The organism is Streptomyces sp. NPDC046887 (assembly GCF_040644755.1).
Lineage (GTDB): Bacteria > Actinomycetota > Actinomycetes > Streptomycetales > Streptomycetaceae > Streptomyces > Streptomyces lichenis.
Genome location: NZ_JBEYXH010000040.1, coordinates 1 through 56,494, shown reverse-complemented (window position 1 = coordinate 56,494; position 56,494 = coordinate 1). Strand labels below are relative to the sequence as shown.

Genomic DNA, 56,494 nt, shown 5'->3' with positions numbered 1-56,494 from the left:
CGCACCGGGCGGCCCGGAGAATGTGCCAGAGTTGCCACGTCCCGGCTGTGAGCACGTACGGTACGGCCAACACAGGCGGGACGGCCGGTACAGCCGGGACACCGGGAAGGGGCAGCTGGGTTGACCACGCACGCATCGCGGGCGGCGCAGTCCGTGACGCTGCCGGGCACGCTCGACGAGGCAGTGGCGGCGCTCACCGCCATGCCCGCCGCCGTACCCGTCGCGGGCGGTACGGACCTGATGGCCGCCGTCAACAAGGGCCTGCTGCGTCCCGCCGGACTGGTCGGCCTGGGCCGGATCAACGAGATCCGCGGCTGGCAGTACCAGGACGGCCACGCCCTGCTCGGCGCCGGGCTCACCCACGCCCGGATGGGCCGCCCCGACTTCGCCGCCCTGATCCCCGCGCTCGCCGCCGCGGCCCGCGCCGCCGGACCGCCGCAGATCCGCAACGCCGGCACCCTCGGCGGCAACATCGCCAGCGCCGCGCCCACCGGGGACGCGCTGCCGGTGCTGGCCGCGCTGGAGGCCGACCTGGTGGTCGCCGGACCGGGCGGCCGCCGCGAGATCCCGGTCACCCACCTCCTGGCCGGCCGTGAACTGCTCGCCCCCGGTGAGCTGATCGGCTTCGTCCGGGTGCCGCTGCTGCACGCCCCGCAGGTGTTCCTCAAGGCCACCGGCCGCACCGGCCCCGGCCGGGCCACCGCCTCCGCCGCCGTGGTGCTGGACCCGGCCCGGCGCGGGGTGCGCTGCGCGGTCGGCGCCATCGCCCCGATGCCGCTGCGCCCGCTGGAGGCCGAGGACTGGATCTCCCGCCGGATCGACTGGGACGGTGACCGCGGGGTGGCCCCGGAGGCGCTGACCGCGTTCGGCGAGTACGTGGCGGCCGCCTGCGTCCCGGACGCCCCGGGCGGCGAGCCGCTGCCGCCCGCCGTACTGCATCTGCGGCGCACCGTCGCCGCACTGGCCCGAAGGGCACTGGGGAGGGCGTTGTCGTGAGCAACGGCGACTACGACGGCTACGAGGGCTACGAGGGCCGCACCGGCCGCGAGGGCCACGACGGCGGCCACGGCCGCGAGGAGTACGGCGCCGAGGGGTACGGGAGCGAGGAGCAGGGCACCCACGGGGGCTCCGGCCACTCCGCCGACCCCCAGGGCGGCGGCTCCTACGACGGCGGGTCCTACGGCAACGGCTCCTATGGCGGCGGCTCCTACGGCTACCCGGCCGCCGGAGGGTACGCGGCCCAGCCGTACGGCACCCCGGCCTACGGCACGCCCACCTACGGCGCCGCACCCGGCTCCACCCCCGCCTACGGCACCGAGACCTACGGGGCGGTGGACTTCGGCGCCGGGGACGGCGGCTGGCAGCCGGTCCCGCAGGGCGAGTACGACGCGGACGCCACCGCCTTCGTGCAGCTTCCGCCCGAGGGCGTCGAGGGCGCCCCGCTGGAGGCGCCCGGCCACGGCTACGTACCCCCGGAGATCCCGGACCGGTCCGGGCACGGCGACTGGCAGTCGGGCGACCCGAACGCCACCGGCCAGTGGACCTTCCCGCACGACCCCGCCAACGGCCACCAGGGCGGTTCCGATGAGGCCGCGCCCTCCGAGCTGACCGGTCAGTGGACCATCCCGCTCGCCCCGGGCGACCTGCCCGAGGAGTCGGGCGAGTACGCGGTGACGGCCACCTCCTCCTGGACGGCCTCCGCCTGGATGAGCGGCAACCCCCCGGCCACCCTGCCGGGCGGCGCCCCCGCCCCCTGGGCCACCGAACCGGCGCCCGCCGCCGAGACCGCGCCGGACCCCGCCGAGGAGGCGCCCGGCGCCCAGGACGCGGCCGAGCCCGTACCCGTACAGGCCGAACCCGTACCCGTACCCGTACAGGAGGAGCCGGAGCCCGCCCCCGTACCGGAGCCCGCTCCCGTACCGGACCCCGCTCCCGTACCGGACGCGGTGGCCGTGCCCGAGCCCGCGGCGGCCGACCCCGAGCCCGAACCGGCCGCCGAGGCCGAACCGGTTGTCGAGCCCGAGCCCGTACTCGCGCCCGAGCCCGAAGCCGTATCCGCTCCCGAAGCCGTAGCCGAGCCCGCGCCAGAGCCCGAGGCCGTATCCGCGCCCGCCGAAGGCGCCGTGGCCGCCGGTGAGGAGCACCCGCACATCTCCTACCTCCTGCGGGTCAACGGCACCGACCGCCCGGTCAGTGACGCCTGGATCGGCGAGTCGCTGCTCTATGTGCTGCGTGAGCGGCTGGGTCTCGCCGGGGCCAAGGACGGCTGCTCGCAGGGCGAGTGCGGGGCGTGCAACGTCCAGGTGGACGGGCGGCTGGTCGCCTCCTGCCTGGTGCCCGCCGCCACCGCCGCCGGGAGCGAGGTCACCACCGTCGAGGGGCTGGCCGAGAACGGCGAACCCTCCGACGTCCAGCGGGCGCTGACCCGGTGCGGGGCCGTGCAGTGCGGCTTCTGCATCCCCGGCATGGCGATGACCGTGCACGACCTGCTGGAGGGCAACCACGCCCCCAGCGACCTGGAGACCCGCAAGGCGCTGTGCGGCAACCTCTGCCGCTGCTCCGGCTACCGGGGCGTCCTGGACGCCGTACGGGAGGTCGTCGCCGAACGCGGGGCGAGCGCCGCCGCCGCGGCCGAGGCGGCCGAGGCCGAGCGCGCCGCCCGTACCGCCCCGGACGGCGGCCGACCCGGTGACGGGCCGCCGCAGCCGCGGATCCCGCACCAGATCCCCCATCCGCACGACGGAGGCACGGCGTGAGCAACGACGCGGCCACCGCCATCCCGGCGGTCGACTCCATCCAGGGCGCCCGGCCGGACGCCCCCGTGCACGGGATCGGCGCCTCGCTGCCGTCCGCCGACGCGCCCGCCAAGGCGGCCGGGACCTTCCCCTACGCCGCCGACCTGTGGGCCGAGGGGCTGCTCTGGGCGGCGCTGCTGCGCTCCCCGCACCCGCACGCCCGGATCCTCTCCGTGGACACCTCCGCCGCCGCCGCGATGCCCGGGGTACGGGCCGTGGTCACCCACGCCGACGTGCCCGGGGACCCCTCGTACGGCCGGAAGGTCGCCGACCGGCCGGTGTTCGCCCGGGAGCTGGTCCGCCACCACGGCGAGGCGATCGCCGCGGTCGCCGCCGACCACCCGGACACCGCCCGGCTGGCCGCGGCCGCCATCGCCGTCGAGTACGAGGTGCTGGAGCCGGTCACCGACCCGGAGAAGGCGTTCGCCGCCGAACCGCTGCACCCCGACGGCAACCTGATCCGGCACATTCCGCTGCGCTACGGCGACCCGGACGCCCACGGCGAGGTCATCGTGGAGGGGCTGTACCGGATCGGCCGCCAGGACCCGGCCCCCATCGGCGCCGAGGCCGGTCTCGCCGTCCCGCGGCCCGACGGCGGCGTCGACCTGTACACCGCCTCCACCGATCCGCACACCGACCGGGACCTGGCCGCCGCCTGCTTCGGGCTCACCCCCGACCAGGTCAAGGTCGTGGTCACCGGGGTGCCCGGGGCCACCGGGGACCGCGAGGACCCCGGTTTCCAGATCCCGCTGGGGCTGCTCGCGCTGCGCACCGGCTGCCCGGTGAAGCTGGCCGCCACCCGCGAGGAGTCCTTCCTCGGCCACGCCCACCGCCACCCCACCCTGCTGCGCTACCGCCACCACGCCGACCCCGAAGGCAACCTGGTCAAGGTGGAGGCGCAGATCCTGCTGGACGCCGGGGCGTACGCGGACGACTCGGCCGAGTCGCTGGCCGCCGCCGTCTCCTTCGCCTGCGGCCCCTACGTCGTCCCGCACGCCTTCGTCGAGGGCTGGGCGGTGCGCACCAACAACCCGCCCTCCGGGCACGTCCGGGGCGAGGGCGCCCTCCAGGTCTGCGCCGCCTACGAGGCCCAGATGGACAAGCTGGCCCTCAAACTCGGCGTGGACCCGGCCGAGTTGCGCCTCCGCAACGCGCTCGCCACCGGTGACATCCTGCCCACCGGTCAGACCGTGACCTGCCCCGCCCCGGTCGCCGAGCTGCTGCGCGCCGTCCGCGACGCGCCCCTGCCCGCGCTGCCCCGGGACACCCCCGAGGACGACTGGCTGCTGCCCGGCGGGCCCGAGGGGGCCGGTGAACCGGGCGCGGTGCGCCGGGGCGTCGGCTACGCGCTCGGCATGGTCCATATGCTCGGCGCGGAGGGCACCGACGAGGTGTCCACCGCCACCGTGAAGGTGCACGACGGCCGGGCCACCGTGATCTGCGCGGCGGTGGAGACCGGGCAGGGCTTCACCACCCTGGCCCGGCAGATCGTCCAGGAGACCCTGGGCATCGACGAGGTGCAGGTGGCGCCGGTCGACACCGACCAGCCGCCGTCCGGGGCCGCCGCGCACGGCCGACACACCTGGGTGTCCGGCGGGGCGGTGGAGCGGGCCGCCAAGATGGTCCGCACCCAGCTGCTCCAGCCGCTGGCCCACAAGTTCGGGATGTCCACCGAGCTGCTCCAGATCACCGACGGCAAGATCACCTCCTATGACGGGGTGCTCTCCACCACCGTGATGGAGGCGATGGACGGCAAGGAGCTGTGGGCCACCGCCCAGTGCCGCCCGCACCCCACCGAGCCGCTGGACGGCGCCGGTCAGGGCGACGCCTTCGTGGGCCTGGCCTTCTGCGCGATCCGCGCGGTGGTGGACGTGGACGTCGAACTGGGCTCCATCCGGGTGGTGGAGATGGCCGTCGCCCAGGACGTGGGCCGCGTCCTCAACCCGGCGCAGCTGGCCACCCGTATCGAGGCCGGGGTCACCATGGGCATCGGCGCCGCGCTCACCGAGAACCTGCGCACCCCGCGCGGCCTGGTCCGCCACCCGGACCTCACCGGCTATCCGCTGCCCACCGCGCTGGACGCCCCCGAGGTGCGGATCGTGAAGCTGGTGGAGGAGCGGGACGTGGTCGCCCCCTTCGGCGCCAAGCCCGCGAGCGCGGTCCCGGTGGTCACCTCGCCCGCCGCGGTGGCCGCCGCCGTGCGCGCCGCCACCGGCCGCCCGGTCAACCGCCTCCCCATCCGCCCCCAGGCCGCGGTCGCCGCGCCGCGGGGATAGCGCAGCGGAAAGGGCGCGAACCCCCTCCTGCGGGTCCGCGCCCTTCGCGCCTGTCTTCGAGACCGTGACCGGATTCGAACCGGTGTAACTTGAGTTGCAGTCAAGCCCCTGAACCACTCGGGCACACGGTCCTGTCCTTCTCGACTCCACGACCGTAGGACAGCACCCGGGCCTCCCTCAACGCCTCCGGCCCGCCCGCAACACGACTGCCATACGCCGTTCACGGTCGTAGGTCCGGCCGTCGCCCGGTCGTACGTCCAAGGGACCAGCCACCGTCCGCCTCCCGACAGGGGCAGAATGCCGTTACGGCCCTTACGCTGACGGCCATGGCCGCAACCGATCACCGCCCCGACGCCGCTCCCCATCCCCCCGACACCGCCACTGTCCTGGACCGGGCCCACCGGGCGCTGAGCATCGGCACGGTCTCCGTCGTGCTGCTGATCGCCTTCGAGGCGACCGCGGTCGGCACCGCGATGCCGGTGGCGGCGCGCGAGCTGGACGGCATCCCGCTGTACGCGTTCGCCTTCTCCGCGTACTTCACCACCAGCCTGTTCGCCATGGTGCTGTCCGGGCAGTGGTCCGACCGCTCCGGGCCGCTGGCGCCGCTGGCGACCGGGATCAGCGCGTTCGGGGCGGGGCTGCTGCTGTCCGGAACGGCCGGGGCGATGTGGGTGTTCATCCTCGGCCGGGCCGTGCAGGGGCTGGGCGGCGGGCTGGTGATCGTCGCCCTGTACGTGGTGGTGAGCCGCGCCTACGCCGAGCGGCTGCGGCCCGCGATCATGGCGGCGTTCGCGGCGAGCTGGGTGGTGCCCTCGGTGGTCGGGCCGCTGATCGCCGGGACGGTCACCGAACGGCTGGGCTGGCGCTGGGTGTTCGCCGGGATCCCGGTGCTGGTGGTGCTCCCGCTGGCGCTCGCGCTGCCCGCGATCCGGCGCACCGCCGCCGGTCCGGCCGACCCCGCCGCCCCGGCCCCCTTCGACCGGCGCCGCATCCGCCTCGCCCTCGCCATCTCCCTGGGCGCCGGGCTGGTCCAGTACGCGGGCCAGGAGCTGCGCCCGCTCTCGGCACTCTTCGCCCTCGCGGGCGCCGCGCTGCTCGTCCCCGCGGCGCTCGGCCTCCTCCCCGCCGGCACCTTCCGCGCCGCCCGCGGCCTGCCCTCGGTGGTCCTGCTGCGCGGCATCGCCGCCGGGTCCTTCATCGCCGCCGAATCCTTCATCCCGCTGATGCTGGTCACCCAGCGCGGTCTGAGCCCCACCATGGCCGGGCTCTCCCTGGCGGTGGGCGGCGCCACCTGGGCGTTCGGCTCCTGGCTCCAGTCCCGGCCCCGGGTGGAGCCCTACCGGGAGCGGCTGGTCGTCCTCGGCATGCTGCTGGTCGCCGCCGCGATCCTCACCGCGCCCAGTGTGCTGATCCCCTCCGTCCCGGTCTGGACCGTGGCGGTGGCCTGGGCCTTCGGCTGCCTCGGGATGGGCCTGGTGATCGCCTCCACCAGCGTGCTGCTGCTGAAGCTGTCGGCGCCGCACGAGGCGGGCACCAACTCGGCCGCGCTCCAGATCTCCGACGGCCTCTCCAACGTCCTCCTCCTCACGGTCGGCGGCGCCGCCTTCGCCGCCCTCGGCGGCCGCCTCCTCGCCGACGCCCACACCCCGGCCACCGCCGCCGCCTCCGCCTCCCACCCGGCCGCCTTCGCCGCGGTCTTCCTCCCCATGGCGGCGGTGGCCCTGGCGGGCAGCTGGGTGGCGACGCGGCTGCGGACGTGAGCGCGGCGAGCGGCGGGGGGTGCGCTGGGGGCGCGCGGGTGTGAGAGGGGGCGCCCCCGGGCGCGTACCGGAACAATCCGTTTCCGTGCCGGGGCGTGCGGCCGTCATCCTGTCCGTATGACGATCGACATCCGCCTCGGCGCGGATCAGGAGGAGGCCCTGCGGCTGCGCGCGGCCGAGGAGGGCGTCGAGCCGGAGGCGCTGGTCCGGCACGCGGTCGACGCCTACCTGGCCCGCCCCTCGCACCGGACCGTGGTCCGGGAGGCCGCCCGGGAGCAGGCGGCCGTCTGGCACGAGCTGCTGGAGCGCCTGAAATGACACTCTTCACCCTCGATGTGGTGGACTCGCTCATCGTCGCCGAGCACGCGGTGGATGACCAGGTGGTCGTGGTGCGCGATCCCGGGCTGCTCGAATCCGCCGTACACCGCCCCGCCGCTGCCATGTTCGGTGAGGAGGCGTACCCGGACCTGATCGACAAGGCGGCCGCCCTGCTCCAGTCCCTGGCGGTCAACCACCCCCTGGTGGACGGCAACAAGCGCACCGCCTGGCTGTCCTGCGTCACCTTCCTCGCCGTCAACGGCGTACATCTGGGACCGGACATCGACGCCGCCGAGCGGCTGGTGATCGAGGTCGCCACCGGCGAGGCGGACGACGTGAAGCTCATCGGCGAACGGCTGCGCGCGCTGGCTTCCTGAGCGCGGACCGACGGGTCTGTGACCCATCTCGCATCCGCCCGCCCCCTCGCGGCGTTCGCCCGAGGGGCGGGCGGGCCACCGGTAGGGTGGCCCGGTTGTCGTACGTAACGCCGTGACCGAGGGGCAGCGCCGTCAGACCGTGACCACCACCGCCACCGCCTCCCACCACCTCTCGCCCGCCTTCCCCGGCCGCGCCCCCTGGGGCACCGCCAGCAAGCTCCGTGCCTGGCAGCAGGGCGCCATGGACCGCTACCTCCAGGAGCAGCCCCGCGACTTCCTCGCGGTGGCCACCCCCGGCGCCGGGAAGACCACCTTCGCGCTGACGCTGGCCTCCTGGCTGCTGCACCACCACGTGGTGCAGCAGGTCACCGTGGTCGCGCCCACCGAGCACCTCAAGAAGCAGTGGGCCGCCGCCGCCGCGCGGATAGGGATCAAGCTGGACCCGGACTACAGCGCGGGCCCGCTCAGCAAGGAGTACCACGGCGTCGCCATCACCTACGCGGGTGTCGGCGTACGCCCCATGCTGCACCGCAACCGCAGCGAGCAGCGCAAGACCCTGGTCATCCTGGACGAGATCCACCACGCCGGCGACTCCAAGTCCTGGGGCGAGGCCTGCCTGGAGGCGTTCGAGCCGGCCACCCGCCGCCTGGCGCTCACCGGCACCCCGTTCCGCTCGGACACCAACCCCATCCCCTTCGTCACCTACGAGGAGGGCAACGACGGCATCCGGCGCTCCTCCGCCGACTACACCTACGGCTACGGCAACGCGCTGGGCGACGGTGTCGTCCGCCCGGTGATCTTCCTCAGCTACAGCGGCAACATGCGCTGGCGCACCAAGGCCGGTGACGAGGTCGCCGCCCGGCTCGGCGAGCCGATGACCAAGGACGCCGTCTCCCAGGCCTGGCGCACCGCGCTGGACCCGCGCGGCGACTGGATGCCGAATGTGCTGCGCGCCGCCGACACCCGGCTCACCGAGGTCAGGAAGGCCATCCCGGACGCCGGCGGCCTGGTCATCGCCTCCGACCAGGACTCCGCCCGCGCCTACGCCAAGCTGATCCGCGAGATCACCGGCTCCAAGGCCACCGTGGTCCTCTCCGACGACGCCGGGGCGTCCAAGCGGATCGACGAGTTCAGCGAGGGCGAGGACCGCTGGATGGTCGCCGTCCGGATGGTGTCCGAGGGCGTGGACGTCCCCCGCCTCGCCGTCGGCGTCTACGCCACCACCATCTCCACCCCGCTCTTCTTCGCCCAGGCCGTGGGCCGCTTCGTGCGCTCCCGCCGCCGGGGCGAGACCGCCTCCGTCTTCCTCCCCACCATCCCCAATCTGCTCACCTTCGCCAACGAGATGGAGGTGGAACGGGACCACGCCCTCGACAAGCCGAAGAAGGAGGGCGAGGAGGACCCGTACGCCGAGTCCGAGAAGGAGATGGAGGAGGCCAACAAGCAGGAGGACGAGGACACCGGCGAGCAGGACGCGCTGCCCTTCGAGGCGCTGGAGTCCGACGCCGTCTTCGACCGGGTGCTCTACGACGGCGCCGAGTTCGGTATGCAGGCCCACCCCGGCAGCGAGGAGGAGCAGGACTACCTCGGCATCCCCGGCCTCCTCGAACCGGACCAGGTGAACCTGCTGCTGCGCAAGCGCCAGGCCCGGCAGATCGCGCACAGCCGGCAGAAGCCCGCCGAGGACGCCGATCTCCTCGAACTGCCCGCCGAACGCCGCCCGGTGGTCTCCCACAAGGAGCTCCTGGAACTGCGCAAGCAGCTCAACACCATGGTCAGCGCCTACGTCCACCAGTCCGGCAAGCCGCATGGCGTGATCCACACCGAGCTGCGCCGGGTCTGCGGCGGCCCGCCCAGCGCCGAGGCCACCGCCGGGCAGATCCGCGAGCGGATCAAGAAGGTGCAGGAGTGGGCCACCCGTATGCGCTGACGCGCGAGGGTGATCGACGGCGATCGATGAGGGGTGCGAAACGGTCAGGTCCGGGCGATCGCGCCCGGATTCTGGACGAGGTCTTCCGCTGAGCGGAGTGGCTCGCTACATTCCCGCCAATCGCAAAGAAACGCCCCGTGGCAGCGCCGCCGCGGAGCGCAGCCGGTGCGCCATGGCCTGCCGGCGGCCTCTCCGTGCGTCGCCGATGGGACCGGTGCCGCTCCCGGATCCCCGGCAGCCGTGCCGGGGCACCGGGGGAGTGTCCGCCGTCACTCACCCGAAGAGAGGGCGTCGTGACCGCGGAGACCTCCCAGACGCTCGACCGGGGACTGCGTGTCCTCAAGCTGCTCGCCGACACCGACCACGGGCTGACCGTCACCGAGCTGTCCAACCGGCTCGGGGTCAACCGGACCGTCGTCTACCGGCTGCTCGCCACCCTGGAGCAGCACGCCCTGGTCCGCCGCGACCTCGGCGGCCGGGCCAGGGTCGGCCTCGGGGTGCTGCGGCTGGGCCGCCAGGTGCACCCGCTGGTCCGGGAGGCCGCGCTGCCCGCGCTGCGCGCGCTCGCCGAGGACATAGGGGCCACCGCGCACCTCACCCTGGTCGACGGGGCCGACGCCCTCGCCGTCGCCGTGGTCGAGCCGACCTGGACCGACTACCACGTGGCCTACCGGGCCGGCTTCCGCCACCCGCTGGACCGCGGGGCCGCCGGGCGGGCCATCCTCGCCGCCCGCCAGGCCCTCCCCGACGACCCCGGATACACCCTCACCCACGGCGAACTGGAGGCCGGCGCGAGCGGCGCCGCCGCCCCGCTGCTCGGGGTCACCGGGGTCGAGGGCAGCGTCGGCGTGGTGATGCTCGCCGACGCCGTACCCGAACGCGTCGGCCCCCGGGTCATGGACGCCGCCCGCGAGGTCGCCGACGCCCTGCGCTGACCTCCGGACCGGGCCGGACCGGGCCGGACCGGCTTCCGGCGTACGGTGCCGGGCGCCGTCCCCGCCCCCGCGGCCGATAGATTGGCTCCGTGTCTGCCTGGTTCTCCCGCCTGCCCCGCTCCCGCGCGCTCGCCCTGTGCGCCCTGCCCGTCGCGGCGCTGCTCGCCGTCGCCGGGACGGCGCCGCTGCCCTACACGGTGGCGCAGCCCGGTTCGACCAGCGATGTGCTCGGGGAGCACCAGGGTGAGCCGGTGATCACCGTCTCCGGCACCCCGGTGCGCCGCACCGACGGCAAGCTGCTGATGACCACCATCCTGGCCACCGGGCCCGACGCGGACGTGGACCTCGGGGACGTGGTGGACGGCTGGTTCCGCACCGACCGGGCCGTGCTGCCGAAGGCCTCGGTCTACCCGCCCGGGCAGACGGTGAAGGAGATCGAGAAGCGCAACCTCGGTCAGATGGCCCAGTCCCAGAACAGCGCCGTCACCGCCGCCCTCGGCTATCTGAAGGACTCCGCCCAGCCGCCGAAGGACCTTGGGCAAATCAAAGTCGACCTCCGGCTCGCCGACGTCGGCGGCCCGAGCGCCGGGCTGTTCTTCGCCCTCGGCATCGTGGACAAGATCCGCGGCGACGGCTCGGGCGGCGACCTCACCGGCGGCCGCACCATCGCCGGCACCGGGACGGTCGACGACAACGGCGAGGTCGGCCCGGTCGGCGGGGTCTCGCTCAAGACCCAGGCCGCCCACCGCGACGGCGCCACCGTCTTCCTCGTCCCCCAGGCCGAGTGCGGCGAGGCCGAGGCCGAACTGCCCGCCGGGATGCGGCTCATCCCGGTCGACTCGGTCGCGCACGCGGTGAACTCGCTGACGGACCTGGCCCACGGCAAGGCGGTTCCGAGCTGCTGACGGCCTTCGCCGCCCCGTCGGCATCCGCCCCGTCGGCCGCTCCGAGCCGCGGTCGGTCACCGTTGGACGTCCTGCGAGAGCGCCTGCTTAGCTGAGGACGCGGCAGTAGCGGATCACAGTGACCGCAGTGAGCGAGAGAGAGGTGTCCGGTGGAGACTCCCCGCCTGGAGGAGGTGCGCCTGACTTCGTTCAAGAGCTTCACCGGCCAGTGTCTGCCGCTCCACGATCTCACCGTACTCATCGGACGCAACGGCAGCGGCAAGTCCAACGCTCTGGACGGGCTCATGGTGCTGTCCCGGTTGGCCATGGGCGAGCCGGTCCGGGACGTGCTGGACGGGCCGCGCAGCGGCGGCGAGGAGCCGATCCGGGGTGGGGTCGAAGGCTGCGCCCCGCTCGGGCGTGACAGCTTCGCGCTGGGCTGCCGGGTGCGATCGGGCCAGGCGGTCTTCGACCTCGACGTGGAGATCGCGGTGCGCCCGGAGGTGCGCATTCTGCGTGAGGAGCTGACGGCCGTGGAAGGCGTGCCCTACGGTCGTCGGCGGCTGGCGGCCGGTCGTTCCCTGCTCAGCAGCGACGCCGCGGACCCGCGCCGCAGCGACCTCAAGGTGCGCTACTTCAACGGACGGAGCGGTCTCGATCCGGGGGTCCCCTTCGCGGCCGACCGCCTGCTGACGAGCCAGGTACCCGTACGGCTGCCTGCCACCACCGAGGCGACCAAACTGGTGCACCGCTCCGCGCAGGACGTCCTCGCGGTGCTGCGGGAGGTCTTTCTGCTGGACCCCGTCCCGCATCTGATGCGGCAGTACGTCAACGCCCGCGACGCCGAACTCAGGCGCAGCGCCGACAACCTGAGCGCGGCGGTGGACGCCCTGGGCCAGGACGACCCCGCCGCGTTCGACCGGCTCATGGACCTGGTGGCCGGGATGCCCGAGTACCCCGTACGGGGCATCAGCAGCGTCGACACGAAGCTGGGCGATGTGCAGCTGGTGCTGCGCGAGGCGGGCTACCACGGCACGGAACACGATGTCCCGGCCCGGCTGCTCAGCGACGGAATGCTGCGCTTCCTGGCCTTCGGCACCGCCCTGCTGAGTGCACCCGTCTCCGACAGCGGGCAGCAGGGACCGATGGAGGCCCAGCGGCACCTGGTGATCGAGGAGATCGAGAACGGCCTCTACCCCACCCAGGCCGCGCGGGTGCTGCGCCTGATGAAGGAGGAGTCGGAGCGGCGCAGCATCGACGTGCTGTTCACCACCCACAGTCCCGCCCTGCTCAACTCCCTGGAAGCCCAGGACCATTCGGGTGTCGTGGTGTGCAGCCGGGACGAGGAGTCGGGAGAGAGCGTCCTGACCCGTCTGACGGACCTTCCCGGATACGTGGACCTGCTCGCGGCCGGTGATCTGGGAGACGCGGTGACCAAGGGGCGGCTGCCGGACGCCGTCCGGCAGCGGGACACCAGCACCACCAGTGTCGAAGACTTCCTGAGGAGCCTGTGAGCCGGTGAGCAGACAGCGTCCGTCCGGGCTCCGGCTCCCGGTCGTCGACTTCCTGGACACCTCGGTGCTTGTCGAGATCCTGGATGTGCCCCATATGAACGGCCACCGCGCAGAGGTCCTGAAGGAGATGGACGCGCGGCTGAAGGCCAAGGTGCGCTTCGTGCTGCCGACCGCGACGGTGATCGAGACCGGCAACCATGTGTTCCAGATCAAGGACGGGGCGAGCCGGCGCTCCCGCGCCGCGGAGTTCATGAGCATGCTGCGCAAGACCGCCCTCCGCGAGGCACCCTGGGTGCTGCACGAGCGCACCTGGGACGGCGCCTTCCTCACCCGCCTCTGCGACGGCGGTGTGACGAACATGGACATGGCCGAGCACGCCGTGCGGCAGCAGCTCGGCGCCGGCGACCTGAGCATCGTCGCGGAACGGGACCTGTACGCGTCCCGGGCCCAGGCCCGCGTACGCATCTGGACGCTGGAGGCGACCATGGGAACCTGGGCCGAGCTTTCGTCCTGAGCACACGCCGCCGGGCCGCCACCCAGCCACCGCTTACTCGCTCGACGCCTGCTCCACCAGCGGGATGATCCGCAGCGGCACCGCGTTCTCCATCACGATCGCCGTGGACGCCCGGACGATCCCGGCGAAGCCCACCACCTTGTCGATCACCCGCTGGAGGTCCGCGTTGGAGCGGGCGACCAGTCGGCAGAGCATGTCGCCGGTGCCGGTGGTGGTGTGCAGCTCCAGCACCTCCGGGACGCCGGCCAAGTGCTCCCGGATGTCCGCGCCCTGGCCCTGCTTGATCTCCAGCGTGGCGAAGGCGGTCACCGGATAGCCGAGCGCCGCCGGGTCCACGTCCGGGCCGAATCCGCGTATCACCCCCTGCGACTGGAGCCGGTCCAGTCGCGCCTGCACCGTGCCGCGCGCCACGCCCAGGCGCCGGGAGGCCTCCAGGACGCCGATGCGCGGTTCACGGGCCAGCAGCACGATGAGCCGGCCGTCCAGATGATCGATCGCCATGTCCGTCTCCCGGTGGTCATCGTGTACGGAAAGTGCGCCCATGGTGCCCTGCGGCTGTACACATTGACCAGTGAATGCGCGAACTATTGCGCACCTTGTGGAACGGCGAGAACCTGCCGACATGACAGAGACCCTTTCCTCCACGCCCTCCACCGCACGGCAGGCCGACCCGTTCCCGGTGAAGGGGATGGACGCGGTCGTCTTCGCCGTCGGCAACGCCAAGCAGGCCGCCCACTACTACTCGACGGCCTTCGGTATGAAGCTCGTCGCCTACTCCGGCCCGGAGAACGGCAGCCGCGAGACCGCCAGCTACGTGCTGACCAACGGCGCGGCCCGGTTCGTCTTCACCTCCGTCATCAAGGCCTCCACCGACCGGGGCCGCTTCCTCGCCGAGCATGTCGCCGCGCACGGCGACGGGGTGGTGGACCTCGCCATCGAGGTCCCCGACGCCCGCAAGGCGTACGCCTACGCCGTCGAGCAGGGCGCCACCGGGATCACCGAGCCGCACGAGGTCGAGGACGAGCACGGCACCGTCGTCCTCGCCGCCATCGCCACCTACGGCAAGACCCGGCACACCCTGGTCGAGCGCACCGGCTACGACGGCCCCTACCTGCCGGGCTTCGTCGCGGCCGACCCGATCGTGGAGCCGCCGGCCAAGCGCACCTTCCAGGCCATCGACCACTGCGTGGGCAACGTCGAGCTCGGCCGGATGAACGAGTGGGTCGGCTTCTACAACAAGGTCATGGGCTTCACCAACATGAAGGAGTTCGTGGGCGACGACATCGCCACCGAGTACTCCGCGCTCATGTCCAAGGTCGTCGCGGACGGCACCCTCAAGGTGAAGTTCCCGATCAACGAGCCGGCGATCGCGAAGAAGAAGTCGCAGATCGACGAGTACCTGGAGTTCTACGGCGAGGCCGGCGTCCAGCACATCGCGCTGGCCACCAACGACATCGTCGCCACGGTGCGCAGCATGCGGGCGGCGGGTGTGAAGTTCCTGGACACCCCCGACTCGTACTACGACACCCTCGGCGAGTGGGCCGGCGAGACCCGCGTCCCGGTGGAGACCCTGCGCGAGCTGAAGATCCTGGTCGACCGCGACGAGGACGGCTATCTGCTGCAGATCTTCACCAAGCCGGTCCAGGACCGTCCGACCGTCTTCTTCGAGATGATCGAGCGCCACGGCTCCATGGGCTTCGGCAAGGGCAACTTCAAGGCCCTGTTCGAGGCCATCGAGCGCGAGCAGGAGAAGCGCGGCAACCTCTGAGCCCCCCAGGGGATCCACCGTCCGGCGGGTGCGCCCAATGACGTGCGCACCCGCCGGACGGCTGTACGAGGCGGGGAACCGGCGGGGTGGCCGCGGCCGTACGGGGGGCGCGGCCACCCCTCCGCCGTGCCGGCGGGAGAGGGCCGGAACACGGCGCCAGCGGCGGCAGCGACGGTACGGGGGCGGGGCCGCCGTACGAGCAGGCCGCGCCTCCCGTGCAACTCCGCCCCGGCACCCCCGACCCGGCCCCTACTCGCCAGCCGCCTTCCCGCCCCCCGCCGTCTTCGCGGCTAGGGGGCTTTTCGCCGCACGCTTCGGCACGCTCGGGCTCTGCGCCACCCCCGAGCCGTACACGTCCCTCGGGCCGCCCTCGGCCGGTTCGCCCAGCTCCTCCAGGGCATGCCGGGCCGCCGGGGCGCCCAGCGGCGAGAAGGAGGGGTTGATCCGCAGCGCCTCGGCCAGATGGCGGCGGGCCGCGCCCGACAGGCCGAGCGCCTGCTCGATCATGCCCCGGTGGTACACCGGCAGCGCGTTGCGCGGGCCCTGCTCATGGGCCCGCCGGGCGTACGGCAGGGCGTCCCGCGCCCGGTCCGCCCGCAGCAGCGCCCAGCCCAGCGCGTCGGCGACCTGCGGCGAGCGGTGGCGCCGCACCCACCAGCGTTCCATCAGCGCCTCCACCGCCTCCTCCGCCTCCCCGTGGTCGGCCTGCCAGCGGGCCAGGACCAGCGCCCCGTCCACCCCGTGGGCGGCCCGCTCCGCCACCTTCGCCCGCAGCAGCCCCCCGTACTCCCGGGCCGCCTCCTGATCACCCAGCGCCTCCGCCGCCTCGGCCGCCGCCAGGGCGTATCCGGGCAGCGGGCGGGCCTGGAGCGCCGCCGCGTAGCCGCGCAGGGCCTCCTCGCCCCGGCCGAGCGCGGCCAACGCCCGGGCCCGCCCCGCCAGTGCGGCGGCCCGCCCGGGCGCCTCCGCCTTCGGGGCGGTCCGCAGCGCCTCCTCGTACGCCCCCAGCGCGTCCGCCGGTTCGCCGCGCTCGAAGGCCAGCTCACCCACCCGGGTCAGCGCGGCCGACCGCTCCAGCGGGGAGGCGGTCAGCGCCACCGCGTCGAACGCCGCCGCCGAGGCGTCCTCCCGCCAGGCCCGCTGCCAGTACGCCTCCGCGGCCCGCCCCAGCCCGGCCGCCGCGTGCGGGGCCAGCTCCCGCAGCCGCTCCACCGCCTTGGCGGCCGAGGCGCTGTCGCCGAGCCCGGTGTAGGCGTCCGCCAGCACCGCCTGCGCCCGCCAGCCCTCCGGCGCCGCCTTCGCCGCCGCCTCGCCCCAGCGCCGGGCCGCCGCCCAGTCCCCGCGCGCCGCCGCCAGCGCGCCCAGCCCCGTCTGCCCGGCCGCGTTCCCCCGCCCCGCCGGCCGCAGCGCCAGCGAACGTCCCAGCGCCGCCTCCGCCTTGGCGTAGGCGGCGGAGTCACCGGTCTCCAGATACGCGGTGCCCAGCTCCGCCCAGACCGCCTCGTCCTTCGGATGGGCCCGCAGCCAGCGCTCCCGGTCGGCGACCAGCGCGGCCAGTTGCGACCCGGGCACCCGCGCCCCGGCCCGTAGCAGCGCCTCCGCCCGTACCACCGCCGTCGCGCCGGCGACCCCGGACGCCGGAGGACGGTCCGTCCCCTCCAGGGTGGCGAGGAGGCCTCCCGGCCCCGGCCACGGTACGAAGATCAGCGCGGCGACCAGCGCCACCGCGCCCGCCCCGGAGCCCAGCACGACCCGACACACCCGTTCCGGCTTCATCCCGCCACTGTGCGGGCCGCCCTCCGTGTGCTCCGGGCCGCCCGACCGGCCCCGCCCACGGGTTCACACCGATGGCCCCGGAGTGCCAGGCTGGAGGCGTGGACGAGCTCCTGAACCGGCTGCGCGCCGGTCTCCCGGCCGATGCCCTGATCACCGACCCGGACGTCACCGTCTCCTACGCCCATGACGCGGCGAGCTTCTGCGAGGCGGGCACCCCGGCCGTGGTCGCCCTGCCGCGCACGGTGGAGGAGGTCCAGCACATCATGCGGACCGCGACCGCCCTGCGCGTCCCGGTCGTCCCCCAGGGCGCCCGCACCGGGCTGTCCGGCGGCGCCAACGCCTCCGAGGGGTGTGTGGTGCTCTCCCTCACCCGGATGGACCGCATCCTGGAGATCAACCCGGTGGACCGGGTCGCCGTGGTCGAGCCCGGAGTGATCAACGCCGTGCTGTCCCGGGCCGTCGCCGAACAGGGCCTGTACTACCCGCCGGACCCCTCCAGCTGGGAGATGTGCACCATCGGCGGCAACATCGGCACCGCGTCCGGTGGGCTGTGCTGCGTGAAGTACGGGGTCACCGCGGAGTACGTGCTCGGCCTGGACGTCGTCCTGGCCGACGGCCGGCTGCTCACCACCGGCCGCCGCACCGCCAAGGGCGTCGCCGGCTACGACCTCACCCGGCTGTTCGTCGGCTCCGAGGGCACCCTGGGCATCGTCGTCCGCGCGATCCTCGCCCTGCGCCCCAAGCCGCCCCAACAGCTGGTCCTGGCCGCCGAGTTCCCCTCCGCCGCGGCCGCCTGCGACGCGGTCTGCGCCATCATGGAGCGCGGCCACACCCCGTCCCTGCTGGAGCTGATGGACCGCACCACCCTCCACGCGGTCAACCGGCTCGGCAACATGGGCCTGCCCGAGTCCACCGAGGCGCTCCTCCTGGCCGCCTTCGACACCCCCGACCCGACCGCGGACCTCGCCGCCGTCGGCGAGCTGTGCACCGCCGCCGGCGCCACCCAGGTCGTCCCCGCCGAGGACGCCGCCGAGTCCGAACTCCTCCTCCAGGCCCGCCGGATGTCCCTCACCGCCCTGGAGGCGGTCAAGTCCGCGACGATGATCGACGACGTCTGCGTACCCCGCTCCCGACTCGCCGCCATGCTGGACGGCACCGCCGCCATCGCCGCCAAGTACGAGCTGACCATCGGCGTCTGCGTCCACGCGGGCGACGGCAACACCCACCCGGTCGTCTGCTTCGACCACCAGGACCCCGACGAGTCCCGCCGGGCCCGCGAGTCCTTCGACGCGATCATGGCCCTCGGCCTGGAACTGGGCGGCACCATCACCGGCGAACACGGTGTCGGGGTGCTGAAGAAGGAGTGGCTGGCCCGCGAGCTGGGCCCGGTCGGCGTGGAGCTCCAGCGCTCCATCCGTACCGCCTTCGACCCCCTCGGCATCCTCAACCCCGGCAAGCTCTTCTGAGCGGTGGTCAGGTGAAGAGGAGCTGGACCAGCAGATACATGTTCAGCGCGGAGAGCGCCGTGCAGATCACGATCCCCGTCCAGGTGGTGACCCGGCGGTTGACCAGCTTGCCCATCAAGGTCCGGCGGCTGGTGAAGTAGACCAGCGGGGCGAGCGCGAAGGGGATGCCGAAGGAGAGCACCACCTGGGAGGCGATCAGCGCGTCGTCCGGGGAGATACCGAGCCCCAGCACCACCAGCGCGGGCAGCATGGTCAGCCCCCGGCGCAGCAGCAGCGGCAGCCGGCGGCGGATGAAGCCGTCCATGACCACCTGGCCGGCGTAGGTCCCCACGCCCGAGGAGGAAAGGCCGGAGGCGAGCAGCGCCACCGCGAAGGCCAGCGCCGCCATGCCGCCCACCAGCCGGCCCAGACTGTCGTGCGCGGCCGCCAGCGTGCCGTCGAATCCCTGCCCCGCGTTGTGGAAGAGGACCGCGGCCACACAGAGCATCGCCAGGTTGATCATCCCGGCCAGCCCCAGGCCCCCGACGCAGTCGGTGCGCAGCGCGCTCAGCGCGGCCCGGGTCGCGCGCTCCCCGACCGGCCGGGCGCGCCGGGCGGTGACGGCCGAGTGCAGGTAGATGACGTGCGGCATCACGGTGGCGCCGATGATGCCGACGGCCAGCGTGAGCGACTCGGTCCCGGCGAGCCGCGGGATCAACCCGTCGGCCGCCTGGGCGCCGTCCGGCCCGCCGACCGCCACCAACTGGTAGAGGAAGCCGAATCCGATGACCGCCAGGAGGAAGGTGGTGGCCAGCTCGAAGGGCCGGTAGCCGCGGCTCTGCAACGCGAGCAGGGCGAAGCTGATGACGGCGGTGGCCAGCCCGGCCGGGAACAGCGGCACCCCGAACAGCAGGTTCAGCGCGATCGCGGCGCCGACGAACTCCGCCAGGTCGGTCGCCATGACCACCAGCTCGGCCTGGACCCACAGCACGGCGGCCACCGGCCGCGGCAGCCGGCGTCCGCACAGCGTGGGCAGGTCCTGCCCGGTCGCCAGACCGGTCTTCGCGGACAGGTACTGGATGAACATGGCGACCACGTTGGCCAGCACCAGCACCCAGACGAGCAGATAGCCGAAGTGGGCTCCCGCCTGGAAGTTGGTGGCGAAGTTGCCCGGGTCGACATAGGCGACCGCGGCGACGAACGCCGGCCCGTAGAAGGCACGGCGCACCCGGCGCACCTCGATCCGGGCCGGGGCGACCTCGACGGCCGGCTTCGGCGGGGCGGATGTGCTCATGCGGGGTTCCCTTCGGGTCCTGGGGAGGGGGAGGGAGCGGGGGAGGGGGAGGGAAACCGGTGGCGGGGACGGACCCGCGTCGGTGGGCGGGACGGGGCCCGCGGGGGCCTCGCGCCTGGCGGGCGGCCCCGGTGGGCGGGGCGGGGCCCCGGTGGGCGGGACGGGCCCCGGTGGGCGGGACGGGCCCCGGTGGGCGGGACGGGACCCCGGTGGGCGGGGCGGTCGGCCGCCGCCCCGCCCGGGCCGGGGCGGCCGCCGCCCACCGGTGTCGGGGCGTCAGCCCGCGTCCTCCTCGGGCTCCGGGTCCACGGGCGGGGTGCCGTAGCTGAAGTAGGTCTCCTGCGGCAGATTGGTCCCGCCGATGGCCGTCCCGGTGTCGATCTGGTCCATCGTCCAGGTACGGGTCTCGAAGTCCGGCTCCATGATCAGCATGCCCGGGTCGCCGAAGAGCTCGATCCGGTTGCCGCCGGGCTCGAAGACGTACAGGAACGAACTCTGGGTGATCCCATGGCGGTCCGGGCCCGCCTCGATGGTGATGTCGTAGTCCCGGAACATCTCCGCCGCGTCCACCGTGTGCTGCTGCACCCCGTAGTAGAAGGCGACATGGTGCAGCCGGCCGCGGGCGCCTCGGGCGTCGCGCATCACGGCCACGTCATGGCTGAGCTGGCTGCTGCTCATCCACACCCCGGCCTCGACATCGCCGTCCACCACCCGTTCGTTGGTCCGCAGCCGCAGATGCCGCTCGAAGGAGTTCCGCACCGGGGTGACATCGCTGGCCAGCAGGTTGAGGTGGTCGATGCGCTTGATGGGCAGGCCCTGCAGCGGCTTCTTCGACGGACGGCTGAGGATCTTGCTCCGCAGCTCGTCCGGGGCCCGGTACTTCTCCGCCTCCCACAGCAGGCTGAGCCGGTGGCCGTCCGGGGTGGTGAAGTCGTACGTCTTGCCGTAGCCGTACTCGTCCTCCGACCAGGCGCCCTCGCCGTTGCCGTCCTGGAGCGAACGCACCCGCCGCTCCAGGGCCTCCGGGGAGGTGGTGCGCAGCGCCGCGTGGTCCATCCGGGCCACCGGACCCTCGGTGATCTTCAGGCTCCACTGGTACGGGTCCTCGTAGCCGCGGAGATAGACCGACTGGCCCTCCCGCCGGGTCTCGTACATGCCGAGCAGGTCCTTGAAGAACCACAGGGTGCCGTCGGGGTCGGGGGTGTGCAGTTCGACCCGCGCCAGATGCGCGATCTCGTGCCGGTAGTGCTCCTCGCTCATGTCCCTGCTCGTGTCCCTGCTCATGTCCCTGCTCATGTCCCTGCTCATGTCACTGCCTTTCCGCGCCGGTGGACGCGGCCGGGCCGGCCGCGCTCCGCGCGCTCGCTTGGGGGCCGGAGGGGGCGGGGGCGGCGTCCGCCCCGCGTCGGGCGGCCGCGCGTTCCGCCGTGGTCACGTCGCCGGCCGCCCAGTGCACCGGCTCGACCTCGCGGATGACGACCCGGATGTTGTCGACCGGGGCGCCCACGGCGCGGTGCGCCGCCAGGGTGAGTTCATGGATGAGGGCCCGGACCTGCTCGGGTGAGCGGCCGGTGCCGAGCGTCACGTCGATGAAGGGCATGGTCAGCCTCCCGCGATGGAGAGGGCGCCGAGGGTGGAGAAGGACGCGCGGACGGCGGCGCCCGGCCGTACCGGCACCGCGTCGGTCATCCCGCCGGTCAGCACGATCTGACCGGGCTCCAGGGCGAGTCCGCGCGCTCCGAGGGCGTTCGCCGCCAGGGCCAGTGCCTCGGCCGGGTGGCCCTGGACGGCGGCGCCGGTGGCCGAGTCGACCGGCTCGCCGTCCACCTCCAGCAGCACCGCCTCATGGGCCAGGTCCAGCGCCTCCGGGGAGCGGCCGACCGGCCCCAGGACGAACAGCGCCGAGGAGCTGTTGTCGGCGACCGCGTCGGCGAGGGTGAAGGAGAAGTCCTGGAAGCGGCTGTCGATGATCTCGACCCCCGCGTGCACCCGCTCCACGGCGGCCAGCGCGGTCGCCGCCGTGACGCCGGGACCGGCCAGTCGCTCGCCCATCACGAAGACGATCTCCGGCTCGGCCCGAGGGTGGATCAGCCGCTCGCGCGGCAGCGGCTCCCCGGCGGGCAGCACCATGGCGTCCGTCAGCCAGGCCAGCGACGGCGAGTCGATGCCCATGCGGATCTGCTTGGCGCGCGAGGTGAGGCCCAGCTTGACGCCGATGAGCCGCTCGCCGCGGGCCAGCCGCTGCTGAAGCGCCTCGTACTGCACGGTGTACGCGCCCGGCAGATCGAGGGTGGGCCACTGCGCGGTGATCGGCCCGCGGGCGGTGACGGAGCGTTCCGCCTCCAGCAGCACCGCGGCGGCACGCCGGGTGTCACCGGGCAGGACTTCCAATGTCTCGGCCATGGGAGGCCGCCTCCTAGGGGGGGATGTCTCGGCAGGGGTGGAGTTCGATGGAGTACGGGGGGTGGGCCGGGTCCGCGTCAGCGGGAGCGGGTGACGGTCGCGGCGCCCAGTCCGGCCAGCGAGACCGTCACGGTGGAGCCCGGGAGCAGGTCGACGGCGGTACCGAAGCCGGACACCAGCACGCTGCTGCCCGCGGTGAGGGGCGGCTGCTCGCCGGTCCGCGCGTTCGCCGCCCAGACCAGGGCCTCCAGCGGGGAGCCGAGCGCCATACCGGTGGCGCCGGTCGCGGCGACCTCCCCGTCGCGGTACAGCACATAGCCGGCCAGCCGCAGATCGACGCCGTCCGGCCGGACCGGGGCGGTGCCGAGGGCCACACGGTGGCAGCCGGCGTTGTCGGCGGCCAGGTCGAGGGCGGTGGCGGGACCGTCCTCGATCCGGGAGTCGGTGACTTCCAGGGCCGGCAGCACGAACTCCACCGCCCGTAGCGCGTCCACCGAGGTCACCCCGGGCCCGGACAGCGGTGCGCCGAGCACCAGAAGCACCGCCGGCTCGACGCGCGGCCGGATCGACTCGCCGGAGGGCAGGGGGAGGTGACCGGGGTGGAACATCTCCTCGGTCAACCGGCCGAGCACCGGTTCCGCGGCCCCCTCCAGGGCCCGCCGCGCGGGTACGGAGGTCAGGCCCACCTTGACACCGCGGACGCGGGCCCCCTCGGCGGTGCCCAGCCGCAGCACCTCGTCCTGGACCCGGTAGGCGTCCGCGAGCGTGGCCACCGCGCCGTCGCGGCTGGGTGAGGGGATCGGTTTGCCGGTGCGGCGGGCGTGGTGCAGCCGCGCGGCCGTCTCGCGCGGCGCGTCGGCGTCAGGGGCTGGGGTCATGGCGGCTTCGGGCCTCTCGGTCTGCCACGCCGGGACGACGTGGAGGTGGGTACGGGCGGTGGGACGGGACCCCGCGGCGGGCACGGTGAATCGGCAGCGGGGCGCCGGTGCCGGTGTCGGGGGGTGATGCGGGCTCAGGTGGCGTACGGGCCGGGGCCGGGTGGCCGGGGCGGTGCGGGCTCAGGTCCCGTACGGACAGTGGCCAGGACCTCCTGGAGTTACGCGGAAGGCCGGGCCCGCCAGGGCCCCCCGCGCCGCCGGCTGGTCGTACGGGCGGTCAGCGGATGCGCAGCACCACGGCGCGGGGCTCGGTGAAGAACTCGCGGGAGAACCGGCCGCCCTCCCGGCCGACCCCGCTCATCCCCTCGCCCCCGAAGGGCATGCGCAGATCGCGTTCGAAGAAGCAGTTGACCCACACGGTGCCGGCCTTCCAGCGGGCCGCCATCCGGTGGGCGCGGTCCAGGTCCCGGGTGAACAGGATGCCCGCCAGGCCGTACCGGGTGGTGTTCGCCAGCCGCAGCGCCTCCTCCTCGGTGTCGAACGGGATGACCGTCTCCACCGGGCCGAAGATCTCCTCCTGCGCGGTCCGCGAGTCGTTGCCGAGCCCGGTGATCACGGTCGGCCGGTAGTAGTGGCCCCGGCCCAGCTCGCCGTCGGTCAGCGGGGAGCCGCCGGTCACCACCGTGCCGCCCTCCCGCTGCGCCAACTCGACATAGCCGTGCACCTTCTCCAGATGCCGGCGCTCGATGAGCGGGCCCATGGCGGTGTCCTCCCGGCGCGGATCGCCGACGACCAGCTTTCGGGCCTCGGCGGTGAACCGCTCCAGGAACTCCGGCAGGATCGAGCGCTGCACCAGCAACCGGGACCCGGCGAAGCACACCTGGCCGCTGCCGCCGAAGATGGCCTTCAGGGACTCCGGGACGGCCACGTCGAGATCCGCGTCGGCGAAGACGATATTGGCCGACTTGCCGCCCATCTCGGCGGAGACCGGCGTCAGTTGGGCCGCCGCGGCCGCCATCACGGCCGCCCCGGTGGCGCTCGACCCGGTGAAGGTGATCCGGTCCACCCGCGGGTCCCCGGTCAGCGGTCCGGCGACCTCGTCGCCGCCGAAGCCGTGGACGACGTTGAGGACCCCCTCCGGCAGCCCCGCCTCCAGGGCCAGCTCCCCGAAGCGGGCCGCGGTCAGCGGGGTCTGCGGCGCCGGCTTGAGCACCACGGTGTTGCCAAAGGCCAGCGCGGGCGCCACCTTCCAGGTGGCCAGCATCAGCGGCGCGTTCCAGGGGCTGATCGCGGAGACCACCCCGGCCGGGGCGTGCAGCGAGTAGCCGAGCACCGGCCCGTTGGGGTAGGCGTCCTCGGTGGCCAGCGCCGCGTAGTCGGCGAAGAACCGGAGGTTCTGGGCGACCCGCGGCATCTCGCCGTGCAGCGCCTGGCGGAGCAGCTTCCCGCTGTCATGGGACTCCAGCAGGGCCAGTTCCTCCCGGTGCGCGTCCACCGCGTCGGCCACCGCGTGCAGCACCGCCCGCCGTTCGGTGGGCGTCATCCTGGGCCAGGGGCCCTCGTCGAAGGCCGTACGGGCCGCCGCGAGCGCCCGCTCGGCGTCCCGGGCGCCGCCCCGGGCGACGGTGCCCAGCAGCGCGTCGTCGTGCGGGTCGCGGGTCTCGAAGACGCGTCCGTCCACGGAGGCGACGGAGCGCCCGCCGATCAGATGGTGCACCGTCCGCTTTTCGCTGGCCGCGGCGCCGATGGACATGCGATTACCCCCTGGAAGCAGCATCTCTGCGGTGGTCGTGGTCATTCCCGTAACGGCGGGCCCGGCGTCGCGAATCGTCCGCGGAACAACAGGATCCGGAAATTCGACCGGCGTGCCTCATCCTCCGGTCCGCTTTTCGGCAGCGTCAAGGGGAGCCGGTGTCGTTGACCGACTTTTGGCGTTTGTATCGGGTGGCGGAATCTGTTGACCCATGGCGAGGCGGCTGGCTAGCGTCGTTTTCGCAGCACGGACGAGACAGGCACGGCAGGAAGCAGGAAGCAGGAAGCAGGAAGCAGGAAGCAGGAAGCGGGAACGGGAAGGGGAACGGCGGGGCTCGGCGGGGTGGGAAACCGGCTGAGGGGTGATGCGGCGAGCCGGCCGGATCCCCGCTCCCGCCCGCCGCGTGTCCGGGGGATCCCGGTTCTCGGCGCGGCTTCCCCGCGTTCCGCGTACCGCGTACCGCGTTCGTTCCGCGTTCCGCGCATTCCCTTGTGCTCCACGCGATCCATGCGCTCCACGCGTTCTATGCGCTCCATGTATTTCCTGCACTCCACGCATTTCCTGCGTTCTGTTTGCTCCATGCTTTCCGGCGGTCCGTGAGGGCCGCGGGGGTCATGGATCCCGGTATTTCTTTTCGGCGGTCGGGCGGCTCAACGGGGCGCCGGTCATTCCGCCGGCGGTTCACCACAGGTCAGAGGGGGACGTGTCAACCATGGGCTCAAGACAGCTGAGCCGGAATGTCGCCATAGGCGTGATCGGGGGAGGGGCGGCGGCCGTCTGTCTGCTCGACGCGCTCGCCGAGGCCAGACTGGAGCCCGGCGAGGTCACCGTCTTCGAACCCTCGCCCCACCTGTGGCGCGGCCGGCCCTACCAGCCGGACCTGGACACCGTGCGGGTGAACATCCCGCCCGAGGGGATGTCCGTGCGCTTCGGCGACCAGGCCCACTTCCCGCGCTGGCTGGCCGCCCGGGACACCGTTCTCGGCATGGCCGAACCGGACTTCGTCGACCCGATCAACGGGCTGCGCTTCGTCCCGCGCGCCACCTACGGCGCGTATCTGGAGGTGTCCGCCCACGACGCCGTGAGCCGGCTGCGTGCGGCGGGCTGGCGGGTGGAGATCGTCACCGCCCAGGTCACCGGCGCCCTGCCCGCCCTGGACGGGCGGGTGAGCCTGCTGTACGGCGACGGCAGGCACCTCACCGTCGACCACACCGTGCTGTGCGTGGGCCGGGGCCGGCCGGGCGACCCGTACCGGCTGTCGGGGCTGGACGGCTATCTGGCCGACCCCTACCCGCTGTCCGGCACGCTCCGGGAGTTCGGCGCGGACGCCGACGTGGGGGTCGTCGGCGCCGGACTGACCGGGGTGGACGTCGCCCTGTCGCTGCTGGCCCGCGGACACCGCGGCCGGGTCCTGCTGGCCTCCCGCAGCGGAGTGCTGCCGCGAGTGCGCCAGACGGCACGGCCGCACACCCTGCGGCACTTCACCGCCGAGCGGTTCCGCGAGGCGGCCCAGCGCGGCGGGACGGTGACGCTGCGGCAGGTGATCGACCTGATGCGGGCCGAGTTCGCGGAGGCGGGCGAGGACTTCACCGCGGTCGCCCGGGAGATCACCGCGGCGCCCGGCGCGGAGGACCCGGTCCACCGGCTGCGCCGCCATCTGTCCGAGGTCGACGACCCCGACCGCGGGCTGCGCATCCTCCAGCAGTCGGTCCCGGCGACCGGGCCGGACGTCTGGCCCCTGCTGCCGGAGGCCGATCGGCAACTGCTGCTGCGCGACCACTACCGCTCGATGATGAGCCTGTGCTGCCCCATGCCGGCGACCACCGCGACCGCGCTGCTCGGCATGATCGACAGCGGTCAGCTGCGGATCGTCTCCGATGTGCGGGCCATCGAGCCGGCGCCCGGCGGCGGGTTCGCCCTGCGGACCGGCGACGGGGCGGCGCCGCTGCGCGCCGACCGGATGGTCAACGCGGTGAGCCCGGCCCCCGGCGGGCTGCCGGCCCGCGCCCAGGCGCTGGTCGCCTCGCTGGTCGCGGGCGGGCTGGCGGAGCCCCATCCGCGCGGCGGCCTCCGCACCGAGCGGGCCACCAGCCGGCTCCAGACCGGCGGCACCACCCATCCCGGCCTCTACGCGCTCGGCGACCTGGCCGCGGGCAGCCTGTTCTTCACCTTCGGGCTGCCCTCCATCGTTGACCGCGCCTACGACATCGTCCAGGCGATCCGCGCCGGTGGCGGCCCCCCGCTGCCCACCGCCGAGAACGCCCTGCTCAACGTCTGACCCCGACCGTCCCCAGAACCGCCACCCGGCGGCGTACCGCCTCACCCACCCACCCATCCACCCCACCGACCCACCCACCGCCCGGACCGCCACCGGACCCACTGCCCGGATCCGGCCGTATCCGGACCCACTGCCCTGGATCCGGCCACCCGGACCCACTGCCCGGACCCACCGCCCGGAGGAGACATGACCACCGCGCCGACCGCGCCAGCGAGCCTCGACGCCCACCGACCCAACGACGTCCGCCCGATGACCGGCGAGGAGTACCTGGACTCGCTGCGGGACGGCCGGGAGATCTACATCCACGGCGAGCGCGTCCGGGACGTCACCACCCACCCCGCCTTCCGCAACAGCGCGCGCTCCCTCGCCCGCCTCTACGACGCCCTGCACGCCCCGGAGGCCGAGGGCGTGCTGCGGGTGCCGACCGACACCGGCAACGGCGGCTTCACCCATCCGTTCTTCAAGACGCCGCACTCCGCCGAGGACCTGATCACCAGCCGGGACGCCATCGTGCGGTGGCAGCGGCTGGTCTACGGCTGGATGGGCCGCACCCCGGACTACAAGGCGTCCTTCCTCGGCACCCTGGGCGCCAACGCCGACTTCTACGGGCCCTTCCGGGACAACGCGCTGGCCTGGTACAAGCGCGCCCAGGAGCGGGTGCTGTACTTCAACCACGCGATCGTGCACCCGCCGATCGACCGGGACAAGCCGGCCGACGCGACCGCCGACGTGTGCGTGCACGTCGAGGAGGAGACCGACGCCGGGCTGGTCGTCTCCGGTGCCAAGGTGGTCGCCACCGGCTCCGCGCTCACCAACGCCAACTTCGTCGCCCACTACGGACTGCCGCTGAAGGACAAGCGGTTCGGCGTGGTCTTCAGCGTCCCGATGGACACCCCGGGCCTGAAGCTGCTGTGCCGCACCTCCTACGAGCTGACCGCCCAGGTCATGGGCAGCCCGTTCGACTACCCGCTGTCCAGCCGGCTGGACGAGAACGACGCCGTCATGGTGATGGACCGGGTGCTCATCCCCTGGGAGAACGTCTTCATGTACGACGCGGAGGCGGCCAACTCCTTCGCCAACGGCTCGGGCTTCGTCGACCGCTTCACCTTCCACGGCTGCGCCCGGCTCGCGGTGAAGCTGGACTTCATCGCCGGCTGCGCCATGAAGGCGGTCGAGATGACCGGCACCGCCGGCTTCCGCGGGGTGCAGGCCCAGATCGGGGAGATCCTGAACTGGCGCGACCTGTTCTGGGGGCTGTCCGAGGCGATGGCCAAGGACCCGGTGCCGTGGACCGGCGGCGCGGTCCAGCCCAACGTGCGCTACGGCATGGCGTACCGGACCTTCATGGGCGTCGGCTACCCGCGCATCCGGGAGATCCTCCAGCAGACCCTGGGCAGCGGCCTGATCTACCTCAACTCGCACGCCGCCGACTGGAAGAACCCCGAGATCCGCCCCTACCTCGACCAGTATCTCCGCGGCTCCGGCGGCATCCCGGCGATCGACCGGGTCAAGCTGCTGAAGCTGCTGTGGGACGCGGTGGGCACCGAGTTCGGCGGCCGCCACGAGCTGTACGAGCGCAACTACGGTGGCGACCACGAGGCGGTCCGCTTCCAGACCCTGCACGCCTACCAGCAGTCCGGTCAGGCGGCCGCGCTGACCGACTTCGTGGACGAGTGCCTGGACGAGTACGACCTGGACGGCTGGCGGCGCGGCGACATGTTCGATCCGGGCGAGCTCAGCTTCGTCCAGGGCCGTTGAACGGGGTGCGGGGCGTGCCGGGCCCAGCCCCCGCCGACACGGCCCCGGTCGCCGACACGGCCCCGGTCACCGAGGCGGGCCCGGTCACCGAGGCGGCCCCGGCCCCCGGCGCGGCCGAGGACACCGCCCTGCTGGCCGCCACCCCGGAGCGGCTGCGCGGCGCCCTGGGCCACTTCGCCAGCGGGGTCACGGTGGTGACCACCACCACCGAGGGCCCGGCCGGCGTCCAGGCGCACGGCATGACCGCCAACGCCTTCACCTCGGTGTCGCTGGAGCCCCCGCTGGTCCTGGTCTCCATCTCCAACGGGGCGCGCACCCACCGCCGTATCGACGCCTCGGGCCGCTACGGAGTCTCCATCCTGGGCGCCGAACAGCAGTCCGTCGCCCGGCACTTCGCCGGCGGCCCGCAGTCCGCGGAGCCGGTCGGCTTCGACTGGCGCGACGGTCTCCCGCTCATCCCCGGCGCGCTGGTGCACCTGGCCTGCCGGGTGCACCAGGCCCACCGGGCGGGCGACCACACCCTGTTCGTCGGCGAGGTCGAGGGCCTGTGGCTCGGCCGGGGGGCACCCCTGGTCCACTTCCGCCGCGACCTGAGCGCCCTGCCCACCCCGCCGACCGCCCCACTCGCCGCCCCATCCGCCGCCCCGCCGACCGCCCCACCCACCAGCCCATCCGCCGCCCCACCCACCACCCCGGGCCGCGGATCCGTACCCGACCGCGCCCCCAGCACGGAACGAGCAGAGAGGCCCGCCCATGTCCGCTGAGCCCGGCGCCGCGCCCTGGGACCGGCTGTTCGCCCGCCATGTGGCGAGCGACACCGGCGACCAGATCACGGCCATCCTCGACCAGTCCGGCGCCACCGACGCCATCGCGCTGTCCGGCGGCTTCCCGCACCCCGACACCTTCCCGGCCCGCGCGCTCGCCGAGAGCCAGGCCCGGGTCCTGGCCCAGCCGGCCGCCCTGCAGTACGGCCCCACCCGGGGACTTCCCGGGCTGCGCGACTGGTTCACCGACTGGCTGGGCCGCGCCGAGGGACGGGCGCCCACCGAGGACGAGCTGCTGATCACCAGCGGCGGTATGGAGGGACTCGGCCTCGTCACCCGCAGCCTGCTCGACCCGGGCGACCGGGTGGTGGTCGAGGGGCCCACCTTCTTCGGCGCCCTGGTCGGCTTCCAGCGCCAGCTGGCCCGGGTGGAGACGGTGCCGGTGGACCAGGACGGCCTGGACACCGACGCCCTGGCGGAGCTGCTGCGCCGGGGCTCCGAGCCGCCGCCCAAGCTGCTCTACGTCATCCCGGACTACCAGAACCCGAGCGGTCTGAGCCTGTCACCCGAGCGCCGGCACGCCCTGGTGGAGCTGGCCCGCCGCTACGGCATCCTCATCGTGGAGGACGTCGCCTACCGGGAGCTCGGCTTCGACGGCGAACGCCACCCCAGCCTGTGGGCGCTGGCCCCCGACGTGGTGGCCCAGGTCGGCACCTTCGCCAAGACCTTCACCCCCGGCATCCGGCTGGGCTGGGTCGCCGCCCCGGCGCGCCTGGTCGCCCAGCTCGCCCGGGCCAAGCAGAACACCGACCAGTGCACCGGCGCCCTCGGGCAGCTGCTGCTGGAGGAGTACGGCCGCTCCGGCGGCTTCGACCGCGGGATCGCCGCCTCCCGGGACTTCTACCGGCGGCGGCGGGATCTGATGACCGCCGCCCTCGACGCCCATCTGCCCGCCGGGGTCGACCGCACCCACCCGCACGGCGGCTTCTTCAGCTGGCTCACCCTGCCCGGTCAGGTGGACACCATGGCCCTCCAGCAGCGGGCGCTGGCCGCCAAGGTCAGCTATGTGCCCGGCCGCGCCTTCTACGCCGGTGAGCACGGCGGCAACTGCCTGCGGCTCGCGTTCAGCCGGGTCCCGGAGGAGCGGATCACCGAGGGCGTACGCAATCTGGCCGGCGTCATCGCCGAGGCCATCGCCCCGGCCGCGACCCGCTGACCCCGCCCCGTACGCCACACCCCCGTACATCACCCCGTACGCCAGCCGAAGGACAACCCGTATGCCCTCCGTGTACAACGAACTGGTCCGGCCGCCCCGGTCGGACGTGGACGCCCTGCGTGAGCTGCTGCTCCCCGAGTACAGCCCGAGCTGCCTGGCCGCGGACGCCGGCGACCGTATCGGCGCCATCGGCGGTCTGCGCACCGTGACCGCCACCCACCGGGTCATCGGCCCCGCCCTGACCGTCGACCTGTCCGAGGACAACCTCGTCGACATCCTGCCGGTGCTCGGCACCGCCGAGCCCGGCGACGTCGTGGTGCTGGCCTGCCACGGCATCACCGGCATGGCGATGTGGGGCGGGCTGATGGCGACCCTGTCCCAGCTGGCCGGGATCGCCGGCGCCGTGGTGGACGGGGCGGTACGCGACGTGGACGAGATGCGCGATCTGGGCTTCCCCGTCTGGTACCGCACCGCCATGCCCCGCCGCTGCCCGGCCGCCGGCCTGGAGGGCGCCGTCCGGGTCAACGTACCGGTGGAGATCGACGGGGTGACCGTGCGACCGGGCGACATCGTGGTCGCGGACGAGAACGGCGTGGCCGTGGTGCCGCCCGGCGCCGCCGGGGACGTGGTGGACTCCACCCGGCGGCTGCTCGACAAGGAGCGCACCATCCGGGAGCTGATGAACGCCGGGTCAACACTGCCGGAACTACTGGCGCGATTCGGGCATCTGTAATCGGCCGACGTGTCGGGTCGGGAGCCTGCAATGGCATGCTCGTGCCGAAGTGTCGTGCAAGAGTGGGCAGTCGGACCAGACTGACGATACGTCACGAGCATTCTCAGACAAGGAGAGTGGCAGCAATGGCAGCAGAGCTGACCGCGGACAGCGCCGGGTCGGTCAAGGGCTTCAAGGTCGCCGACCTCTCGCTGGCCGATTTCGGCCGCAGGGAGATCCGCCTCGCCGAGCACGAGATGCCCGGGCTGATGGCCCTGCGCGAGGAGTTCGGCGCGCAGCAGCCGCTGGCCGGCAAGCGCGTGGCGGGCTCGCTGCACATGACCGTACAGACCGCCGTCCTCATCGAGACCCTCGCGGCGCTCGGCGCCGACGTCCGCTGGGCGAGCTGCAACATCTTCTCGACCCAGGACCACGCGGCCGCGGCCGTGGTGGTGGGACCCGAGGGCACGGTGGACAACCCCCGGGGCAGCGCCGTACTCGCCTGGAAGGGCGAGACGCTGGACGAGTACTGGTGGTGCCTGGAGGAGATGCTGACCTGGCCGGACGGCTCCGGCCCCAACTCGATCGTGGACGACGGCGGCGACGCCACCCTGCTGGTGCACCTGGGAGCCGAGTACGAGGCGGCCGGCGCCGTGCCGCAGCCGCTCGACGACGACCCGGAGGAGCACCGGATCGTGCTGGACGTGCTCCGCCGCTCGCTGGCGGACAACCCGTCCAAGTACACCGAGATGGCGAAGTTCATCGCCGGTGTCACCGAGGAGACCACCAACGGCGTCAACCGCCTCTACCGGCTCGGCCGGGACGGCAAGCTGCTCTTCACCGGCATCAACGTCAACGACTCGGTGACCAAGAGCAAGTTCGACAACCGCTACGGCATCCGCCACTCCCTGGTCGACGGCATCAACCGGGCCACCGACGTCATGATCGCCGGCAAGCTCGCGGTGATCTGCGGCTACGGCGACGTCGGCAAGGGCGCGGTGGCGTCCCTGCGCGGCCAGGGCGCCCGGGTGGTGGTCACCGAGGCCGACCCGATCTGCGCGCTGCAGGCGGCCATGGACGGACTGAAGGTCGTCACCCTCGACCAGGTGGTCGACTCCGGCGACATCTTCATCACCACCACCGGCAACCGCGACATCATCATGGCCGAGCACATGGGCCGGATGAAGCACAACGCCATCATCGGCAACGTCGGCCACTTCGACAACGAGATCGACATGGCCGGACTGACCCGGGTGCCCGGCGTCAAGAGGGTCGAGATCAAGCCGCAGGTCCACGAGTGGACCTTCCCCGACGGGCACGCGATCATCGTGCTCAGCGAGGGCCGGCTGCTCAACCTGGGCAACGCCACCGGTCACCCGAGCTTCGTCATGTCCTGCTCGTTCGCCAACCAGACCCTGGCGCAGATCTCGCTGTTCGACCCGGCGCAGAACTACGGCACCGACGTCTACACGCTGCCCAAGCACCTGGACGAGAAGGTGGCGCGGCTGCACCTGCCGGCGCTGGACGCCACCCTCACCACCCTCACCAAGGTGCAGGCCGACTACATCGGCGTCGAGGTCGAGGGCCCCTTCAAGCCCGACCACTACCGCTACTGACCGGACCACCGCCCCGGTGGGCGCCCGCCGCCACCCCGGCGGCGGGCGCCCACCGGGGCCCGGCCCGACCACCGCAGGCGACCGCGTCCGACCGTACGCGGCCGTCCGACTGACGACAGATGGGGGAATCCTCGTGTTCGACCTCGCGCGCGCACGCGCCAACGGCGACCGCTACCTGCTGCTGCTCGGCTCCGACATCCTGCTGCGCGAACGCGGCATCGTCTCCGCGCTGCGCGGTTATCCCGGCCCGGTGGTCGGCATGAGCGAGACACCCGCCGCACTCAGCACCAACCGGTTCTTCGACCATGTGCTGCGCGCCGACTACTACGACGAGCGGCAGGCCCTGGAGGCCGTCCAAGCCTTCGAGCGGGAGACCGGGCTGCGGCCCGGCGCGGTGGTGCCCATCATCGAGATGACCGTGCATGTGTCCGTCGCCGTCGCCCGCCACTACGACCTGCCCCGGCTGTCCGACACCTGCCTGTCCCGGGTGCGCGACAAGCACACCATGAAGCAGGCGTTCGAGGCGGCCGGCGTGCCCTGCGCCCGCCACCGGCTCTTCGGCACCCTGGAGCAGCTCCGCTCCGCCGCGGCCGAACTGACCTTCCCGCTGATCCTCAAGCCGCGCGACTTCGCCGGCAACGTCGGCACCGTGCGGGTCGACGGCCCCGGGGAGCTGGACGAGGCCTACGCCTACTGCCGCGACTCCCTGCTGGAGATCGCCCCGCTGTACGGCTTCGAGGACGGCCGCTTCCAGGCCGAGGAGTTCGTCACCTCCACCCACGAGGTCTCCGTCGAGGTCGCCAACCACCGCGGCCGGCGCACCGTCGTCGCGGTCACCGACAAGTCCAAGGCCGGCGCGCCCTACTTCAGCGAGCGGGGCCAGCTGGTGCCGAGCGCCGACTCCGGCAACGAGCGGCTGCGCCAGGTGGCGCTGGACGCCTGCGCCGCGCTCGACATCGACCACGGCCTCGCCCATGTGGAGGTCCTGGTCGACGGCGACCGGCTGAGCGTGGTGGAGGTCGCGGCCCGGCCCGGCGGCGACGGCATCATGGACCTGATCGACCGGGTCTACGGCTTCAGCCCCTACGACCTGCACTTCGCCTCGTACACGGACACCCTGGACGAGCTGCCCGCCCTCACCGCCGAGCCCGTCGGCATGGGCGCCACCGCCTTCCTCAAGGCGCCCCCCGGCACCATCACCGAGGTCAAGCCGGTCCACGAGCTGACCCCCGAGGAGGTCGGCCTCTACCTCACGGCCGAGGTCGGCGACGTCTCCCGGCCGCTGACCTCCTACCTGGCCCGCGACGGGGTGCTGGAGTGCTTCGAACGCGGCCAGACCGACCAGCGGGCGTTCCGCGCCAAGGTGGACGAACTGGCGCGCCGGCGCACCGAGCAGGTGTTCACCGTGGCAGCGGAGTCGGACCCGGCATGATCCGCAGCACGTTCCGCACGGTCGCGGGCCTCGACCGCGACCTGCGGACCCTGTTCGTCAGCACCCTGATGTTCCGCGCCGGGACGATGGCCTTCCCCTTCCTCGGCGCCTATCTGCTGGGCCAGGACCGCTACGGCGCCGACCAGGTGGGCCTGGTGGTCGGTGCCTTCGGGCTGGGCGCGCTCCTCGCCGACGTGTGCGCGGGCGTGCTGCTGGGCCGGGTGCGGCCGGTCACCGTGATGCTCGGCGGCTGCGCCGGCTACGCCCTGGTGCTGGCCGTCGTCCCGGCGCTGTCCGGGGTGCCCGCGCTGATCGCCGCCACCCTGCTGTGGGGCATGGCCTTCGAGATCTACACACCCGCCTCCTACGCGCAGGTGGTGGCCGGCTCCACACCCGAGCAACGCAAGATCGCCTTCTCCTGCAACCGGCTGGCCATCAACCTCGGCATGGGCGTGGGGCCGGCCGTCGGCGGTCTGCTGTTCACCGTGGCGCCGCAGGCGCTGTTCTACGTCAACGCCGTGTGCGTCCTGGCCGCCGGCGCCGTACTGCTGCGGCGCTCCACCGGGGCGGCGGCCGCGACCCGGGGAGCCGGGCCGGGCCGACTGGTCTCGCCCACCGCGCGCGACGAGACCCGGTTCTGGACCCTGTTCACCCTGGCGCTGCCCATCCACGTCGCCTACGCGCTGCCGCCGATCCTGCTCAGCACCTATGTGATCGAGGGCATCGGCCTGCCGGCCTACTGGACCAGCGTCCTCTTCGTGGTCAACGCGGCGGCGATCGTGCTGTTCGAGGTCCCGCTGAACAAGGCGATGGCCGGGATGTCCCACTTGCGGTCACTGCTGATCGGCTACGTCCTGGCCGCGGCCGGCTTCGCCCTGACCGGGCTCACCTCCAGCGGGCCGCTGCTCGCGGTGATCACCCTGCTGTGGACCTTCGGGGAGATGATCGTCTTCCCGGCCCTGCTCAGCTACGTCACCCATCTGTCCGCCGCGTCGGTCACCCACCGCAACGTCAGCCTGTACTCGGCGGGCGTCAACGTCGGCTTCATGGCGGCCCCGCAGATCGGCGGTGTCCTGTCCGCCGGACGGGCCCCCGGCACCCCCTGGCTGGCCACCGGGGCGGCGGTGGCCGCGGCGAGCGCACTGATGCTCCTCGCCCGCCGAGGCCGCTCCACCTGGTGCCCCGACGAGGAGCAGCCCCGGGACCGGCCGCCGCAGGACACCCCGGCGGACCAGACGCCGCTGTCCGGCAAGGCCGCCGGGGCCGGGAAGACCTCCGGCTGACGGTGGCGCTCCGGCCCGGCCCCGAGGCGGCCCGGAGCGCACCGACCACCCCCACCGACCGCCCCGAGCCCCCCCCCGCGCCTGTCGCCAGGTCCCAGCCTTCCAGCAGGCCCCAGCCTCCCGGCAGTTCCCAGCCCTCCGGCAGAAGGTCTCCCTCTGCCTCAGGAGATCTCCACCTCGAAGGCCAGGTCGCGGCAGCGTTGCAGCACCGCCGTCACCCAGGCCTCCGGCCGCGCCGGGTCGAAGGCCCGCATCGTCTCCATGGCCCAGTACTCCGCGAACGGCAGTGCCGCCGGCCGGGTCTCCCGCAACCGCCGCGCCCGCCACCTCGGTACGCGGGGACCGAAGTCCCCCTCGCTCTCCAGCAGCGCGTCCACCGTGTGGCCGAGCGCCTGCCGGGCGGAGAGCACCGCGCTCTCCACGTCCTGGGCCGCCAGCCGGCGGACCGCGTCCTCGATGACGGAGTCCGCCGCCGCGAGCGAACGGGTCGTCACGATGGCCCGGAACGCCGACTCCGCCACCTGCCGCCGGCACTCCTCCGCCCACCCGGTGCCGCTGAGCGCCCGGCCGGCGCTCATCCGCTCCAGGAACAGCTCCTCGGCCTCGGTCAGCGCCGCCACCGCCGGGCCGCCCCGCTCGAACTGCTCCCAGGTGACCTTGGCCAGCACCTGGCGGACCTGTGCCGCGCCCCAGTACGTCAACTCCCAGCGCCGGTCCGTGACCTGAGTCACCACACAGGGCACCTCGGGCGGGTCCAGGGCCACCGGCAGGGGGTGGGCGCCTGCCGCGTCGAAGGGGGTGGCCGACACGATCTGGAAGTCGTAGCAGCCGCCCCCGTCGGCCCAGCCGCGCGCGACCGGCCCGACGCAGCACACCGTCAGGCAGTCCGCGGGCAGCAGGCCGCGCCGGTCCATCTCCTCCAGGCAGCCGTCCAGTCCGGTCCCCATGGCCGTACTCACCGCTTCTTCCCCCGGTCGGGTCCGAACAGGCGGACCGTGAAGTCGTCCGGCTCGTGCACCCGCAGTACGGGCCTGAGCCCCCCGGTCCGCCGCTGGGCGGGAGGCTGGTCCCCCCGGTCGGCGGGCAGCGCCGTCGAGCGGTTCAGCCGCTCGTCGGCCAGCGCGCCGACCGTCTCCGCCCACTGCCGGAGCTGGCCGGACTGCCCGCCGGGGACCCGCTGGGCACCGGCGGCCTCCAGGACGCGGTCCCACAGCCCCGCCTCGCTCCACTGGGTGAACCGGCGGTGGGCGTTCTGCCAGGACACCGTGAAGGTGCCCGGCAGCGCCCGCCAGGGCACGCCGCTGACCAGCACATACAGGATCGCGGCGAACATGGCCTCGTCATCGGCGCGTTGGCTGCCGCCGCCCTGGGGCCGCACCGCGGCGCGGGGCAGCTGGCGGCGTGCCACCGGCCACAGCACCATCGGTGCCAACCAGGAGAACCGGCCCGCGCCCGGTAGGGCGGCCCGGGGCGCGGACGGCCGGGCGGCGTCCGGCCCGGGGCCGCGCCGCCGCGGGGGTACCGAGTGGCTGTGCTGGGTCACTTCCCCTCCAGGGCGGTCACAAGAGCACGGAAGATCAGCGCGGCCGACGCCGCGCCCGGGTCCTGGTGGCCCACGCTGCGCAGGCCCAGATAGGAGGCGCGGCCCCGGCGGGCCTGGATCGGCGCGGTCGCCCGGGCGGCGTCCTCGGCGGTACCCGCCGCCGCACGGGCCCAGTCCACCGGAGTGCCGCCGCCCTCGACGGCGCGCGTGAAGGCGTCGGTGGCCGGCCGGTACACGTCGTACAGGGTCTTGTCGCCGGTCCGGGTCGCGCCCATCTCGCGGATGCTGTCGCACGCCGCCCCGAGGGCGGCCGCCAGGCGCCGGCCACCGGCGACGGCGGACCCCGGCGCCCCACCGACCCCACCGGCCCCGTACTCGTCCCCGTCCCCGCCCTCATCCCCGCCCTCGTCCAACGCGCCGCCCAGCGCGCGGAACGAGCCGCCGAACAGCGGCCCGGCGGCCCCGCCGACGGTCTCCGTCAGGATGGCACCGGCGCGGTACAGCACCTGCCCGGCGGTCTCCGTGCCCGAGCCCTCGCGGCCCAGGGCCGCGACCGCGGCACGGAACCCGCGCCGCATATTGACGCCGTGGTCGCCATCGCCGATGGCCCGGTCGAGTCGAGTGAGTCGTTCCTGCTCCCGGTCGAAGAGCGCCGCCGCTGCCCGCAGCCACGCCCGCGTCCCTGCGGAGTCCACCAGTCCTCCCGTTGCCTTGGCCATCGGCCGAAGTCCGTTCGGCAGCCTCACCCCCGCTCCACGCGGATGCCCGGCGGAGCCCACCCGCCCGCAGGTGCGGGGCGCTTGCCGTGCGGAGCAGATACGGGGTAAGCGCCCCACCAGTGGGGCGGCAACCCCGCCCGGGAAGACGGCCAAGTCCCCGGCTGGGGTTGCGCCGCAGGTGTCGTACGGCGGTCCGGCGCGGTCGATCGGCTTCATCACAGTGACCCCCTCGCTTCGGCTCGGCCGAGCCGCCGGTTCCTCGGCCGAAGCGTTCCCCTTGATCTGACGGACCGTCGTCCGCCGTCCCGGCAAGCGGTTTTCTCCGAACGTTGTTCTCTTGTAATGAACGCTTGACCGAAAACTAAGCGGGTCTCAAATGGGCTGTCAAGGACGTTTGGCAGCGCCCGGCCACCCCTCCCCCCAAGCGGAATCAGCCCCTCCGGAGCCTTGGTGCCGCCCCGCCTGACCGGGGGTTGGCCGGCGGAGCGGATGGGTAAGGTCGATCCGGACCGCAGGGCGGTTCCCCGGATCCCGGCACCGGCCGGTCCGGGGCCGTGCGGACCGGACGCGACCGGCGCGAGGGCGGCCGGGCAGGGGGGAGAGTCAACGATGGACGGTGGTGGCAGGCCGGGAAAGCCGGTCCGTGGCGGACGCGTGAGCGCCGCTCAGCAGGGGGTGATCCGGGTGCCGAAGCGGTGGGCGCCCAGCTCGCGGGAGAGGCTGCGGGCCGTCTCCCGGGTCGCGATCGAGAGCCCCTGTCGACACCCCTCCTCCAGCAGCCGCTCCACCGGGCCGACCACCCCGATGGCGCCCACGACGGCTCCGGTCCGGTCGAAGATGGGGGCCGCGATCCCCGCGTCGCCGAGAGTCGCCTCCTGGCTGTCCAGGGCGTAGCCGACTTCTCTGACCTGGTCCAACTGCTTGCTCAGCTCTGTGAGTTCGGTCACCGAGTGACCGGTCAGCACGGCCGGCGGACGGTCGAGCAGGCGCTTCCTCTGCTCCTGCGATGAGAAGGCCGCGATGGCCTTGCCCAGCGCGGTGGTGCTCCAGGGCAGCGTGGCCCCGGTCTCCAGCGGCTGCACCACGCTCCCGGGGCGGCAGACATGGTGGATCACCAGTACCTCGTCCTGGACCAGCACCCCGACCCACACCGCCTCGTCGGCCCGGGTGGCCAGCAGGTTGGACCAGGTGAGCGCTCGGGTGCGCAGCTCATGAGTGTCCAGATAGGCGTTGCCGAAGGTGACCAGTGCGGGGCCCAACCGGTACTTGCCGGACTCCCTCTCCTGTACCACCAGGCCGTCCGACTCCAGGGTGCGCAGCAGGCCGTGCATGGCCGACTTCGAGATCCCCACGCGCTCGGCGAGTTCGGTGACCCCCAACCGGGGTGACGCCCCGGTCAGCTCTCGGATGATGCGCACGGCGCGCTTGACCGACTCCACCAATTGTTCCACCCCTGTTCGGTATCAACGAACGTCGTTCGTCTGCACAGCCTCACGTTCACCGACGCCTGCGGCAAGCCATATGGTGCACCACCGCGAGCGCCCCGGAGCGCCGGGGTAGCGCTCCAGGGCGGCGAGACCGGTCCGGGGTGGCGAACCGGCGACCGTGACGAGGCTGCCGCGAACAGGGAAGCAGGCACGCCGAGATGCCCCCGACACCCCGCCCCCCCCGCGACCGAGGCCGATCAGCCCCTTCCCCCCGCCCCGGGGGTCACCCCGCGACGACCTCCACCACACCGTGCTCCAGCAGCCGTGCCGCGAACTCGACGGTGTCCCCCGTCGCCTCGTCGGCCGGGACGCCGTACTCCTCGGCCACCGAGGTGGCGATCCCCCGCAACGTCGACGTGCCGTCGATCCGCAGCACAATGGCCTGCGCGACCTCGTCGAACTCCAACGCCTGCTCCCGTACGGCGACATACAGCCGCCCCCGGTACCTGCGGGCCCGAGCCTCCACCCGGCGCTGCAACACACTCGCCGGCGTCAACTCCGCCCCCACATCCCCCACATCCCCCGTATCCCCCACATCCCCCGCGTCCCCCATCATCTTCCCCCCATCGCTAGGTCTCCTCCTGAAGGGACGGGACCGTGGCCCCTTGCACCCGGCCCCCGTAAGCGATCTCCGCCCCCTGAATCCTGGTCACACGCATAGGAATGCAACAGCCGCCCGACCACACCGTCAAGCACCACCTGAGACGGCCGACGACCCCGCCCGGTGGAACAGGTTCGACCTACACCCATGTGACCAGCGGACCACCCCGCACCCACAGCGACGACGAAGCACCCCCAAGCGCCGACGACATGAGACACATCCACCACCCCGCCCCCGGTCACCCCACCCTCACGGCGCGCGCCTCAGATGCAGATGACCGTCACCCGGACCTCGCACCCGGCGGCGGTCACACGGGCATGATCAGCCGTGGCTGCCCCTTGCCCGCGGCGAAGTCGAGCGTCTGCCACGTGCCGGACCCGGTACCGAGTCCCGGACTCGCGCCGACGACCCAGCCGCCTTACCGCATCCCACGCCTCCTCCCGCCGCCCGCCGAGACGGCTCGGCACCACCACGGGAAGCGTGCGCCGGACGCGAACGGCGCCACGTACCGGCTGAACAGCCGCTCGTAGTCGCCCACGGGACGGTGGCCGGTCTCCCGGGTGCCCGTGACGGTGATGGCTCTCACATCGACCCGGCCCGAGGTGCCGGGATCACCGCAGATACGTCTGCTGCCACTCCACCGAGGTCATACTCAGCGCCGCCTCCGCGAGGGCCTGCGCCGAAGCCGTCTTCAGCTTGGCGAGGCTGCTGTCGATCCACAGCTGTACGTTCCCGCAGCCCTGTTCCCGGTACTCCACCGCCTGGATCAGGCACTCCAGCTTGTCCGCGTCGTGTGCGCACACCACCTCCAGGGAGTCGCCGTTCTCGTACTCCTCCACGATCCGCCGCGCCCCGTCCCGTACGGCCGGGTGGGCCGCCGACAACTGGTCCTCGGTGACCGTCTGGTTCGATGCCGCTTGCAGATAGCGCCGCCCGATGTGCGGGATGTCCCCGACCCGGGTCTCCTGGGTGTCGTGCCAGAGCCCGAGCAGCGCCGTCCTGGCAGGATCGGCGCCCTCCATCATGGCGAGTACGGAGCCGATGAGCGCCACCCGGAACGAGTGCTCGGCGATGGTCTCCGGGTCCTTCACACCCGCGATCCACCAGCCGGACCTCTTGGCCCGCTTGAGCATCCCCATCTCCAACAGGAAGCCCGCCGTGCCCCGCGCCGCCTGGTCCTGCTTGTCATTCTCCGTCATCAGTCGTACCTCCGGTTAGGTCACTGGTGCGTGTGGCGCACCATGGCCGTCAGAACCGGGCCGTCCGCCGATGGCTGCTGCGCGCTGATCTTCCGGTAGCCCCAGCGCTCGTACAGTGCCTGGACCTTGCCGTCCCCGCTCAGCGGGTTGACCAGCAGCGAGACCTGCACCTCCGGCCGACCGGCCAGCAACTCGTCGTGTATCCGTCGGGCAACGCCCGTGCCGCGCCACCGCTGACGCACCATGATCTCCTTGAGCGCTGCGGTCGAGCGCTCGGCTGTGCCGGGCGGGAGCGGTGTCGCCATACGGCGCCACCACTGGTCTTCGGCCGTCAGGGTGTTGACGTATGCGTAGCCTACGGCCTCCTCGCCGTCGTAGCCGATGACGGCCTCCCAGCCGGGTTCGGATGCGTGGCAAGCGGCGGGCGAGGCAAGTCATGGGCGACCCCCGGGTGCCTGCCTGTCGTCGCAGCGGCTCCCCTCCCACATCCGAACCCAGCGACCGGGAGCGTTGCGCCGTAGGCGGCGGCCGAAGTCGTCCAGGGTCTCGGCGACCCGAGGGGTCAACTGTGCGGCTTCGGGGGCGATCGACATGGCGGTGCCGACGGCAAGCTCCACGGCGCCCTGGCCCAATTGCGCCTGGGCGAGCCGTGCGGTCACCAGCGTCCGGTCCCGCCGCATGGAGGGGTGCAGCAGGGCCAGGCTCCGATGCCCGTGCGCCTCGGCCTCCTCGTACCGACCGAGACGCAGGTACGCCGAGAGCGCCAGCTCCTCGATCTCGCCCCGGTTCCGCACCCCGTCCATCCACAGGGGCCGCCACTCCTGGGGATCGGCACGCTCGAAGGCGTCCACCGCGTGCCCCAACGCCTGCCGCACCGCCCGTGCGTCACCCGTCAGGCCGAGGATCGCCGCATGCCTGGCATGGCCGAGGGAGGCGAACAGGGGGTCGCGGCGGGCGACGGGCAGTCGCCGGGCCACGTCGTTGGCGGCCAGCCCGTCCCCGGGGCGGTCCATGTGGCGGTAGAGACTCCCGGCGTGCGACCAGATGCGGAACTGGATTGCGGAGTCACCGGACATGGCCGCCAGGCTCGCGGCGCGGTGGAAGTGCCGCTGCGCGGCGTCGAAGCGGCGACCGTCGATGGCGGCCCACATCGCGCTGGAGGTGAACGACGCGGCGCAGCCGTACAGCGCCCCTCGTACGCGCTGGCTCGCGGTGCCGCGCGCCTGGAGCGCCATGGCCTCGCCGGCCAGCGCCGTGGCCTGCGTCTCGATGGTGAGCTTGCCGCCGTGGCGGTGGTCGCTGGCGACGATGAGCGCGAACTTGGCGAGCAGCCGTTCCACGTCCCCGGAGCCGACCCGGGGCCGCGCCCCATGCGCCGGTGTCGCGGCGGTAGCCAGCACCGCTCCGGCGGAGGCGCTGACGAATCGACGGCGGTGCACAGGGTCCTCCGGTGGTGGCTTGGACGAGGAGCAGCCTCCCCGAGGTGCGAAGCCCAGCTCCGTCACCGGGCAGTCGAAGACCGCCTCTAACGCCGCGCGCTGACGCTGGTGCGGCCAACGCGTCTTGCCGGTCAGCCAGTTCCGTACGGTCCGGTCGCTGACCGTGCCCTCGTATCCGGCCGCCCGGAGGTCGGCGTTCACCGCCTCGGCGAGTTCCGTCTGCGTCAACCCGTCGTCGGCCATGCGTGCCCTGAGGATGTCGTTCCCCTCCACGTCGGCCACGGTAGCGATCCGCGTGGCCGTGGCAGAACCGGAAGTCCCGGAAATTTCCGGTTACCCCATGAACCCGCAGAGTGCTTTCTTCCTCGCCCTGGGTGACGGTTATCCGTTCACTGATCGTGGGCGCCAGGCCGGTCGGCTCGGTGTCCGGAGGACCCCGCCCTCGACTTCGGGGCGGGTGGCAACCGCCTGATCCACCATCCAGAGGCACTGATGACCGTGAGCGCGACAGCCCGCCCCACCGGGCGCCCCAGCCACCTCGAATCCCGTCTGTACGACTCCGAGAAGAGCCCTCCGCCGAAGCCGGCCCCCGTCCCGGAGCTCCGCACCCGTGCCGCCGCCCTCGTCGGCATGCTCACCGCCGCGACCGGCAGACAGCCCACCGTCACGCACTCGCCGGAAGGCATCCGTATCGAGACCGTCCTGCCCGACGACCTCGGTCCCGCCGCGCGAACGGCCGTACTGCTCGCCCTCGCCGAGTGCTCCCGCTACGGGCACGAGCGGGTGCCCGAGCGCACCACCGTCTGGGCCGAGTTGGCGGCACCCACGGAGAGGGCACGACCGTGACACAGGTATGCGCCTGGTGCGCCGAACGGACCGATGAGCCGGTCTCCGTGGCGGTCGAGCACGTGGCCAGCGGCCCGGGCCGTGTCATCCACGCCTGCCCCGAATGCCTCCGGCGCCACCGGCTGCTGCCGCTGGACCAGCACCCGGCGGACAGCTGGGGCGAGGTCCGCTACGAGCCCGCCGAGTCCAGCGGCACGTAGCCGCTCTTCGGGTCCCCAAAGCCCCCGCCCGAACCGAAATTCCCTGGCAGGACCGCGGTCCGGGCGGGTTCGTGCACCACCCACCTCGAAGAAGGGACGGCACATGAACAACATCGCCCACCGCCGTGGCGTTGTCCAGGGCGACCCGGACAACACCGACATCGAAGGCGGCGACGGGGGCGGGTCCAACCCGACCCACGGCTGCGGCGACGGCAACTAGGCACCGCTCGGCCGCCCGCCCGGAAGCTTTGGGCGGGCGGCCGCCCCATCGACACGTACCGAAGGGACCACCTCCATGGCCCGAACCGTGACCGGCGAGAGCCGGGTGACGGTCCTTCCCCTCCTTCACACCTGGCCGGACCGCTACCTCGTGCTCGCCTACGCGAGTACGGGGGCCTTCGGGGACACCGCCGCCGTCGGATGGATCCCCACGGCGGACGACGAGGCGGGCCCGGCTCTCATGGACATCGCCATCCGCCATGAGCCGCAGCGGCTGTACGGGTCACCGGCCGGGCGTCCCGAGTTCGCGGCCGCCTGCTGGCTGATCTGCACGGGCTGGAGCGGTCGCGGCACTCCGCAGCCGCGCACCCTCGATCTGCGCTCCGTCCGCTGGGAGTTGCGGGTGGACCGCACGGTGGAGCTTGGGCAGACCATGTACGGCCACGACCGGCTACATGTCGGCCGACTCACCCTCCTTGACGAGGCGCTGATGGCCAAGGCCGCCCAGGTGCTCCCTGATTACGCGGCTGGTTGAGGCTGGCGCCTGTTGAGTCCCCCGTCTCAAGAGGGGCGGGGCCCCGCGCACCACAAGAGGAAGGAACCGATCATGACACAGCCGATCACACGAGGCAGTGGCGACGGAGGAGGCGGGGACAAGGCGCCCGGCCAGCCCTGGACGCCGCCCCCGCCGCCCCCGCCGGACGGGTCCACGCCGCCGGGGGACGGGAAGCACCGCAAGTGATGCTCGCTCATGAGCAGGATGACCGCGCCGGTGAGGAGCTGGCGCGGTACCTGCTGGATACCGGAGCCTTGTCGTCGGACTGGGTCGAGTCGTTCCGGGCCGTGCCGCGTTCCCGGTTCCTGCCGGACATGGTCTGGGCGTACGACATGGAGACCGGGAGGAGTGAGCCGGTCGACCGCTCGGACTCCGCCGCGTGGCGACGGGCCGCGTTCGCAGACGTTCCGCTGGTCACCCAGTGGGATGACGGGCGGCACACCGGCACCGCACCGGGGACGGTTCCGACCAGTTCAGCGAGCATGCCCTCGGTGGTGACCGCCATGCTCCGCGAGCTGGACGTGCGCGACGGCATGAGGGTGCTGGAGATCGGCACCGGCACCGGGTGGAACGCCGGGCTGCTCGCACATCGGCTGGGCCCCGGCCAGGTCGTCAGCGTGGAGATCGACGGTGCGGTGGCCGTACGGGCTCGGGCCACGCTGGCACGGGCGGGGCTGGCACCCGAGTTGGTGCACGGGGACGGGCAGGAGGGGTGGGCGGTGGGGGCGCCTTACGACCGGGTGGTCGTCACGGCGGGCGTACGGGAGGTCTCACCGCACTGGCTGGCCCAGACCCGGCCCGGCGGGCTCGTCCTCGCTCCGTTCGGCACCCACTACAGCGACCAGGACGCGCTGGCGCGGCTGACCAGGCACGAGGACGGCAGTGCCAGTGGGCCGTTTCTGCGGATGGTCGAGTTCATGAAGCTGCGGGCCCAGCGACTGGACTGGGGGCGGTTCGACGGTCATGTCGTCGACTTCCCGGGTGGGGCGGAGGTGTCCGGTACCGGGGTCGGGATGGGGGAGCTGGGCGGGCGTTATGACGCGGTGCGGTTCGTCATCGGGCTGTGTGTAACTGACTGCGCCCATGTGGTCAACGGGGCCGGGGAGGAAGGGAGCGGGAAGGCCTGGTTCTTCGACCTGGGGAGCCGGTCGTGGGCGGCGGTCGACTTCCGGCGGGACGAGGCGGAGGCCGCGGTGTACCAGTACGGGCCCCGGCGGCTCTGGGACGAGGTGGAGCGGGCCCTGAGGTGGTGGAAGGGGCTGGGTGGGCCCGGTGTGGAGCGGTTCGGGTTGACGGTCAAGGCGGAGGGGGATGCCCGGCCGTGGTTCGGGGAGCCCGGGCGGGTGCTGCCGCGGTTCGCCTGACCACGGGGGACGTCTCACGGCGGATAGGGTCCGTCCGCCCCGCCGAGCCGGGGGGCGTTTCGTCGGAGTTGCGCAGGAGGAACCGTGCCCGCACGTCTTGACCACACCATCGTCCGCAGCCGGGACCGGTTCGCCGGGGCGCGGTTCCTCACCGGGCTGCTCGACGCGCCGGAGCCCACGGCGTTCGGGCCGTTCGCGTCGGTGCCGCTGGACGGGGGTGTGACCCTGGACTACATGGAGGTCGCAGCCGGGGAGGTCGCCTGGCAGCACCTGGCGTTCCTGGTCTCGGAGAAGGAGTTCGACGCCATCTTCGAGCGGATCCGGCGGCGCGAACTGGCCTACTGGGCCGACCCCTTCCACCAGGAGCCGCAGACGATCAATCACCTGCACGGGGGGCGCGGCGTCTACGTGGACGACCCGGACGGTCACTCGATCGAATTCATTACGCATACGTATGTGAGTGAGTGAGGTGGGACGGGGGCGGGTCAGGGGCGGTCGTCACCGGTGGCGCGGGCCAGCACCCCGGCGAGGGTGTCGTCCAGGCCGCACTGCCCGTCCTCCGTGCCGGGCGGGACCGTGTCCAGGGTCCGCTCCAGCCAGGTGGCCAGCGGGTCGGCGGGGGCTTCGAGCAGGGCCTCGCCCTCGGGGGAGGAGAGGGCGAGCAGGACGACGGGTGCGCCGTCCACCGCCGTGGGCCAGATGCGGACGTCGCCGTGGCCGCACGGGCCGTGCACCCCCTCCACCAGCAGCTCGCGGGCGAAGGTCCAGCACACCGGCTGCGGTGAGCCGGTGTGGAAGGTGATGTGCACGGCGTACGGGTCGTCGCCGCGGTAGGTCAGCCGGGTCGGCACCGTGATCCGCCGCTCCGCCGTCAGCACCATCGTGAACTCCAGCTCGCTCTCCACCATGCTCTGCCGCATCGGAGGTCGTCCTTCCTGCTCGCCGAGGTCGTGGCTCGGTCTTCGGGGCCGCCGGACGGGGCCCGTAGAGAAGGAGAGGGGCTTCCTCCGCCGCCATTACGCGACTTCGGCACATTGGTTGCGGGAGGAGGGAGAGGGGAGAAGGGAGGAGGAGAGGCGGGGTGCGATCGGGGATGACCGATGGTGTCCGTCCCGGGTGACCGATGGTGTCCGTTCTGGTCGGACCGGTCCGGGGGCGGGCGGGGGTCTGATAGATGTGGTGCCCAGACTTGAGGCCTCGAAGAGATACGGGACCACGGCTATGAGCGCCCCGACCCCGGCAACCGGCGACGGCAGCCCCACGCCCGGCTACTACCCCGACCCGTCCATCCCCGGGTACATCCGGTTCTGGAACGGTGCCGCCTGGGTGCCCGGCACCAGCCGTCCGGCGCCCAAGGAGGGCGAGTCGTCGCCCGTCGCGCCCGCGGTGGCGGCCCCGGCCGCTCCCGTGCCCGCGCCCGTCCCGGCGGCGGTGGAGGAGACGGGTCCGGTCTTCTTCGACGAGATGGGGGAGGACGGGCCCCGGGCAGAGGCCCCGCAGCCCGCGGCCGTGTGGCAGGCGGACGCCTCCCACCAGAGCGGGTTCGGCGGCGACCGGGACCGCCGGGTCTCCTGGGGCGCCGAGGCCGGGCAGGATCCGCGTACCGCCTCCGCCCCTCCCGCCGATCCGGCCGGGTCCCCAACGGCGAGCGGTGATCCGGGCGGTGGGGATCCGAGCGGTGGGGCCCTGCCCGGGGTACGGAGTGTGGGGGAGGAGGGGGTGGTCGCGCGAGAGGGCACGGTGACCCTGCGGGCCGTACCGCCCCGGCAGGGCGAGCGGCCTGGCGCCGGGCCCGCCGTACCGCCCCGGTCGGAGGGTGCGGCAGACGTACGGCCCGCCGCGCACCCCGCACCGCCAGCCCCCGCCCCCACCGCGCACCCCGCACCGGCGGCCTCCGCCCGTACCGCGCACCCCGCACCGGCGGCCTCCGCCCGCACCGCGCCGCCCGCGCCGGTGCCCGATCCGGCCCCGGCCGCTCCCGGGGCACCGGCACCCGCCGCGGCCTCGCCCATGAGCGCGGGGGACGGCGGCGGCTCGGCGTCCTGGGCGCAGCAGGTGCACCGGCTGGCCCAGCCGCCCGCGGCCGAGGCGGCGGTCGCCGTACCGGCGCAGCCCCGGACGCCCCAGGCGCAGGAGCCGGTGATCCCGTGGAAGCCGCCGGTCGCCGACCCGTTCCTCCAGGCCGCGCAGGCCCAGGCGGCGGCCCGGCCGGCCGGGCTCGGGCGGCGGCTGGCGGCCCGGCTGGTGGACACCCTGGTCCTTGGGGCGCTCGCCGGGGCCGCCGCCGTACCGCTGGTCACCCGGGCGCTCGACCACATCGACGCCAAGATCGAGCAGGCCAAGCAGTCCGGCGAGACCGTCACCGTCTGGCTGCTGGACGGCACCACCGGCGGCTGCCTCGGCGGCGCGCTGGCCATCCTGCTGGTGCTCGGGGTGCTCTACGAGGCGCTGCCGACCGCCCGTTGGGGCCGCACCCTCGGCAAGCGGCTGTACGGGATCGAGGTGCGGGACATCGAGTCGCACCAGCCGCCCCCCTTCGGCGCCGCGCTGCGCCGCTGGCTGGTCTACGGGGTGCTGGGCCTGCTGGTGGTGGGTGTGGGCAATGTGCTGTGGTGCCTCTTCGACCGGCCGTGGCGGCAGTGCTGGCACGACAAGGCGGCCCACACCTTCGTGGCCGGCCGCACCCGCTGACCCCGCCGGGTCCCCCGTACGGCGGTCGCCCGGACGGACGGTGAGCCGTTGCGGGGGGTGGTGCGCCGGGATGCACTGCCCACATGAGCAACGAACCTCCGACCTCCGGTCCCCAGCCGCCCGAGGACGACCCCTTCCGGAAGAGGCCGCAGGGGCCGGAGGGCGCCGGTGCGCCCCCGCCGCCGCCACCTCCGGGCGAGGGCGGTTCGGGGAGTCCCTACGGGGGCGGTGGCTCCGGCGATCCTGGCGCGGGCGGCCCCTACGGGGGCAGCAGCCCGTACGGCGGCGGGGGAGGGGAGGGTGGTCCGTATGACGGGGGCGGGCCCCAGGAGCCGGGTGGCCCCGGCGGACCCGGCGGCCCGGGCGGGCCCTGGAGTGGTGGGCCGCCGCCCTACGGGGGCGGGCCCTACGGTTACGGCGGGGCCGACCCGCTCGCCGGGATGCCGCCGCTGGCGCCCATCGGGCGACGGATCCTGGCGCGGCTCATCGACTGGGTGATCGTCGCCGTCCCGCTCGCGCTCATCGGCATCCCGTTCGACATCTACCGGCGGGTCTCCGAGGAGGACGTCGCGGATGTCTGGGCGGCGAGCAGCACCGGACAGGTGGTGTTCCAGCTCATCACCATCGTGGCGTACGTCGGCTACGACACCATCCTGACGCGGCGGAACGGCCAGACCCTCGGCAAGAAGCTGATGGGCCTGCGGGTGGCGATGCTCAACGACGGCCGGGTGCCGGACACCAACGCCTCGCTGATCCGGGCCGTGGTGCTGTGGCTGCCCGCGCTGATCTGCTGCGCCTGCCTCTGGCCGCTGCTGCTGCTCATCCTGATCCTGGTGGACAAGCCCTACAAGCAGGGCCTGCACGACAAGGCCGCCAAGACGGTGGTGGTGGCCACCAGGCCGTAGCGGGGCGGCGGGATCCGCGTCAGCGGCGTAGCGAGTGCTCTCGGGCCGGGGCTTCTGCTCCGGCCCGGCTGCGTGTCCCGGTGGCGGTGGTGGTGCCCCGTGCGGCGGTACGGGTCCGGGCGCGCGCTCGCAGGGTGGCCGGGAGCCGTACGCCCACCGCCACCACCACGCCGAGCAGCAGGGATGCCACCGCGACCAGGGCGACGCCCGGGCCGCTGCTGGTGCCCGAGGCGAGCAGCAGGGTGACGGTCGCGAGGACGACGGTGGCGGAACCGTACGCGAGCTGGGCGGTGATCGGACGCGGCATGGCGGCTTCCGTCCTCGTGACGTGGCAGACGTGGCAGGCGTACAACCGGGCAGGGACGTGCGGTCGTGCGAGGGCGTGCGGGACGTACGCAGGGAGACGTGCGGGGGCCGTGCATGCGGTGCGGGTCCGACTCTACGAGGGTGGATGCCCCGAAGGAACCGCCGGTAAGCGTGAGTTGACCCACGGTGCCGGTGCACGGGGGGCGCACGGAGTCAAATGCCCCTCGGTGCCCGCATTCCGGACGGCCGGACGCGCCGGAGCGGCAGACCGCGGCCGGGCCCGGTGCTGGTCGCGGCGGTGGGGGCCATCGGCGCTGCTCGGGGCTGTCCGTCATCCGGATTGACGTGTTCACATAGAGCACAGGGGGTGAACAAGTCAAGGTCTGTCTTTTCCGGCCATCATCCGGTCGAATGTCGTCACTTGTGACGCGACACCGCACGCGGATAACACTTCGACCCCCCATCCGCGGTTCGCGGCGCGCGGGGAGGACAAGATCAAGTGACCAGCAATCGACGGGCGTTCAGAACGTCCGCGGTGTTCGTGGCGCTCGCCGCCACCGCCGCCACGGCCTCCGCCTTCACCACGGCGCAGGCCGACAACCGCCCGGTTCGCTCCGTGGAGCGCCATGACCCCGCGCCCGGTGCGCACGGGGCCCCGGGACACGACCACGCCGCCAAGGTCGATCACGACCTCGACGGCCCGTTCAGCAAGCAGCAGGCCCAACAGCGCGAAGCCGCGCTGGAGCAGGTCCTGGCCGGCGACGTGAAGGTGGAGCGCAGGGGTGCCTCCAAGGTCGTCAAGCTGGACGACCGCAAGTACGTCGAGCTCGGCCGGGAGAAGACCGACAAGATCTTCACCATCCTGGTGGAGTTCGGCGACAAGGTGGACAGCACCACCACCCACGACCCGGACGGCGCCGGGCCCAAGCCCCCGGTCGTCAAGTACGGCGGCACGCCCGGCCCGCTGCACAACAAGATCGCGGAGCCCGACCGCAAGGTCGACAACTCCACGGCCTGGAAGAAGGACTACAACCAGGCCCACTTCCAGGACCTGTACTTCGGCGCCGGCAAGGACAAGAAGACCGGCAAGCAGAAGCAGTCCCTGAAGACCTACTACGAGAAGACCTCCTCCGGCCGCTACTCGGTCGACGGCGCGGTCTCCGACTGGGTCAAGGTCGACTACAACGAGGCCCGTTACGGCTCGAACTGGTGCGGCTCCACCAACTGCTCCAACGTCTGGGACGCCGTCCGCGACGGTGTGACCGCCTGGACCGCGCAGCAGAAGGCGGCCGGCAAGACCGACGCCCAGATCAAGGCGGCGCTGGCCCAGTACGACCAGTGGGACCGCTACGACTTCGACGCCGACGGCAACTTCAACGAGGCCGACGGCTACATCGACCACTTCCAGATCGTCCACGCCGGCGAGGACGAGTCCGCGGGCGGCGGTGCCGAGGGCACCAACGCGCTGTGGGCCCACCGCTGGTACGCCTACGGCACCGACGCCGGCAAGACCGGCCCGGCGAGCAACAAGGCGGGCGGCACCCAGATCGGCAACACCGGCATCTGGGTCGGCGACTACACCATGCAGCCGGAGAACGGCGGCCTCGGCGTCTTCGCCCACGAGTACGGCCACGACCTCGGTCTGCCGGACCTCTACGACACCTCGGGTGCGACCGGCGCGGAGAACTCCACCGGCTTCTGGTCCCTGATGTCCTCCGGCTCCTGGCTGGGCACCGGCAAGAACGAGATCGGCGACCTGCCCGGCGACATGACCTCGTGGGACAAGCTCCAGCTCGGCTGGCTCAACTACGAGAAGGCGAAGGCGGCCACCGCCTCCACCCACACCCTGGGCGTCTCGGAGTACAACACCAAGAACCCCCAGGCCCTCGTGGTCGAGCTGCCCAAGAAGAACGTCTCCACCGCGGTCGTGAAGCCCGCCCAGGGCGCCACCCAGTGGTGGAGCGACATGGGCGACGACCTGAAGAACACCCTCACCCGCTCCGTGGACCTCACCGGCAAGACCAAGGCCGAGCTGGCCCTCGACGGCTGGTGGGACATCGAGAAGGACTACGACTACCTCTACACCGAGGTGTCCACCGACGGCGGCAAGAACTGGACCGCGCTGGCCGGCACTGCCAACGGCAAGGCCATCCCGGTCGACGCCTCCGGCGCGCCCGCGCTGACCGACGTCTCCGGCTCGCACCAGAAGCTGGTGTACCCGCTCGACGCGTACGCCGGCAAGAAGTTCGACCTCCGCTTCCGCTACCAGACCGACGGCGGCGCGGGCGGCAAGGGCTTCACCGCCGACTCCATCGTGCTCACCGCGGACGGCGCGGCGGTCTTCTCGGACAACGCCGAGAACGGTGACAACGGCTGGACCGCCAAGGGCTTCTCGCGCATCGGTGAGTCCTTCACCAACGCCTACGAGCAGTACTACATCGCGGAGAACCGCCAGTACGTCTCGTACGACCAGACCCTGAAGACGGGCCCGTACAACTTCGGCTTCGCCGCGCCGAAGGACGGCTGGGTGGAGCACTACCCGTACCAGACCGGTCTGCTGGTCTGGCAGTGGGACACCTCCCAGAAGGACAACAACACCGCCGTCCACCCGGGGCAGGGCCTGATCCTTCCGATCGACGCCCACGCCAAGCCGCTGAAGTGGAAGGACGGCACCCTCCAGCGCAACCGGGTGCAGGCCTACGACTCGCCGTTCAGCCTGTACCGCACCAAGGGGCTCACCCTGCACAAGGCCGACGTCCCGACGCGGATTCCGTCGCAGGCCGGGGTCTCGGTCTTCGATGACCGCAAGGGCGTCTACTGGTACCCGGAGACCGAGCGGGCCGGCGTCAAGGTAACTGACACCAACACCAAGATATCGATCGTCAACCAGCCGGCGAACGGCCAGACGATCAAGGTCAAGGTCGGCAAGTCCTCGAAGTAATCGCAAAACAGCAGGTCACAGCATGATCGGCCGTTGCCCCCTGGCGGGCGGCGGCCGTTCGTGTTTAGGTGCATGAGGTCCAGTCCTTATTGACACCACAGGGGCATCACAAGGGCTGCACAGGGGATCGGCCAGCGAGGAGGAGGATCGGCATGCCCGGCGGAGGGTTCTGCAAGCTGCCCGGCGGCAGCGTGGTCGTCGCGCTCGGCCTGCCCAGCCCGGCCGGCGACGGCTCCTCGGTACGGATCCTGGTGCACGCCGTCAACCGGCCCCGCGCCCTCACCCGGCTCCGCAACCTCGGCCTGCGCGCCGTCTATCTGCGCGGCAACACCCACCCGCCCACCCCGGACGAGGTCACCGCCGTGCTGCACCACCCCGACGGGCTGCTCTGGCGCGCCCTGCCGCAGGCCGACGCCGAGCTCTGGCACCCCATCCGCGCCCTGCCGCGCCGCCCGCCGGCCGGCCGCCCGCTGCACCCCTCGGGCCCGCGGGTGCCCGACGCCCGGACGGCGGCCGAGGGGCGGAAGCCCGGCGCCCTGGGGCCGTACGCCGCCGATGCGCGCGCCGACGGACCCCTTGGTCCCCCCGGCGCCGGCCCGAGGACCGACAGCCCTCATGGTCCCCCCGGCGCCGGCCCGCGTGCCGCCGAGGGCGGCCACCGCACCGGGGCGCTCTGACGCGCCCCGGCCCGTATCGGCCGGTCAGCCGCCGGCGGGCTGGACGACGGGCTTGCCGGTGAGCTCCACCCCGGCGGCCCGCAGCTCCTCCAGCGCCCGCTCGCTGGTCTCCGCCGACACCCCGGCGGTCAGGTCCAGCAGCACCTGGGTGCGGAAGCCCGCCCGGGCCGCGTCCAGCGCGGTGGCGCGTACGCAGTGGTCGGTGGCGATGCCCACCACGTCCACCTCGGTCACCTCGCGCTCCCGCAGCCAGTCCGCCAGCCCGGTCTCGTTCTCGTCCGCCCCCTCGAAGCCGCTGTACGCGGCGGAGTACGCGCCCTTGTCGAAGACCGCGTCGATCGCGCCGGAGGCCACCGCAGGCGCGAAGTTCAGATGGAAGCCGGCCCCCTCGGTCCCGGCCACGCAGTGCACCGGCCAGGAGTCCACGTAGTCGGGCCGGTCGGAGAAGTGGCCGCCCGGGTCGATGTGGTGGTCGCGGGTCGCCACCACATGCCGGTACACCACCCCGGCCGCCTCCCCCACCAGGTCGGTGATGGCGGCGGCCACATCCGCGCCCCCGGTCACGGCGAGGCTGCCGCCCTCGCAGAAGTCGTTCTGTACGTCCACGACGATCAGTGCGCGGTGCATGGGGATGTCCTTCGGGGGAGGCACGGGCGGGGGACGGGGAGGGGGCGGTGGAGGTGCGGCGGGTCGGGGGAGTGCTCACGGTGCGCAGGGCGCGGGGCGTGCGGGTGCTGCGGAAGGCGGCGGGAGCGGGTCCGTCGGCGGCCTCCGACACCACCGAGGTCATCGGTGACCCGGACGCCATCGGCGCGCCACCCGAGCCTAGAGACTCCACCGCCGCGGCGGGAGGGGTCCTCCCGCCCGGGAGGACGTCTCCCACCGGACGGACGGCCCCAGCCAGCGACCCGACCACACCGGATGCGCCGACCGCCGACCGCCGACCGCCGACCGCCGACCGCCGGGCGGACGGGTGGGCCGCCGACGGACGGCTCCCCCCGGGCGGACGGCCCCGCCCAGGCGGCCTCCAGCGGCCACCCCCGGGGCGGCCGCCCCGACGACCGGGCCCGACGACCCGCCCCGACGACGGGTCCCGACGACGACCGGGCCCCCGACGACCGGCCCCGACGACGGGTCCCGACGACGACCGGTCCCGACGACCGGGCCCGCGCACCACCGGGGTCGCGATCCGTCTGCCCGCGGCTCAGACGTACTCCGTGGCGATGACCGGTTCGCCGCGGGAGAGCTGGAGGGCGGACATCGGCAGGGTGGCGCGGGCCGTGGTGTGGCGGTCCCGGGCGGTGTCCAGGGGCTCGCGGCCGACCACCTTCCCGTCCCGTACCAGCTCCACCAGCAGCTGCCGGTCGGCCAGCTCGGGCGGGACCGGGCCGGTGCCGATCACCTCGGCCTCGGCCGCGCCCTCGGCGTCCAGCCGGCGGGCCGCCCACTTGCGGCCGCCGACCGACAGCTTGCCGCCGAGCGACTTCTTCGCCACCGGCACCAGCGGTGCACCCTCGTCCGCCGACTCGGCGCGGGCCACCAGCTTGTAGACCATCGAGCAGGTGGGGTGCCCGCTGCCGGTGACCAGCTGGGTGCCGACCCCGTACGCGTCCACCGGCGCCGCCGCCAGCGAGGCGATGGCGTACTCGTCCAGATCCGAGGTGACCACGATCCGGGTGTCCTTCGCGCCCAGCTCGTCCAGCTGCTGGCGCACCCGGTGGGCGACCAGCAGCAGGTCGCCGGAGTCGATGCGTACCGCGCCCAGCTCCGTACCGGCCACCTCCACCGCCGTACGGACCGCCTCGGCCACGTCGTAGGTGTCGACCAGCAGGGTGGTGCCCCGGCCCAGCGACTCGACCTGCGCCCGGAAGGCGTCCCGCTCGGTGTCGTGCAGCAGGGTGAAGGCGTGCGCCGAGGTGCCCACGGTCGGGATGCCGTACCGGAACCCGGCCGCCAGGTCGGAGGTCGACTGGAAGCCGCCGATGTACGCGGCCCGGGACGCGGCGACCGCGGCCAGCTCATGGGTGCGCCGGGCACCCATCTCGATCAGCCCGCGCCCGCCGGCCGCCGCCGACATCCGGGAGGCCGCCGCGGCGATCGCCGAGTCGTGGTTGAGGATCGACAGCACCACCGTCTCCAGCAGCACGCACTCGGCGAACGAGCCCTCCACCCGCAGGATCGGGGAGCCCGGGAAGTAGACCTCGCCCTCCGGGTAGCCCCAGATACTGCCCCGGAAGCGGTAGTCGGCCAGCCAGTCGACGGTCCGCTCGTCCACGATGTCCCGCTCCCGCAGGAAGGCGAGCACGGCCGGGTCGAAGCGGAAGTTCTCCACCGCGTCCAGCACCCGCCCGGTGCCGGCCACCACGCCGTAGCGGCGCCCGGGCGGCAGCCGCCGGGTGAACACCTCGAAGACCGACCGCCGGTCGGCCGTCCCGCCCCGCAGCGCCGCCTGGAGCATCGTCAGCTCGTACTGGTCGGTGAAGAGCGCGGTGGACGGCACGTCCACCGGCAGACCGAGATCCCCGCCGTTCACGGCGTTCGCAGTGTTCATACGGCGGATGGTACCCCCATAGCGTCACTTTGACGATTTCGATCCCGGGGGAAGGCGGACCCGTGCCGAACGGGCACATACGGCGGCCGGTTTGTGCGGTACCCCACCCCGGGTGGCAGCATGGACCGAGTGAGTGTTGCTCCCACTGAGATCGAACGCACCGAGCCGGCCGCCGAGGGTTTCGCCGTCGTGGAACCCGACGTCCCCTGGGTGACGATCGTCCACAACGACCCGGTCAACCTCATGAGCTACGTGACCTACGTCTTCCAGACGTACTTCGGCTACTCCAAGGACAAGGCGCACAAGCTGATGCTGGACGTGCACCACAAGGGCCGGGCCATCGTCTCCAGCGGCACCCGCGAGGAGATGGAGCGCGATGTGCAGGCGATGCACGGGTTCGGGCTGTGGGCCACCCTCTCCCAGGACCGCACCTGATGAGCGGGCACTTCGAGGCGCTGCCCGGCGGCGGCGCGGCCGTACCGCTCGACGAGGTCGAGATCTCCATCCTCCGCTCGCTCGCCGTCCAGCTGCTGGAGCTGATCGGCCCGGGTGACGAGCCGCCGGTGGGGGA

Annotated in this window: 51 protein-coding genes, 1 tRNA gene and 2 pseudogenes; 33 read left to right on the top strand and 21 right to left on the bottom strand. The window is 73.2% G+C overall.

The features are described from left to right. Positions 1–120: 120 nt before the first annotated feature. The 3 genes from ABZ945_RS28005 to ABZ945_RS27995 all read left to right on the top strand — a co-directional run bounded on the left by ABZ945_RS28005 (position 121) and on the right by ABZ945_RS27995 (position 5,071). Positions 121–996, top strand: a complete 876-nt coding sequence (locus tag ABZ945_RS28005) for an FAD binding domain-containing protein (RefSeq protein ID WP_361274941.1) — start codon at positions 121–123, stop codon at positions 994–996. Positions 997–1,331: 335 nt separating this feature from the next. Next, the gene (locus tag ABZ945_RS28000; RefSeq protein WP_361274968.1) at positions 1,332–2,756 is read left to right on the top strand and encodes a 2Fe-2S iron-sulfur cluster-binding protein; all 1,425 of its coding nucleotides are present in this window, start codon (positions 1,332–1,334) and stop codon (positions 2,754–2,756) included. Next, entirely contained in the window at positions 2,753–5,071 is a 2,319-nt protein-coding gene (locus tag ABZ945_RS27995; RefSeq protein ID WP_361274938.1) for a molybdopterin cofactor-binding domain-containing protein, read from the top strand. The genes ABZ945_RS28000 and ABZ945_RS27995 overlap by 4 nt, the downstream gene beginning before the upstream one ends. Before the next feature lie 59 nt (positions 5,072–5,130). Here ABZ945_RS27995 and ABZ945_RS27990 read toward each other — a convergent pair. Continuing rightward, positions 5,131–5,202 (bottom strand) — tRNA-Cys (locus tag ABZ945_RS27990). 195 nt (positions 5,203–5,397) lie between these two features. On the opposite strand from ABZ945_RS27990, the gene ABZ945_RS27985 reads away from it, so the two are divergent. The 8 genes from ABZ945_RS27985 to ABZ945_RS27950 all read left to right on the top strand — a co-directional run bounded on the left by ABZ945_RS27985 (position 5,398) and on the right by ABZ945_RS27950 (position 13,303). Further along, positions 5,398–6,831 (top strand): MFS transporter, encoded by a 1,434-nt coding sequence (locus tag ABZ945_RS27985; RefSeq protein WP_361274935.1) that lies wholly within the window; start codon positions 5,398–5,400, stop codon positions 6,829–6,831. Between the two features lie 117 nt (positions 6,832–6,948). After that, positions 6,949–7,149: a CopG family transcriptional regulator gene (locus ABZ945_RS27980; protein ID WP_361274932.1), complete on the top strand. Its 201-nt coding sequence runs from the start codon at positions 6,949–6,951 to the stop codon at positions 7,147–7,149. Next, a complete protein-coding gene (locus tag ABZ945_RS27975; RefSeq protein WP_361274929.1) occupies positions 7,146–7,526 on the top strand; it encodes a type II toxin-antitoxin system death-on-curing family toxin in 381 nt (126 codons plus the stop codon). The genes ABZ945_RS27980 and ABZ945_RS27975 overlap by 4 nt, the downstream gene beginning before the upstream one ends. A gap of 139 nt (positions 7,527–7,665) precedes the next feature. Continuing rightward, complete coding sequence (locus ABZ945_RS27970) at positions 7,666–9,456, top strand: DEAD/DEAH box helicase (protein ID WP_361274926.1); 1,791 nt, start codon at positions 7,666–7,668, stop codon at positions 9,454–9,456. Between the two features lie 293 nt (positions 9,457–9,749). After that, a complete protein-coding gene (locus ABZ945_RS27965) occupies positions 9,750–10,391 on the top strand; it encodes a helix-turn-helix domain-containing protein (RefSeq protein WP_105868698.1) in 642 nt (213 codons plus the stop codon). A gap of 89 nt (positions 10,392–10,480) precedes the next feature. Then, entirely contained in the window at positions 10,481–11,296 is an 816-nt protein-coding gene (locus ABZ945_RS27960; RefSeq protein ID WP_361274922.1) for a S16 family serine protease, read from the top strand. Between the two features lie 149 nt (positions 11,297–11,445). Further along, complete coding sequence (locus tag ABZ945_RS27955; RefSeq protein ID WP_361274920.1) at positions 11,446–12,789, top strand: ATP-binding protein; 1,344 nt, start codon at positions 11,446–11,448, stop codon at positions 12,787–12,789. A gap of 4 nt (positions 12,790–12,793) precedes the next feature. Then, positions 12,794–13,303 carry a hypothetical protein gene (locus ABZ945_RS27950; protein WP_361274918.1) on the top strand — a complete coding sequence of 170 codons (510 nt, stop codon included), beginning with the start codon at positions 12,794–12,796 and terminating at the stop codon, positions 13,301–13,303. Positions 13,304–13,336: 33 nt separating this feature from the next. Here ABZ945_RS27950 and ABZ945_RS27945 read toward each other — a convergent pair whose 3' ends face one another. After that, on the bottom strand, positions 13,337–13,804 hold the full coding sequence (locus ABZ945_RS27945; protein WP_361274916.1) for an Lrp/AsnC family transcriptional regulator: 468 nt from the start codon (positions 13,802–13,804) through the stop codon (positions 13,337–13,339). A 121-nt stretch (positions 13,805–13,925) separates the two neighbouring features. Here ABZ945_RS27945 and hppD point away from each other — a divergent pair, with 121 nt between their 5' ends. After that, complete coding sequence (gene hppD, locus ABZ945_RS27940; protein ID WP_361274913.1) at positions 13,926–15,071, top strand: 4-hydroxyphenylpyruvate dioxygenase; 1,146 nt, start codon at positions 13,926–13,928, stop codon at positions 15,069–15,071. Positions 15,072–15,320: 249 nt separating this feature from the next. Here the strand turns inward: hppD and ABZ945_RS27935 are convergent, their stop codons facing one another. Continuing rightward, the gene (locus ABZ945_RS27935; protein WP_361274911.1) at positions 15,321–16,847 is read right to left on the bottom strand and encodes a hypothetical protein; all 1,527 of its coding nucleotides are present in this window, start codon (positions 16,845–16,847) and stop codon (positions 15,321–15,323) included. A gap of 98 nt (positions 16,848–16,945) precedes the next feature. Between ABZ945_RS27935 and ABZ945_RS27930 the strand changes: the two genes are divergently transcribed. Then, on the top strand, positions 16,946–18,313 hold the full coding sequence (locus tag ABZ945_RS27930) for an FAD-linked oxidase C-terminal domain-containing protein (RefSeq protein ID WP_361274908.1): 1,368 nt from the start codon (positions 16,946–16,948) through the stop codon (positions 18,311–18,313). A 7-nt stretch (positions 18,314–18,320) separates the two neighbouring features. Here the strand turns inward: ABZ945_RS27930 and ABZ945_RS27925 are convergent, their stop codons facing one another. The 6 genes from ABZ945_RS27925 to ABZ945_RS27900 all read right to left on the bottom strand — a co-directional run bounded on the left by ABZ945_RS27925 (position 18,321) and on the right by ABZ945_RS27900 (position 24,620). Continuing rightward, entirely contained in the window at positions 18,321–19,586 is a 1,266-nt protein-coding gene (locus ABZ945_RS27925; protein ID WP_361274905.1) for an Nramp family divalent metal transporter, read from the bottom strand. A gap of 276 nt (positions 19,587–19,862) precedes the next feature. Beyond that, positions 19,863–20,870, bottom strand: a complete 1,008-nt coding sequence (locus ABZ945_RS27920) for a VOC family protein (RefSeq protein ID WP_361274903.1) — start codon at positions 20,868–20,870, stop codon at positions 19,863–19,865. Positions 20,871–20,895: 25 nt separating this feature from the next. Beyond that, the gene (locus tag ABZ945_RS27915; RefSeq protein WP_361274901.1) at positions 20,896–21,186 is read right to left on the bottom strand and encodes a tautomerase family protein; all 291 of its coding nucleotides are present in this window, start codon (positions 21,184–21,186) and stop codon (positions 20,896–20,898) included. A gap of 2 nt (positions 21,187–21,188) precedes the next feature. Next, positions 21,189–21,989: a fumarylacetoacetate hydrolase family protein gene (locus ABZ945_RS27910; RefSeq protein WP_361274899.1), complete on the bottom strand. Its 801-nt coding sequence runs from the start codon at positions 21,987–21,989 to the stop codon at positions 21,189–21,191. 77 nt (positions 21,990–22,066) lie between these two features. Beyond that, positions 22,067–22,867 (bottom strand): 2-keto-4-pentenoate hydratase, encoded by an 801-nt coding sequence (locus ABZ945_RS27905; RefSeq protein ID WP_361274897.1) that lies wholly within the window; start codon positions 22,865–22,867, stop codon positions 22,067–22,069. Positions 22,868–23,144: 277 nt separating this feature from the next. Further along, a complete protein-coding gene (locus tag ABZ945_RS27900; protein WP_361274895.1) occupies positions 23,145–24,620 on the bottom strand; it encodes an aldehyde dehydrogenase in 1,476 nt (491 codons plus the stop codon). 712 nt (positions 24,621–25,332) lie between these two features. Here ABZ945_RS27900 and ABZ945_RS27895 point away from each other — a divergent pair. From ABZ945_RS27895 to ABZ945_RS27860, 8 genes are all read left to right on the top strand, one after another. Further along, on the top strand, positions 25,333–26,898 hold the full coding sequence (locus tag ABZ945_RS27895; RefSeq protein ID WP_361274893.1) for an FAD/NAD(P)-binding protein: 1,566 nt from the start codon (positions 25,333–25,335) through the stop codon (positions 26,896–26,898). Positions 26,899–27,084: 186 nt separating this feature from the next. Then, positions 27,085–28,656 (top strand): 4-hydroxyphenylacetate 3-hydroxylase N-terminal domain-containing protein, encoded by a 1,572-nt coding sequence (locus tag ABZ945_RS27890; RefSeq protein ID WP_361274890.1) that lies wholly within the window; start codon positions 27,085–27,087, stop codon positions 28,654–28,656. Positions 28,657–28,670: 14 nt separating this feature from the next. After that, positions 28,671–29,420 (top strand): flavin reductase family protein, encoded by a 750-nt coding sequence (locus ABZ945_RS27885; RefSeq protein ID WP_361274888.1) that lies wholly within the window; start codon positions 28,671–28,673, stop codon positions 29,418–29,420. Next, positions 29,410–30,636, top strand: coding sequence for a PLP-dependent aminotransferase family protein (locus ABZ945_RS27880; RefSeq protein WP_361274885.1), 1,227 nt, complete (start codon positions 29,410–29,412; stop codon positions 30,634–30,636). Before ABZ945_RS27885 ends, ABZ945_RS27880 begins: the two co-directional genes overlap by 11 nt. A gap of 61 nt (positions 30,637–30,697) precedes the next feature. Continuing rightward, entirely contained in the window at positions 30,698–31,369 is a 672-nt protein-coding gene (locus ABZ945_RS27875) for an RraA family protein (protein WP_361274883.1), read from the top strand. 125 nt (positions 31,370–31,494) lie between these two features. Beyond that, complete coding sequence (gene ahcY / locus ABZ945_RS27870) at positions 31,495–32,964, top strand: adenosylhomocysteinase (protein ID WP_361274880.1); 1,470 nt, start codon at positions 31,495–31,497, stop codon at positions 32,962–32,964. Between the two features lie 133 nt (positions 32,965–33,097). After that, positions 33,098–34,396 (top strand): ATP-grasp domain-containing protein, encoded by a 1,299-nt coding sequence (locus ABZ945_RS27865; protein WP_361274877.1) that lies wholly within the window; start codon positions 33,098–33,100, stop codon positions 34,394–34,396. Beyond that, positions 34,393–35,679, top strand: coding sequence for an MFS transporter (locus ABZ945_RS27860; RefSeq protein WP_361274874.1), 1,287 nt, complete (start codon positions 34,393–34,395; stop codon positions 35,677–35,679). The genes ABZ945_RS27865 and ABZ945_RS27860 overlap by 4 nt, the downstream gene beginning before the upstream one ends. A 161-nt stretch (positions 35,680–35,840) precedes the next feature. Here ABZ945_RS27860 and ABZ945_RS27855 read toward each other — a convergent pair whose 3' ends face one another. From ABZ945_RS27855 to ABZ945_RS27820, 8 genes are all read right to left on the bottom strand, one after another. Beyond that, on the bottom strand, positions 35,841–36,626 hold the full coding sequence (locus ABZ945_RS27855) for a hypothetical protein (protein WP_361274871.1): 786 nt from the start codon (positions 36,624–36,626) through the stop codon (positions 35,841–35,843). 8 nt (positions 36,627–36,634) lie between these two features. Then, complete coding sequence (locus tag ABZ945_RS27850; RefSeq protein WP_361274868.1) at positions 36,635–37,222, bottom strand: transposase; 588 nt, start codon at positions 37,220–37,222, stop codon at positions 36,635–36,637. Next, complete coding sequence (locus tag ABZ945_RS27845; RefSeq protein ID WP_361274866.1) at positions 37,219–37,941, bottom strand: DAK2 domain-containing protein; 723 nt, start codon at positions 37,939–37,941, stop codon at positions 37,219–37,221. Before ABZ945_RS27845 ends, ABZ945_RS27850 begins: the two co-directional genes overlap by 4 nt. A gap of 665 nt (positions 37,942–38,606) precedes the next feature. Beyond that, positions 38,607–39,392: an IclR family transcriptional regulator gene (locus tag ABZ945_RS27840; protein ID WP_361274863.1), complete on the bottom strand. Its 786-nt coding sequence runs from the start codon at positions 39,390–39,392 to the stop codon at positions 38,607–38,609. A 259-nt stretch (positions 39,393–39,651) separates the two neighbouring features. Continuing rightward, complete coding sequence (locus tag ABZ945_RS27835; RefSeq protein WP_361274860.1) at positions 39,652–39,984, bottom strand: PqqD family protein; 333 nt, start codon at positions 39,982–39,984, stop codon at positions 39,652–39,654. 656 nt (positions 39,985–40,640) lie between these two features. Continuing rightward, positions 40,641–41,228, bottom strand: coding sequence for an HD domain-containing protein (locus ABZ945_RS27830; RefSeq protein ID WP_361274858.1), 588 nt, complete (start codon positions 41,226–41,228; stop codon positions 40,641–40,643). A gap of 20 nt (positions 41,229–41,248) precedes the next feature. After that, complete coding sequence (locus tag ABZ945_RS27825) at positions 41,249–41,533, bottom strand: GNAT family N-acetyltransferase (RefSeq protein ID WP_361274855.1); 285 nt, start codon at positions 41,531–41,533, stop codon at positions 41,249–41,251. 129 nt (positions 41,534–41,662) lie between these two features. After that, positions 41,663–42,940 carry a helix-turn-helix transcriptional regulator gene (locus tag ABZ945_RS27820; RefSeq protein ID WP_361274852.1) on the bottom strand — a complete coding sequence of 426 codons (1,278 nt, stop codon included), beginning with the start codon at positions 42,938–42,940 and terminating at the stop codon, positions 41,663–41,665. Between the two features lie 225 nt (positions 42,941–43,165). Between ABZ945_RS27820 and ABZ945_RS27815 the strand changes: the two genes are divergently transcribed. From ABZ945_RS27815 to ABZ945_RS27790, 6 genes are all read left to right on the top strand, one after another. Beyond that, positions 43,166–43,513 carry a hypothetical protein gene (locus ABZ945_RS27815; protein ID WP_361274850.1) on the top strand — a complete coding sequence of 116 codons (348 nt, stop codon included), beginning with the start codon at positions 43,166–43,168 and terminating at the stop codon, positions 43,511–43,513. Beyond that, the gene (locus ABZ945_RS27810) at positions 43,510–43,713 is read left to right on the top strand and encodes a hypothetical protein (protein ID WP_361274847.1); all 204 of its coding nucleotides are present in this window, start codon (positions 43,510–43,512) and stop codon (positions 43,711–43,713) included. Before ABZ945_RS27815 ends, ABZ945_RS27810 begins: the two co-directional genes overlap by 4 nt. Positions 43,714–44,008: 295 nt before the next feature. Beyond that, positions 44,009–44,467, top strand: a complete 459-nt coding sequence (locus ABZ945_RS27805; RefSeq protein ID WP_361274845.1) for a hypothetical protein — start codon at positions 44,009–44,011, stop codon at positions 44,465–44,467. Positions 44,468–44,539: 72 nt separating this feature from the next. Continuing rightward, positions 44,540–44,674 carry a hypothetical protein gene (locus tag ABZ945_RS27800; protein WP_361274842.1) on the top strand — a complete coding sequence of 45 codons (135 nt, stop codon included), beginning with the start codon at positions 44,540–44,542 and terminating at the stop codon, positions 44,672–44,674. Beyond that, the gene (locus ABZ945_RS27795) at positions 44,674–45,852 is read left to right on the top strand and encodes a methyltransferase domain-containing protein (protein WP_361274840.1); all 1,179 of its coding nucleotides are present in this window, start codon (positions 44,674–44,676) and stop codon (positions 45,850–45,852) included. Before ABZ945_RS27800 ends, ABZ945_RS27795 begins: the two co-directional genes overlap by 1 nt. Before the next feature lie 84 nt (positions 45,853–45,936). Next, entirely contained in the window at positions 45,937–46,320 is a 384-nt protein-coding gene (locus ABZ945_RS27790) for a VOC family protein (RefSeq protein WP_361274837.1), read from the top strand. 17 nt (positions 46,321–46,337) lie between these two features. Here the strand turns inward: ABZ945_RS27790 and ABZ945_RS27785 are convergent, their stop codons facing one another. Further along, on the bottom strand, positions 46,338–46,772 hold the full coding sequence (locus ABZ945_RS27785; RefSeq protein ID WP_361274834.1) for an SsgA family sporulation/cell division regulator: 435 nt from the start codon (positions 46,770–46,772) through the stop codon (positions 46,338–46,340). A gap of 301 nt (positions 46,773–47,073) precedes the next feature. Here ABZ945_RS27785 and ABZ945_RS27780 point away from each other — a divergent pair, with 301 nt between their 5' ends. Together ABZ945_RS27780 and ABZ945_RS27775 are read left to right on the top strand one after the other, a co-directional pair. Beyond that, positions 47,074–48,543 (top strand): RDD family protein, encoded by a 1,470-nt coding sequence (locus ABZ945_RS27780; protein ID WP_361274831.1) that lies wholly within the window; start codon positions 47,074–47,076, stop codon positions 48,541–48,543. Positions 48,544–48,626: 83 nt separating this feature from the next. Then, a complete protein-coding gene (locus tag ABZ945_RS27775; RefSeq protein WP_361274829.1) occupies positions 48,627–49,448 on the top strand; it encodes an RDD family protein in 822 nt (273 codons plus the stop codon). 19 nt (positions 49,449–49,467) lie between these two features. On the opposite strand, the gene ABZ945_RS27770 is transcribed toward ABZ945_RS27775, so the two are convergent. Further along, positions 49,468–49,755 carry a hypothetical protein gene (locus tag ABZ945_RS27770; RefSeq protein WP_361274827.1) on the bottom strand — a complete coding sequence of 96 codons (288 nt, stop codon included), beginning with the start codon at positions 49,753–49,755 and terminating at the stop codon, positions 49,468–49,470. 498 nt (positions 49,756–50,253) lie between these two features. On the opposite strand from ABZ945_RS27770, the gene ABZ945_RS27765 reads away from it, so the two are divergent. After that, positions 50,254–52,695 (top strand): immune inhibitor A domain-containing protein, encoded by a 2,442-nt coding sequence (locus ABZ945_RS27765; RefSeq protein WP_361274825.1) that lies wholly within the window; start codon positions 50,254–50,256, stop codon positions 52,693–52,695. Positions 52,696–52,847: 152 nt separating this feature from the next. Next, a pseudogene (locus ABZ945_RS27760) lies at positions 52,848–53,150 on the top strand (hypothetical protein); the annotation flags it as partial. A gap of 246 nt (positions 53,151–53,396) precedes the next feature. Here the strand turns inward: ABZ945_RS27760 and ABZ945_RS27755 are convergent. Beyond that, positions 53,397–53,999, bottom strand: coding sequence for a nicotinamidase (locus ABZ945_RS27755; RefSeq protein WP_361274822.1), 603 nt, complete (start codon positions 53,997–53,999; stop codon positions 53,397–53,399). A 577-nt stretch (positions 54,000–54,576) separates the two neighbouring features. After that, entirely contained in the window at positions 54,577–55,905 is a 1,329-nt protein-coding gene (locus tag ABZ945_RS27750; protein WP_361274965.1) for a nicotinate phosphoribosyltransferase, read from the bottom strand. A gap of 138 nt (positions 55,906–56,043) precedes the next feature. On the opposite strand from ABZ945_RS27750, the gene clpS reads away from it, so the two are divergent. Continuing rightward, complete coding sequence (gene clpS / locus ABZ945_RS27745; protein WP_361274820.1) at positions 56,044–56,358, top strand: ATP-dependent Clp protease adapter ClpS; 315 nt, start codon at positions 56,044–56,046, stop codon at positions 56,356–56,358. Further along, a pseudogene (locus tag ABZ945_RS27740) lies at positions 56,358–56,494 on the top strand (DUF2017 domain-containing protein); the annotation flags it as partial. The gene clpS and the pseudogene ABZ945_RS27740, both read left to right, overlap by 1 nt.

Excerpts from the sequence above, each read along its gene's own strand:
- ABZ945_RS27825 (WP_361274855.1), bottom strand. The coding sequence starts at position 41,533 with ATGGCGACACCGCTCCCGCCCGGCACAGCCGAGCGCTCGACCGCAGCG.
- clpS (WP_361274820.1), top strand. The coding sequence starts at position 56,044 with ATGGACCGAGTGAGTGTTGCTCCCACTGAGATCGAACGCACCGAGCCG.
- ABZ945_RS27915 (WP_361274901.1), bottom strand. The coding sequence starts at position 21,186 with ATGCCCTTCATCGACGTGACGCTCGGCACCGGCCGCTCACCCGAGCAG.
- ABZ945_RS27935 (WP_361274911.1), bottom strand. The coding sequence starts at position 16,847 with ATGAAGCCGGAACGGGTGTGTCGGGTCGTGCTGGGCTCCGGGGCGGGC.
- ABZ945_RS27855 (WP_361274871.1), bottom strand. The coding sequence starts at position 36,626 with ATGGGGACCGGACTGGACGGCTGCCTGGAGGAGATGGACCGGCGCGGC.
- ABZ945_RS27895 (WP_361274893.1), top strand. The coding sequence starts at position 25,333 with ATGGGCTCAAGACAGCTGAGCCGGAATGTCGCCATAGGCGTGATCGGG.
- ABZ945_RS27875 (WP_361274883.1), top strand. The coding sequence starts at position 30,698 with ATGCCCTCCGTGTACAACGAACTGGTCCGGCCGCCCCGGTCGGACGTG.
- ABZ945_RS27835 (WP_361274860.1), bottom strand. The coding sequence starts at position 39,984 with ATGATGGGGGACGCGGGGGATGTGGGGGATACGGGGGATGTGGGGGAT.
- ABZ945_RS27780 (WP_361274831.1), top strand. The coding sequence starts at position 47,074 with ATGAGCGCCCCGACCCCGGCAACCGGCGACGGCAGCCCCACGCCCGGC.
- ABZ945_RS27770 (WP_361274827.1), bottom strand. The coding sequence starts at position 49,755 with ATGCCGCGTCCGATCACCGCCCAGCTCGCGTACGGTTCCGCCACCGTC.
- hppD (WP_361274913.1), top strand. The coding sequence starts at position 13,926 with ATGACAGAGACCCTTTCCTCCACGCCCTCCACCGCACGGCAGGCCGAC.
- ABZ945_RS27795 (WP_361274840.1), top strand. The coding sequence starts at position 44,674 with ATGCTCGCTCATGAGCAGGATGACCGCGCCGGTGAGGAGCTGGCGCGG.
- ABZ945_RS27975 (WP_361274929.1), top strand. The coding sequence starts at position 7,146 with ATGACACTCTTCACCCTCGATGTGGTGGACTCGCTCATCGTCGCCGAG.
- ABZ945_RS27755 (WP_361274822.1), bottom strand. The coding sequence starts at position 53,999 with ATGCACCGCGCACTGATCGTCGTGGACGTACAGAACGACTTCTGCGAG.
- ABZ945_RS27775 (WP_361274829.1), top strand. The coding sequence starts at position 48,627 with ATGAGCAACGAACCTCCGACCTCCGGTCCCCAGCCGCCCGAGGACGAC.
- ABZ945_RS27880 (WP_361274885.1), top strand. The coding sequence starts at position 29,410 with ATGTCCGCTGAGCCCGGCGCCGCGCCCTGGGACCGGCTGTTCGCCCGC.
- ABZ945_RS27900 (WP_361274895.1), bottom strand. The coding sequence starts at position 24,620 with ATGTCCATCGGCGCCGCGGCCAGCGAAAAGCGGACGGTGCACCATCTG.
- ABZ945_RS27805 (WP_361274845.1), top strand. The coding sequence starts at position 44,009 with ATGGCCCGAACCGTGACCGGCGAGAGCCGGGTGACGGTCCTTCCCCTC.
- ABZ945_RS27845 (WP_361274866.1), bottom strand. The coding sequence starts at position 37,941 with ATGGCCAAGGCAACGGGAGGACTGGTGGACTCCGCAGGGACGCGGGCG.
- ahcY (WP_361274880.1), top strand. The coding sequence starts at position 31,495 with ATGGCAGCAGAGCTGACCGCGGACAGCGCCGGGTCGGTCAAGGGCTTC.
- ABZ945_RS27800 (WP_361274842.1), top strand. The coding sequence starts at position 44,540 with ATGACACAGCCGATCACACGAGGCAGTGGCGACGGAGGAGGCGGGGAC.
- ABZ945_RS27830 (WP_361274858.1), bottom strand. The coding sequence starts at position 41,228 with ATGACGGAGAATGACAAGCAGGACCAGGCGGCGCGGGGCACGGCGGGC.
- ABZ945_RS27860 (WP_361274874.1), top strand. The coding sequence starts at position 34,393 with ATGATCCGCAGCACGTTCCGCACGGTCGCGGGCCTCGACCGCGACCTG.
- ABZ945_RS27985 (WP_361274935.1), top strand. The coding sequence starts at position 5,398 with ATGGCCGCAACCGATCACCGCCCCGACGCCGCTCCCCATCCCCCCGAC.
- ABZ945_RS27980 (WP_361274932.1), top strand. The coding sequence starts at position 6,949 with ATGACGATCGACATCCGCCTCGGCGCGGATCAGGAGGAGGCCCTGCGG.
- ABZ945_RS27905 (WP_361274897.1), bottom strand. The coding sequence starts at position 22,867 with ATGACCCCAGCCCCTGACGCCGACGCGCCGCGCGAGACGGCCGCGCGG.
- ABZ945_RS27890 (WP_361274890.1), top strand. The coding sequence starts at position 27,085 with ATGACCACCGCGCCGACCGCGCCAGCGAGCCTCGACGCCCACCGACCC.
- ABZ945_RS27925 (WP_361274905.1), bottom strand. The coding sequence starts at position 19,586 with ATGAGCACATCCGCCCCGCCGAAGCCGGCCGTCGAGGTCGCCCCGGCC.
- ABZ945_RS27945 (WP_361274916.1), bottom strand. The coding sequence starts at position 13,804 with ATGGCGATCGATCATCTGGACGGCCGGCTCATCGTGCTGCTGGCCCGT.
- ABZ945_RS27785 (WP_361274834.1), bottom strand. The coding sequence starts at position 46,772 with ATGCGGCAGAGCATGGTGGAGAGCGAGCTGGAGTTCACGATGGTGCTG.
- ABZ945_RS27920 (WP_361274903.1), bottom strand. The coding sequence starts at position 20,870 with ATGAGCAGGGACACGAGCAGGGACATGAGCGAGGAGCACTACCGGCAC.
- ABZ945_RS27910 (WP_361274899.1), bottom strand. The coding sequence starts at position 21,989 with ATGGCCGAGACATTGGAAGTCCTGCCCGGTGACACCCGGCGTGCCGCC.